Annotated in this window: 49 protein-coding genes and 1 tRNA gene (1 of these 50 running past the window's edge); 25 read left to right on the top strand and 25 right to left on the bottom strand. The window is 34.8% G+C overall.

Annotated features, from left to right (window positions below; translation table 11 throughout):
• Window positions 1-68: 68 nt before the first annotated feature.
• The 7 genes from RT037_RS08300 to RT037_RS08330 all read right to left on the bottom strand — a co-directional run bounded on the left by RT037_RS08300 (window position 69) and on the right by RT037_RS08330 (window position 12362).
• On the bottom strand, window positions 69-395 hold the full coding sequence (locus tag RT037_RS08300; protein WP_312324034.1) for a VanZ family protein: 327 nt from the start codon (window positions 393-395) through the stop codon (window positions 69-71).
• A gap of 28 nt (window positions 396-423) precedes the next feature.
• A complete protein-coding gene (gene gcvH / locus RT037_RS08305; RefSeq protein WP_313029897.1) occupies window positions 424-801 on the bottom strand; it encodes a glycine cleavage system protein GcvH in 378 nt (125 codons plus the stop codon).
• Between the two features lie 156 nt (window positions 802-957).
• A complete protein-coding gene (sprA, locus tag RT037_RS08310; protein ID WP_409529550.1) occupies window positions 958-8073 on the bottom strand; it encodes a cell surface protein SprA in 7116 nt (2371 codons plus the stop codon).
• Between the two features lie 44 nt (window positions 8074-8117).
• Window positions 8118-8702 (bottom strand): Holliday junction branch migration protein RuvA, encoded by a 585-nt coding sequence (ruvA, locus tag RT037_RS08315; RefSeq protein WP_313029900.1) that lies wholly within the window; start codon window positions 8700-8702, stop codon window positions 8118-8120.
• A gap of 134 nt (window positions 8703-8836) precedes the next feature.
• Window positions 8837-11122 carry an NADP-dependent malic enzyme gene (locus tag RT037_RS08320; RefSeq protein ID WP_313029903.1) on the bottom strand — a complete coding sequence of 762 codons (2286 nt, stop codon included), beginning with the start codon at window positions 11120-11122 and terminating at the stop codon, window positions 8837-8839.
• Window positions 11123-11180: 58 nt separating this feature from the next.
• Window positions 11181-12047 carry an ATPase gene (locus RT037_RS08325; RefSeq protein ID WP_313029904.1) on the bottom strand — a complete coding sequence of 289 codons (867 nt, stop codon included), beginning with the start codon at window positions 12045-12047 and terminating at the stop codon, window positions 11181-11183.
• A gap of 57 nt (window positions 12048-12104) precedes the next feature.
• Window positions 12105-12362: a hypothetical protein gene (locus RT037_RS08330; RefSeq protein ID WP_079667466.1), complete on the bottom strand. Its 258-nt coding sequence runs from the start codon at window positions 12360-12362 to the stop codon at window positions 12105-12107.
• Window positions 12363-12717: 355 nt separating this feature from the next.
• Between RT037_RS08330 and RT037_RS08335 the strand changes: the two genes are divergently transcribed.
• The 4 genes from RT037_RS08335 to RT037_RS08350 are packed head-to-tail and all read left to right on the top strand — an operon-like array spanning window position 12718 to window position 16753.
• Window positions 12718-13176 (top strand): GtrA family protein, encoded by a 459-nt coding sequence (locus RT037_RS08335; RefSeq protein WP_079667388.1) that lies wholly within the window; start codon window positions 12718-12720, stop codon window positions 13174-13176.
• A gap of 5 nt (window positions 13177-13181) precedes the next feature.
• A complete protein-coding gene (locus RT037_RS08340) occupies window positions 13182-13919 on the top strand; it encodes a lysophospholipid acyltransferase family protein (protein WP_313029907.1) in 738 nt (245 codons plus the stop codon).
• A gap of 28 nt (window positions 13920-13947) precedes the next feature.
• On the top strand, window positions 13948-15714 hold the full coding sequence (locus tag RT037_RS08345) for an MFS transporter (RefSeq protein WP_409529551.1): 1767 nt from the start codon (window positions 13948-13950) through the stop codon (window positions 15712-15714).
• Window positions 15695-16753, top strand: a complete 1059-nt coding sequence (locus tag RT037_RS08350) for a DUF3810 domain-containing protein (protein ID WP_313029910.1) — start codon at window positions 15695-15697, stop codon at window positions 16751-16753. Before RT037_RS08345 ends, RT037_RS08350 begins: the two co-directional genes overlap by 20 nt.
• Before the next feature lie 641 nt (window positions 16754-17394).
• Here the strand turns inward: RT037_RS08350 and RT037_RS08355 are convergent.
• The 9 genes from RT037_RS08355 to leuS all read right to left on the bottom strand — a co-directional run bounded on the left by RT037_RS08355 (window position 17395) and on the right by leuS (window position 27287).
• Window positions 17395-17470, bottom strand: a tRNA-His gene (locus tag RT037_RS08355).
• Between the two features lie 39 nt (window positions 17471-17509).
• The gene (gene bshB1 / locus RT037_RS08360; protein ID WP_313029916.1) at window positions 17510-18226 is read right to left on the bottom strand and encodes a bacillithiol biosynthesis deacetylase BshB1; all 717 of its coding nucleotides are present in this window, start codon (window positions 18224-18226) and stop codon (window positions 17510-17512) included.
• Between the two features lie 77 nt (window positions 18227-18303).
• Window positions 18304-19956: a hypothetical protein gene (locus RT037_RS08365; protein WP_312324435.1), complete on the bottom strand. Its 1653-nt coding sequence runs from the start codon at window positions 19954-19956 to the stop codon at window positions 18304-18306.
• A gap of 96 nt (window positions 19957-20052) precedes the next feature.
• On the bottom strand, window positions 20053-20925 hold the full coding sequence (locus RT037_RS08370) for a substrate-binding domain-containing protein (protein ID WP_313029923.1): 873 nt from the start codon (window positions 20923-20925) through the stop codon (window positions 20053-20055).
• Window positions 20926-21175: 250 nt separating this feature from the next.
• Window positions 21176-22018 carry a TonB family protein gene (locus RT037_RS08375; RefSeq protein ID WP_312322948.1) on the bottom strand — a complete coding sequence of 281 codons (843 nt, stop codon included), beginning with the start codon at window positions 22016-22018 and terminating at the stop codon, window positions 21176-21178.
• A gap of 36 nt (window positions 22019-22054) precedes the next feature.
• A complete protein-coding gene (locus RT037_RS08380; RefSeq protein ID WP_313029925.1) occupies window positions 22055-22597 on the bottom strand; it encodes an ExbD/TolR family protein in 543 nt (180 codons plus the stop codon).
• A 9-nt stretch (window positions 22598-22606) separates the two neighbouring features.
• The gene (locus RT037_RS08385) at window positions 22607-23206 is read right to left on the bottom strand and encodes a biopolymer transporter ExbD (protein WP_312322946.1); all 600 of its coding nucleotides are present in this window, start codon (window positions 23204-23206) and stop codon (window positions 22607-22609) included.
• Between the two features lie 75 nt (window positions 23207-23281).
• The gene (locus RT037_RS08390) at window positions 23282-24145 is read right to left on the bottom strand and encodes a MotA/TolQ/ExbB proton channel family protein (protein WP_313029930.1); all 864 of its coding nucleotides are present in this window, start codon (window positions 24143-24145) and stop codon (window positions 23282-23284) included.
• Between the two features lie 274 nt (window positions 24146-24419).
• Window positions 24420-27287 (bottom strand): leucine--tRNA ligase, encoded by a 2868-nt coding sequence (leuS, locus tag RT037_RS08395; protein WP_313029934.1) that lies wholly within the window; start codon window positions 27285-27287, stop codon window positions 24420-24422.
• A 317-nt stretch (window positions 27288-27604) separates the two neighbouring features.
• Here leuS and RT037_RS08400 point away from each other — a divergent pair, with 317 nt between their 5' ends.
• Genes RT037_RS08400 through RT037_RS08410 form a run of 3 tightly spaced genes read left to right on the top strand, consistent with a single transcriptional unit; the run spans window position 27605 to window position 29750 of the window.
• Entirely contained in the window at window positions 27605-27931 is a 327-nt protein-coding gene (locus RT037_RS08400; protein ID WP_313029938.1) for a hypothetical protein, read from the top strand.
• Window positions 27932-27973: 42 nt separating this feature from the next.
• A complete protein-coding gene (locus tag RT037_RS08405; protein ID WP_312322941.1) occupies window positions 27974-28939 on the top strand; it encodes a TQO small subunit DoxD in 966 nt (321 codons plus the stop codon).
• Window positions 28940-28997: 58 nt separating this feature from the next.
• Window positions 28998-29750, top strand: coding sequence for a glycosyltransferase family 2 protein (locus tag RT037_RS08410; RefSeq protein WP_313029942.1), 753 nt, complete (start codon window positions 28998-29000; stop codon window positions 29748-29750).
• Between the two features lie 2 nt (window positions 29751-29752).
• Here the strand turns inward: RT037_RS08410 and RT037_RS08415 are convergent, their stop codons facing one another.
• Entirely contained in the window at window positions 29753-31024 is a 1272-nt protein-coding gene (locus RT037_RS08415) for a glycosyltransferase N-terminal domain-containing protein (protein ID WP_313029946.1), read from the bottom strand.
• 184 nt (window positions 31025-31208) lie between these two features.
• On the opposite strand from RT037_RS08415, the gene rpmH reads away from it, so the two are divergent.
• Together rpmH and RT037_RS08425 are read left to right on the top strand one after the other, a co-directional pair.
• Complete coding sequence (gene rpmH / locus RT037_RS08420; RefSeq protein WP_039365072.1) at window positions 31209-31367, top strand: 50S ribosomal protein L34; 159 nt, start codon at window positions 31209-31211, stop codon at window positions 31365-31367.
• 160 nt (window positions 31368-31527) lie between these two features.
• The gene (locus tag RT037_RS08425) at window positions 31528-32238 is read left to right on the top strand and encodes an ATP-binding cassette domain-containing protein (RefSeq protein WP_312322580.1); all 711 of its coding nucleotides are present in this window, start codon (window positions 31528-31530) and stop codon (window positions 32236-32238) included.
• 46 nt (window positions 32239-32284) lie between these two features.
• On the opposite strand, the gene RT037_RS08430 is transcribed toward RT037_RS08425, so the two are convergent.
• Genes RT037_RS08430 through RT037_RS08440 form a run of 3 tightly spaced genes read right to left on the bottom strand, consistent with a single transcriptional unit; the run spans window position 32285 to window position 35030 of the window.
• Entirely contained in the window at window positions 32285-32986 is a 702-nt protein-coding gene (locus RT037_RS08430; RefSeq protein WP_313029950.1) for a tRNA1(Val) (adenine(37)-N6)-methyltransferase, read from the bottom strand.
• 3 nt (window positions 32987-32989) lie between these two features.
• Window positions 32990-34444, bottom strand: coding sequence for a HAMP domain-containing sensor histidine kinase (locus RT037_RS08435; protein WP_312322577.1), 1455 nt, complete (start codon window positions 34442-34444; stop codon window positions 32990-32992).
• A complete protein-coding gene (locus RT037_RS08440; protein WP_312322576.1) occupies window positions 34431-35030 on the bottom strand; it encodes a riboflavin synthase in 600 nt (199 codons plus the stop codon). Before RT037_RS08440 ends, RT037_RS08435 begins: the two co-directional genes overlap by 14 nt.
• 113 nt (window positions 35031-35143) lie before the next feature.
• Here RT037_RS08440 and pdxA point away from each other — a divergent pair, with 113 nt between their 5' ends.
• The 9 genes from pdxA to RT037_RS08485 all read left to right on the top strand — a co-directional run bounded on the left by pdxA (window position 35144) and on the right by RT037_RS08485 (window position 43064).
• Entirely contained in the window at window positions 35144-36235 is a 1092-nt protein-coding gene (gene pdxA / locus RT037_RS08445) for a 4-hydroxythreonine-4-phosphate dehydrogenase PdxA (protein WP_313029955.1), read from the top strand.
• A gap of 82 nt (window positions 36236-36317) precedes the next feature.
• The gene (locus RT037_RS08450; RefSeq protein ID WP_312322573.1) at window positions 36318-36848 is read left to right on the top strand and encodes a DUF177 domain-containing protein; all 531 of its coding nucleotides are present in this window, start codon (window positions 36318-36320) and stop codon (window positions 36846-36848) included.
• A gap of 45 nt (window positions 36849-36893) precedes the next feature.
• Window positions 36894-37097: a 50S ribosomal protein L32 gene (rpmF, locus tag RT037_RS08455; protein ID WP_312322572.1), complete on the top strand. Its 204-nt coding sequence runs from the start codon at window positions 36894-36896 to the stop codon at window positions 37095-37097.
• Window positions 37098-37205: 108 nt separating this feature from the next.
• Window positions 37206-37682 carry an acetyl-CoA carboxylase biotin carboxyl carrier protein gene (gene accB, locus RT037_RS08460; protein ID WP_313029960.1) on the top strand — a complete coding sequence of 159 codons (477 nt, stop codon included), beginning with the start codon at window positions 37206-37208 and terminating at the stop codon, window positions 37680-37682.
• Window positions 37683-37773: 91 nt separating this feature from the next.
• Window positions 37774-39132: an acetyl-CoA carboxylase biotin carboxylase subunit gene (gene accC / locus RT037_RS08465; RefSeq protein WP_313029964.1), complete on the top strand. Its 1359-nt coding sequence runs from the start codon at window positions 37774-37776 to the stop codon at window positions 39130-39132.
• 76 nt (window positions 39133-39208) lie between these two features.
• A complete protein-coding gene (gene rocD / locus RT037_RS08470) occupies window positions 39209-40450 on the top strand; it encodes an ornithine--oxo-acid transaminase (RefSeq protein WP_313029967.1) in 1242 nt (413 codons plus the stop codon).
• 3 nt (window positions 40451-40453) lie between these two features.
• Window positions 40454-41251, top strand: a complete 798-nt coding sequence (locus tag RT037_RS08475) for a glycosyltransferase family 2 protein (RefSeq protein ID WP_313029972.1) — start codon at window positions 40454-40456, stop codon at window positions 41249-41251.
• Window positions 41252-41254: 3 nt separating this feature from the next.
• Window positions 41255-42040: a glycosyltransferase family 2 protein gene (locus tag RT037_RS08480; protein WP_313029975.1), complete on the top strand. Its 786-nt coding sequence runs from the start codon at window positions 41255-41257 to the stop codon at window positions 42038-42040.
• Window positions 42018-43064 carry a hypothetical protein gene (locus RT037_RS08485; RefSeq protein ID WP_313029978.1) on the top strand — a complete coding sequence of 349 codons (1047 nt, stop codon included), beginning with the start codon at window positions 42018-42020 and terminating at the stop codon, window positions 43062-43064. The genes RT037_RS08480 and RT037_RS08485 overlap by 23 nt, the downstream gene beginning before the upstream one ends.
• Here RT037_RS08485 and RT037_RS08490 read toward each other — a convergent pair.
• The 3 genes from RT037_RS08490 to RT037_RS08500 are packed head-to-tail and all read right to left on the bottom strand — an operon-like array spanning window position 43053 to window position 46939.
• Window positions 43053-43901 (bottom strand): hypothetical protein, encoded by an 849-nt coding sequence (locus tag RT037_RS08490; RefSeq protein ID WP_313029980.1) that lies wholly within the window; start codon window positions 43899-43901, stop codon window positions 43053-43055. The genes RT037_RS08485 and RT037_RS08490 overlap by 12 nt on opposite strands.
• Window positions 43902-43904: 3 nt before the next feature.
• Window positions 43905-45980, bottom strand: a complete 2076-nt coding sequence (locus RT037_RS08495) for a glycosyltransferase (RefSeq protein WP_313029983.1) — start codon at window positions 45978-45980, stop codon at window positions 43905-43907.
• A gap of 20 nt (window positions 45981-46000) precedes the next feature.
• On the bottom strand, window positions 46001-46939 hold the full coding sequence (locus tag RT037_RS08500) for a glycosyl transferase family 90 (RefSeq protein WP_313029987.1): 939 nt from the start codon (window positions 46937-46939) through the stop codon (window positions 46001-46003).
• Window positions 46940-47007: 68 nt separating this feature from the next.
• On the opposite strand from RT037_RS08500, the gene gltX reads away from it, so the two are divergent.
• Both gltX and RT037_RS08510 read left to right on the top strand, forming a co-directional pair.
• Window positions 47008-48519: a glutamate--tRNA ligase gene (gene gltX, locus RT037_RS08505; RefSeq protein WP_313029989.1), complete on the top strand. Its 1512-nt coding sequence runs from the start codon at window positions 47008-47010 to the stop codon at window positions 48517-48519.
• 74 nt (window positions 48520-48593) lie between these two features.
• Window positions 48594-49550, top strand: a complete 957-nt coding sequence (locus RT037_RS08510) for an acetyl-CoA carboxylase carboxyltransferase subunit alpha (RefSeq protein ID WP_312323555.1) — start codon at window positions 48594-48596, stop codon at window positions 49548-49550.
• A 58-nt stretch (window positions 49551-49608) separates the two neighbouring features.
• On the opposite strand, the gene RT037_RS08515 is transcribed toward RT037_RS08510, so the two are convergent.
• The gene (locus RT037_RS08515) at window positions 49609-50154 is read right to left on the bottom strand and encodes a tetratricopeptide repeat protein (protein WP_313029991.1); all 546 of its coding nucleotides are present in this window, start codon (window positions 50152-50154) and stop codon (window positions 49609-49611) included.
• 404 nt (window positions 50155-50558) lie between these two features.
• On the opposite strand from RT037_RS08515, the gene RT037_RS08520 reads away from it, so the two are divergent.
• The 5 genes from RT037_RS08520 to RT037_RS08540 all read left to right on the top strand — a co-directional run bounded on the left by RT037_RS08520 (window position 50559) and on the right by RT037_RS08540 (window position 56585).
• Window positions 50559-51575 carry a nucleoid-associated protein gene (locus tag RT037_RS08520; RefSeq protein WP_312322097.1) on the top strand — a complete coding sequence of 339 codons (1017 nt, stop codon included), beginning with the start codon at window positions 50559-50561 and terminating at the stop codon, window positions 51573-51575.
• A gap of 92 nt (window positions 51576-51667) precedes the next feature.
• Window positions 51668-52027, top strand: coding sequence for a hypothetical protein (locus tag RT037_RS08525; RefSeq protein ID WP_313029992.1), 360 nt, complete (start codon window positions 51668-51670; stop codon window positions 52025-52027).
• Between the two features lie 64 nt (window positions 52028-52091).
• Window positions 52092-54479, top strand: a complete 2388-nt coding sequence (locus tag RT037_RS08530; RefSeq protein ID WP_312322095.1) for a TonB-dependent receptor — start codon at window positions 52092-52094, stop codon at window positions 54477-54479.
• 46 nt (window positions 54480-54525) lie between these two features.
• On the top strand, window positions 54526-55089 hold the full coding sequence (locus RT037_RS08535; RefSeq protein ID WP_312322094.1) for a hypothetical protein: 564 nt from the start codon (window positions 54526-54528) through the stop codon (window positions 55087-55089).
• Between the two features lie 161 nt (window positions 55090-55250).
• The gene (locus RT037_RS08540) at window positions 55251-56585 is read left to right on the top strand and encodes a trigger factor (RefSeq protein WP_313029997.1); all 1335 of its coding nucleotides are present in this window, start codon (window positions 55251-55253) and stop codon (window positions 56583-56585) included.
• A 415-nt stretch (window positions 56586-57000) separates the two neighbouring features.
• Here the strand turns inward: RT037_RS08540 and RT037_RS08545 are convergent, their stop codons facing one another.
• On the bottom strand, window positions 57001-57671 hold the 3' portion of the coding sequence (locus tag RT037_RS08545; protein WP_313030000.1) for a M23 family metallopeptidase. It continues 199 nt past the right edge of the window; only the last 671 of its 870 coding nucleotides appear in the window; its start codon lies off the right edge, out of view; its stop codon occupies window positions 57001-57003.

A 57671-nucleotide genomic window follows, 5' to 3' on the forward strand; every position in this document is an offset into this window, starting at 1 on the left:
ACAGCCCGACCGAGCTAGCAAGGACTTCAGAAAGGCGCGAGGATTGCCCGAAATAGAAAAAATAAAAATTAAGGAAGTCGTTTGGAAATTTGGTTGTAAACGAAAATGGCTAAACTGAAACCTGCCATATCTGCAAACAGATCTAAAATCTCTAGCGATCGACCGAAGCCCATAAATTCTTGTAAGATTTCGGTGAGTAATGCGTAGCTTAAACCTATTAGTAGGTAAGTCGATTTTTTGATATTTGGAAAGGAAGCCAAAATGCAAAAGCCTAAAAATCCAAAAATGCTAAAATGTAAAACCTTATCGATGCCAGGAAACATGAATGAATACTCTTTGTTTTCGATGCCTGGCCGAAGTAGCATATACGTAAGAAATGCCCAATAAATGGGCATTATATATTTTTTAAATATGTTGCGATATTTATCCAACGATTGATTGATAATCTTCTGCTGATAATAATGAAGAAAGATCTGCTCCATCTTTTAGTTGTAACTTGATGATCCAACCATCTCCGTATGGATCTGAGTTAAGCAATTCTGGCTCGTCTTCTAATTTTTCGTTGAACTCGATAACTGTACCGTCAACTGGTAAGAATAGATCAGAAACTGTTTTTACAGCTTCTACGCTTCCGAATACGTCACCTGCAGCTAAGTCATCATCTACTGTGTCTACATCTACAAATACGATGTCTCCTAATTCGCTTTGTGCAAAATCTGTAATTCCGATTGTTGCTACATTATCTTCAAATTTTACCCACTCGTGGTCTTTCGTGTACTTTAGTTCTGCTGGTGTATTCATTACGATTTATTGTTTGATACAAATTTAATTAGATTTTCGATATACCACAACTTAATTTTAAAAATATAAGTAATCTAAATAATAGTTACCTCATCTTTAATATTCATAAAAAACGCATTAGAAATACTAATGCGTTTTTTTGATTTTAATATATCATTAGAAGCCTCCACCGCCTCCACCACCAAATGTGAATGTTGCGGTAAGCCCTGCTCTAACTGTTGACAGCGGGAAGGCTGTTGAAATCTTATACTTTGTGACCATTTGGTCGTAGAAGAATTTCAGGTTAAAGTTTTGTGACATATTATAATCTGCTGATAATTTTAATGTCAATAACTTTTGTCCTCCCGTTACTTGAGAATCGTCAATTAAAATATTTGTGATTCTTGTTTTATTATCTCTTAAAGCTAAATCTGCTCTTATGTTAAGATCACTCTTGATATCTCGAGGTCTTCCTTTAAAGTTAATTTTCAGTTTTAAATCTTTAAGAATATAACCGTAGCCAATAACATACTCAGTTCCCATATCTTCTGTTAAAGTATGATTTATCAAACCTAACATATAAGCTCTGTCTCTGTTATACGATGCACGGAACTGCATGTTGTTACGCATCGTCACATCAATACCAATAAGCGGAGAGAAAGCCTCAACATATCCTACTTGTGAGAAAGTATATGGATTAATATAGTTGCCATTAACATCTCTTTCGCCAGCTGATTTTCTGTTAAAGTAATCGATATTCGACTGCACACCTGCCATCGTATAAGTTGATGAATAACTGTGTAACACATCGAACTTCGAGAATTGACTATTAACAATCGGAAGGTTCTTAAGTCCACTATAAGTTAATTTCCAGTTTGGAAGTGGGAAACCAGATTTTCTCACGCTACCTAATTGTTTCGGTGACTTACCTTCTACCGCCGCTTTGAAAGCAGGAATTAATACATAAGCGTTTGAAATATCATAACCGTCCGCATAACCTGTAGCAGTTGCTGCGCCTCCTAATTCTTGAGAAATAAGTCTTGCATTTTCTTTAATCTTATCATAAAGTGCAGCACCGTCCGTAAAGGCTGTACCAAATGTCCAAGCTGTACTCGAGTGTGTTATCATCTCTGAACCGAATGAAAAAGCAGGATCTGGATTAACATTGAAACCAGTCTGCATAAAGTTACGCGAGTAGTTTTGCAACACATTGAAATCGATTCTGAAATCATTAACTGGCATCACTTGTAGATTCGCAGTCAAGTTACGCGTCGTCATCTCTGTATAAGCATCCGTCATATAGTCTGATCTCGAAATCCAAGATCTTTCGATTGCAAGACGACGAATATCCGCCTGAGATCCTAACAAGAATCCAATAGTTGGTCCACCAAGCGTTTGTCCAACACCATAGAAGTTAGGTGCTGATAATAGACCTGGTAACACTATACCATTGTTCTCATTATAATTAACATCCAACTGCTTGATCGATGTTAGTGCATAAGCAACCGCTTGGAAAGGCGACAACTTATTTTTAAACTTATAAGCTTTGAATTCTTTCTTTTTACCTTTCTTCAAGAAATTTTGAGAATAGACATTGTTAAGTGAGTCAATCTCTTGTCTTCTCTTAGACATAGTTTCCGTTATCTTTTGGAAGTATTTAAACTTACCTAAAAACTTCGGTACATCAACTGTCGATGTTGCCAAAATCGTATTGGTGTTTTGACCAACATTACCAAGACTTTCGATAACGCCTGTTTCAGGATTTTGGAAGTTACGAAGTGCTGATGATCTTGCATTCCAGTTATATTGGAAACTGTAACCTAGTTCAGCATTAACGAAATCCAAATACGGTAAATACTCAAACGGCAAACGATAATTAAGTTGTACTCTATGATTGTATTGTACCGGACGTCCCGCTCTGAAAGGATTTCCGAAAATACTACTTGTATTCATATCATACACTGACAGATTATCATTCAAGGTTCTGGTTTCAGAGTTAATTTCCATCTTCAAAGATTTAGTGAAATTAAATCCTAAACTATACTGCCACCCGAAGTAGAATGTACGGTTACGAATCGTATTAGAATTATCAATATTTCCATTTATTAATGCATCAATATTTCTAAACTCTAACTCGTTATAATTTCTGTCCAACATTGTTCTGAAAGACAATCTCGTCGGCACCGGATTAAAGTTAACTTCTTTTATCCATCTCAAATATTTGTAAGACTTCGCAGTATCGCTAATCATTCTGTTAAATGGACGCAATACAAATGGTTTGAAGTTATAATTATACTCTATCGATCCTTTTAAGTATTGTCTGTAATTACGTTTTGTATAGATGTCACGGAAGTAATCATCGTTATAAATCGTTGTTAAAGACAAGTTTTCCACATCATAGAATTTTGGTTTTTTGTTAGGATTCATACGTTCTTTACGCATATTAACCACACCAATACTACGTTGTTGACTGTATGTTCTAACCACTTTTTTAAGATCAGCTTCGTTAGGCGCCTTAGTCAACTCTACATCATTATCAAGCGGATTATATTTTGGATCTTCGATGGTCTGCGTATACGAGTAGTTAAGTGGAATCTTCATACCAACTTTCTCAGGAAGGAATTTGTCCACATTAACTGTTGTATTAATACTAAATGTCGAGTTAGATGACTGCGCTCTTTCTGAAGGTTTTTGGTCAATTGCTCCAAATCCAACTGATGAATAAGCTGCATTAGCATTAACTAAAGCAAAGTCTCCTAAGTTAAAGTTAAGGGAAGCGTTACCTGCATAACCACCTTTATTTTCAATTTCGGAAAGGCGAATCTCGTTAACCCAAAGTATTAAATCTTTTTGTTGCCCAGCCATCATTCCTCTGTTAGATCCTGCGCCATTGTTATTTCTAACACCAATTAAAATATTAGTTACGTTCCCTAAACTCGGACGACCTTTAATAAAGATTTTTTTGTTATCGCCATCTGGTTTATAGTCTGGATATTCGTAACGTGTGTCGAGTTTGATTCCTGGCGCATTATCTTTCACCAGCTCGTCACGCTTCATTTTCGCATTAACAAATTCTTCAATCGCTAGATTAACTTGGTTTTCGGTTGGCCAAATATCTAATGGCGACGTTGCATTTTGCGCCGTATATTTTAATGAAGCTTCGTACTCATAATAGTTATCCGTAGCATCTGATCCAAAACGAATGAAGAATTTAGCATCAGGATCAACGCTTGTATTCATCACATTTTTAAGATCTTCGGCGTGTACAAACAATTCTAACTTTTTGTAGCGACGCATATCAAGATTTGTATTTTTGAATACACCTCTTGCTTCTTTTCCTAAATTATTAACCTTCATATAAAGCGAAGATTCATTTTGTCTTTGCGCACCAGCGTTACCACTTAATACTTGTCTATCGATACCTGGAGGCAATACATAAGGTGGTTTTCCTAAAGCATTTTCTTCTAAGTTCACGCTTCCTACATCGAACTTACTAATATTAGTAATCGATTGTCCTTCATTAAGATCGTCTGCAGGATTGTTATAAGCTAATCTATTTGTATATTTTCTCCAATCTGATCTTACTAAATCAAACGTACCAAATCTTAAAGTAGAAGTTTGTTCAAAACCTTTAAGGATCATTCTGGCAAATCTCACGTTATTAAGAATTGCAGCGTCAGCATTTCCTCCTAAAGACTTATCATCATATTGAGAAACCGGAATTCTGAACAAATACCATTTAACTTTAGAATTTTGACCATTTTCAAACTTAACATTTACTTCTTTGATGTCAACAATTTTGTTTGTCCCATCAAGAACTAATTTATCTTTTGCTAAGTCAATTGTATATTGGTTATAATCTTCACTTTGGTCTAAGTTATAGTCTCTATTAACATCTTCCGCATCTGGTAACTGCGTAGCAACTTCTAAAGTATTAGCTTGTGAGTTACCTTGTGGGTTACGGAAATAACGATAACGATCAATAAGAGAAGAAGCCAATGTCCCTTGGAATTTATCCGACATGTAGAATACAAAGTTATCCGATGCTGGATCCAACTCATTAGTCACTGGGTTATTAAATGACACGCCAAACTTCGAAGATTCAGCTTCATCATTAAGACCGTCGTAACCTAAATCTTGTTGCGTTCTCTCATCACCTTCTGTCGAGAAAGCATATAGAATCGGGAATTGCGTTGGTTGACTTCCCCAGTTAGAGCTTGTTGTCTGCGTTGGGTTAGAAGTTGTTGGCATTCCGTTTTCATAAAGGAGCTTACCATCTTTAAGAACATCTTCTGATACGTTACCCAATTGTAATAATAGTTTTGGATCATTTCCTAGATTATTACCATCTGCATAAGGATCCATCATCCAAAACTCAACATATTCGATATTCGAATTAACAAAGTTAGATACACCGATTGATCTCATCAAACCTCCCCAACGTTGGTTAGCGGCTTCATCTAACGGATTCACATTATAAGGGCCTCTTTGACTTGGGTAAAAACTCACGTCAAAAGTTGTCAACATGGTTTGTTCCCCTGCTACAAAATCTCTTTCGTTGTACAATTCGGACATCATAACACGACGCGAACGGTGATTTGATAACACTTGTGCATTAATACCGTTTGGCGCTTTACCACCAACGCCGTAGAATCTCGGGTCAATGTTATACCAAGATGTCAAACCTCTACCGTAACCATTTTCTGTATCATCATTCAATCCTGCATTTGCAAAAATTGGATCTGTTTTATTAAGTTCAGGTTTAGAAGCAATACTCCACAAACTCGGCTCTTTTAATGAAATTTTTGAAGTTGTTTGTTCAAAATCATCAATATAAGATTGGTCGTTAGTTCCTTTATTTTGACCTGGAATTAAATAAGCTGCTTCTGCTTTAAAGTTTAAATTAGAAGGCGCTTCTGTATTGATAAACGGAATTTTATCCGTCAATCTTGTTAGGAAAGGAAGTTCGTTATTATACAAAATATTGAAACCTGCCATCGTATTGTTAACCGCCTCTTGACCGAAGTTTACTTTTTGAGTTAAAGGTCTTTCTGCATAGTTAACAAAGGTTGCACCAACAGTCAAATGATCATTAAAACGACGCTCTAAATTTAATCCTAAGAAACGTTTTCTTTGGGTATTAAACGTCATTTGGTTTTCCATAGAAATGTTGATGGCTTGTCCTGATTGCTTAACTTGTTCGTTAATAATCGTTACAGTACCCAACATATAGTCAACCGTATAGTCTACACCTTCCGTCAATTGTACGCCGTTAGCTGTAACACGTACCGATCCTTGTGGTACGTTAATAGCACCCATCGAGATCCCTTGACCTTGTGCTCCTTTGTAGCGTCCTTCAATTGTATATCGTTGCGCTAAGTTGCTTTGCTTGGCTGTTTCTTTTAATTTGGTATATAGGTCAGTATAAACATATTGTTTAGCATCAATACTATTACTATTAGGAAGACTTTCTATAAGATCCGACATTGTCTTACCAAAAGGCTGTACTTTAGTGAAAATCAATTTTCCTTGCTCAGGTTCAATCGTAAGACCTGGCACAAAGTCAAAAATACCATCACCAAAAACACCATTTTCTGCTTGGACGTCATTGTTTAGATTTAATCGATCCCAGTTAACGGTTTTCAATAAGTTGTTATCTGGCGTTGTGATACCTGGCAAATAGTTAACCTTACCTCCAGAAGAATTATCACGATAGTAGACATTCAATAAGAAATTTTCTTGCTGAATTTGGTTAGCATTCATCGGATAAATGTTTTTCATCATCAAATCCCACATTGGCGACGTTGTTTTCACCATGGTGTTTGACTTCAACATTTTAGTTACAAGAACCGAACTTTCTTCCGAAAATTCTCCGACTTTATACACTTGATCCGATCCTGCAATTGTATATGAGTATGAAACTGCTAAGAATTGGTTATCATTTAATCTTTGATTTAATGAGATATAACCTAATTGGGGATTAAATTTATACTCACCTGGATTTAATCGTTTTGCTTTTCTATTAAAAATAAATTGCTCACCATCAATATAAGGTTCTGTACCGCCTATAGCATTAGGTAAGTTTTGTCCATTAATCGTATTATAAGCCGTACCAACATCACGCAAGCCTGCTCCTAAACCTGTAACAGCATCGTATAATCCATTCTGCGCATTGCTTGGATAAGCACCTGCACCATCACCCAAATCTCGGATACCTACAATACTTTTTTGATCCTGAAGATTAGCAGAACCTTGATCCAAAACCCAAACTTCGAGTCTTGTTACATTAATTCTTGTGCTAAGTGTCGGATAGCTTTGTAAAGTTTTGTCATAGTTGTCGTAGAAATAATGTCCTAAAAAGTAGTGTTGATTATCTTCATAATCGTAGGCGTTAACTTTAAATGTGCTAATTGCTCCACCACCTTGCACAACGATATTACGAGCTTCACCTTGTTGTTGCGAAAATACAAAAGTACCAGTCGTCTTACCCAACTGGAAATCTGTCTTAAGACCGAAAAGCGATTGCGCGCCACGAATCAAACTGGTAGAAAGCGGCATACTAACGTTACCAAACTCTACTTTTTTGATGACTTTATCTTCGCCACCCGTTGTTTTGTCATCGAGACCTTTAGATTGCAAATCCTTCCACGATCCTTTTGCTTGCCACATCAAGTTCATTCTGTTCTCGAATGCAAAACCACTTTGGGTATCGTAATTGGCTTTTAACTGCAAATTCTCACCAACTTTCCCCGTCAATCCCAATTGCATTCTTTGTTGAATGTTAATCGTGAAATTGTTTCGGTTTTGTGGTAAGATCAGCGGATTGTCAATTTTTTGCAAAAGAACACCTAAGTCAAAAGACGCATAACCTTGAGGAATTAACTCAATTTTGTTACTTCCGAAAATGTTTTCAAAAATTTTATTTCGGATTGTGATGCTTGGCAAAAGACCTTTCTTCTTAGCATCAGCTTGATCTTTTCGGTTTGCTAAATTGTTAGTATCCGATTTTTCTTGGAAATAAGACTTCAATTGATTTTGCAACATATAGTTACGATATTGATCAAATGTCATCACCAACGGATTACCAACCGTCGTATTTCCAATCTTTGGATACAAATAATAAATCCCTTCTTTGACATCGTAAAACGCCTCGTATCGAATAGGACTTGCTAAATTGAAATGATTTTTGATATTGACACTGTCATTTGGTTTTTCTTGTGCAATAGCTTGTATGCACCCAACTAAAACCAACAACAATGCAAAAATCTTTTTAAAGTAAAACTCTCTCCTCACTATCTTCTCTTTTTACATCTGTATTATCTAAAACACAAAAAATGTTAAATGTTTTTTAAAATTTCTTTTACCATTTCTTCCACCGAAACTTCTGGATTTTTCTTCTGAATGCGATCTGCAATCTTCTCCGACATTTTTTTAGAAATACCTAAAACCTCTAAAGCAGTTAACGCCTCATCTTTAACTTTATTATCTACGAATTGAGAAATATTTTCTGACGAAAGCCCAAATTTGGCTACCTTATCTTTAAGATCGACAATAATACGTTCGGCTGTTTTGGTACCGATGCCTTTCACTTTTTGTAAAACAATGCTTTGTCCATTTTGGATTGCAGAAGCGGTCTCTTCTAAGGTCAACGAAGACAAAAGGATAAGTGCCGAAATTGCGCCTACACCATTAACACTAATTAAGAGATTGAACATTTCTTTTTCCAAAAGTGTGTTAAAGCCAAACAGCAAATGGGCATCTTCTCGAATAATCTGTTGTATATAAAGTTTGTGGTGTGTACCAAGCTTCAATATTTGCGAAGTTTGTAAGCTAATACCAACATAATAACCAACGCCATTGACGTCTATAACAGCATAAGTCGGCGTTAACTCCTCCACTATTCCTTTTAATGAATAAATCATAATCTAATTAACAATTTGCTAATATATTAATTCGAAACGAGAATTAAAAAATCTTGTTAAAATTGATAAAAATTCTTAATAAAAAAAGCGAAACCGAAGTCCCGCTTTATCTATTTTTTGAAAATAATTAATTCTTATTTCACTTGTCTTCTTTGTGCGTCCAAAACTGCAATTGTCGCCAAATTCACAATTTCGTCAACGCTAGAGCGCATTTGTAGTACATGCACTGGCTGTTTTAGTCCCATTAAAATTGGACCTACAACTTGCGCCATCTTCATCCCACGAATAATTTTATATGATAAATTCGCGCTTTCTAAGTTTGGAAATACAAAAACATTTGCTGGTTCTGCACCCAATTTTGAGAAAGGATAATCGCTTAAATGATCACTATTCATTGCGAAATCTGGTTGTATCTCGCCATCAACAATCATTTTCGGGAATTTCTCATGCAGAATAGAAACCGCTTTTGCCACTTTTTTCGAAGTTTCAGAAATTGCTGCAAAATTCTCAAACGACAACATTGCAATTCTTGGTTCAATAGCAAAAGTCTTAACCGTCATTTCTGACATTTTAGCAATATTCACCAAATCTTCAGCAGTAGGATTTTGATTAATTGACGTATCAGCAAAGAAAATTGGTTTTTTCTCTGTTAAAATCATCATCATCGCAGCAACTTTGTCAACGCCTTTTTCTTTTTCAACAACTTCTAAAATTGGTTTTAAAACCGAAGAATAATTTTTAGAAAAACCGACAATCAACGCATCCGTATCACCATGTTTCAACATCAAAGGTCCAAAATAATCTCTTTGGCGCACAAAAAGTTTCGCTTTATACTCATTCATCCCCTTACGTTGACGAAGTTTCCAAAGTGTTTCACGGTATTTAACACGATTTTCTTCCTGATCATCATCCATCGGATCAACAATCGGCACATCGATATTGATGTTATATTTTTCCATTTGTTGTTTGATGAATTTCTTCTCACCCAACAAAATTGGTTTTGCAATACCTTCTTCCAAAAGAATTTGAGCAGCTTTCAAAACATTATATTCTTCAGCATTACCCAAAGTTACACGCATCGGATTAGACTTTGCGCGACTCTGCATCATACGGATTAGACGCTCGTCACGTCCCATACGATCTAGCAGATTGTTTTCGTACTCTTCAAAATCTGTAATTGGACTTTTCGCAATACCGCTTTCCATCGCGGCTTTTGCAACTGCCATCGAAACTCTTGTCAAAAGTCGACTATCAAAAGGTTTTGGAATAAAATAATCTCTTCCAAAATGCAATTGTTTAATATTATAAGCCAACTTCACAACTTCCGGAACTTGCTCCTTCGCTAAAGCTGCTAATGCACGAACCGCCGCCAACTTCATGGCTTCGTTAATGCCTGTTGCTTGTACATCCAACGCACCACGGAAAATATATGGGAAGCCCAAAACATTATTCACCTGATTAGGAAAATCGCTTCGTCCTGTAGCCAGAATAACATCTTTTCTGGTCTCAACCGCTAAGTTGTAATCGATTTCTGGATCTGGATTTGCCAATGCAAAAACAATTGGATTGTCTGCCATGCTTAACAACATCTCTGGCGACATCACATTTCCTTTTGATAAACCAACAAAAACATCAGCTCCTTTTAGAGCATCTTCCAACGTTTCAATATCAGTTTCTGCAATGAAATCGATTTTTTCAGGCGTTAAATTTGTTCTTTTGTGATTGATAACACCTTTTGAGTCGCACATCAAGACATTTTCTTTAGAAAGTCCCAATGCGATATATAATTTAGTACAAGCGATTGCCGCGGCACCTGCGCCATTAACAACAACTTTAACTTCATCAATTTTTTTATCTGCAATTTCTAAAGCGTTGATTAATGCCGCCGCAGAAATAATTGCCGTACCATGTTGATCGTCGTGCATCAAAGGAATATTAAGCTCTTCCTTTAATCTTTGTTCAATATAGAAAGCCTCGGGTGCTTTGATATCTTCGAGATTAATTCCACCAAAAGTTGGCGCAATTCCTTTTACAATTTCAATGAATTTATCTGGATCTTTTTCGTCAATCTCAATATCGAAAACATTGATGTCTGCAAATATTTTAAAAAGAAGACCTTTACCTTCCATAACTGGTTTTGAAGCTTCCGCACCAATGTCGCCAAGTCCAAGAACTGCAGTTCCGTTAGAAATAACTGCCACCAAATTTCCTTTTGCCGTGTAGTCGTATACAGCTTGCGGATTATTGTGGATTTCCATACAAGGCACAGCAACGCCTGGCGAATATGCCAAACTCAAATCTCTTTGAGATGAGTGTGGCTTAGATGGTACAACTTCAATTTTTCCTTTTGGTTCGGCTTTATGATAATCTAAAGCAGCTTTGTTAAAAGCATTTAAATCTTTTTGATTTTGTTTCGGCATACTAATTTTTTTAATTAATTAAAAAATTCCCTTCTACAATAATTGATAAACGCAAAACTTAGGGTAAAAGTTTTGGTAAAATATAGTCGCGGTGGTAGTTAACAAGACTTTCTATTGGTCGTTGTACAATATCACCCACCGTGAAATGAAATTCTGCTGCGGCAGCTCTCAAAATATCTTCGAAAAAATAAGCGATTGATCCGATGAAGTTGAGTTCGCTACTGCGACATTCTTTATAAGGAAGAACCTGAAATTCTAAAAAGTTTCTAAGTTCTTTATATACAAATTGTTGAAAATATGGATGCGTTTTGCGATCAACAATAAATCTTGTAAAATCTGCAAAATAAGCATTAACACGAGGATTGTGATACATATTCTGTAACAAATCTTCGATGTTAAGTTGATAGATTTCCGCAAACTGATTGTGTAAATCTGGTGGTAATTTTTTCATAAAAAAATGGCGCACGAGTTGCTTCCCAAGTGAGCTGCCGCTACCTTCGTCTCCTATTAAGAAACCCAAAGACGGCAATTCTGTCCTTAGTTTTTCCCCATCAAAATAACAAGAATTAGAACCTGTCCCCAGAATACATACAATCTCAGGATGACCTCTATACGCTGCATAAGCTGCTGCTACAAGATCTTCCTTTGCTGTTAAGTAAGCATTTTTGAAAACTTTATTAAGTTCTTTTTGGACAATTTCTCTATTTTTTTGAACGCCACAACCAGAGCCATAAAAAAACACATGTTTGATATCGCTAGCAACAGACATCAAGGCATTATTATTTTCGACTTCGGGCGCAATAAGTTCTGGTGAGATAATATTGGGATTAAAACCGATGGTTTCTGTCTTAAAGACCTCTTTACCATCATGTTCTAGGATAACCCAATCGCATTTAGTAGAACCTCCATCTACAATTGCAATCATATATTTTATAAATAAATTAGGCCTGTAAAAGTAGGAAATTATTCTGTAAATAATATATTAGGCGTCATTATCTCTTGGCGTGATATTCGTCAGCCAATTATTAATCTCTTCTTCGAGATATTCGGTTTGCAATTGTATAGCATTAATAAAATCGTCCGGCACCGAATTTTTCTCGTCATTTTCTATCTCCCACAGTTCGTCGGACATTAGTTCGTACTCAGAATAGATTCTTTTAAAAGTCGAATTATTCTTTTCAAGCTCCTCAATTTTTTTCAACTGAGGCTGAAATTTTCGATAACTTGGACGCTTTTTCATAATATATTTATATTGTAATGTTTTAAAAATATCGAAGAACAACATACAAATAAGTGGAAAACAGCACACACACTTCAAATGCGTTATTCTTAGAATAAAGATACATTTTTAGAATTAATATCAAAATAAAATAACATTTTTTAATATTATTTTAAATATTTTAATGTTTTTCTAAATAATAAATCATTCAATATTTCTAGATTTCATCGTCATTTTCGTTTATTTTACCGCAATTCTATTGGGTTAAAGCTTATAAGATTTTATAAAAGCCTGATAAATACATAATTTTTGATTCTCATAATCTTAAAAAAAACTGTTTTAATATTTTAACATTAAAAGTTTAAATTTGCACCAAATGAAAGATTTACTTTTAAAACAAAAACAGGTTTTGTTTTTTATCATCGCTGGAGGTTTAAGCGCCATTGTAGAAATCGGCAGCTTCAAACTATTTAGCGTTAACATCCCCAAAATCGCAACTTGGGAATATAATCTTTACGGCATAAAATATCCTTTGAGTAACATCTTATCAACTTGCTGTGGTATTATTACTAATTATTTCTTGAGTATTTGGTTTGTTTTTGAAAGAGGAAAACACTCCAAACGTCGTGAGTTTATGTACTTTATGATTGTATCTTTTATATCAACTATATTAAGTTTAACCTTATTCCAAATATTTTTCCATTACGTCTTTACGAGTTATTTTAGCATCAAGATTTTCACTTTCTCTCCAGAAATGATTAGCAAAATCGCTGCAATTGTAACAGTTTCTGTACTTAACTACAGCATCAAAAAGAAAGTGATCTTTAATGGATAATTAAAATGACAGCAATTCTTAATATACTTTGGCGCGTTTGGATGGTAATTATCGGACTTATATTCACCATACTTTGGGGAATCCCAGTCTATATCCTTTCTTTTAGAAAAAGTCATTACAGATATTGTTATTTCTTTATCCGTATGTGGGCATATTGCATGTATTACGGCATGGGTATGCGTTATAAACGCATTAATCTTTCTAAGCAAAATCTCGACAGAAATCAACAATATGTTTTTGTATCCAATCATACATCGATCATGGATATTATGTTGATGCTGATTTTGTTGCCAAATCATCCGCTTTGTTTCGTTGGTAAAAAAGAGTTGGTGAAGATTCCGATTTTCGGAACTATTTATAAAAGAATTTGTGTGATGGTTGACCGAAGCAGCGCCAGAAGTCGCGCTGATGTCTATCGTCGTTGTGCCGAAAAAATGCAAGAAGGTAGTAGTATTGTCATCTTCCCCGAAGGTGGTGTGCCAGATGACACGTCTATTATTTTGGATAATTTTAAAGATGGCGCTTTTATTTTAGCTACAAAACATAAGTTTTCTATCGCGGCTTTCACATTTGTTGGCCTAAAAGAAATGTTTCCTTTTAACAATAAAAAAGGTTATCCTGGATGCGCGAAAGCTTATTTTAATGGCATCTACGAACCCAACTTATCAATGACGGAATTAAAATCCGTTGTGTATGAGGAAATTAAAAATGTTTTAAACAAGTATTATCTTATTAATAAATAATTATATTTGTTTAACATATTTTTATAAAATGAATCAACATAACGAACAAACCAAGTGGTCACAGTTTTTGTCCTTGGTTATTGTATTCTTCTTCTGGGGATTTGTAGCAGCGAGTAATGACATCCTGATTCCCGTTTTCAAAAAATGGTTTGTATTATCACAATTACAGTCACAACTGGTCGCTTGGGCCTTCTACGCCGCCTATTTTGTTGGATCCGTAATATTTTTCATTATTTCCCTTAAAAGTGATATTTTACAGAAATTTGGTTACAAAAAAACACTTGCTGTTGGACTGAGCATTTCCGCAATTGGCGCATTTTTGTTCTTCCCAGCTGCATCCTCAGCCAATTTCTGGTTTTTCTTAATGGCTTTGTTTGTTGTTGGGTTAGGATTTTCGGTACAACAGATTGTTGCCAATCCTTTAGCGATTAAAATGGGAAGTGCAAGCACTGGCGCGCACCGTTTGACTTTAGCTGGTGGAATTAACTCTCTCGGAACGACAATAGGACCAATTATCGTTGGTATTGCACTATTCGGAACTGGCAATAAAAGCGAACCCCTTCCTGCAAATCTTAGCAAAACCGAAACTTTAGTGTACGAATACAAAACTCTAAAAACTGAATTAGAGACCAATATACTTGACCTCGGAAAAGACTCTCAAGTTGACAGCGCCGAAAAAACGGCGACTGAAACCAAAGTCAATAATCAAATCAGTAAATTAAATACTGGACTTGCGACTCTAGAAGTTAACAAAAATCTGTCAGACGAACTTGTTAATCAATATTCTAAACAACTTGACGACACCAAAAAAGAAGCTTCTAACACGCTTTATCCAAGAGAATTCGTAAAAGGGAAACTTAGTACGGTTAAATTGCCTTTTGTGATTTTAGGAATCGCATTTATTTTGGTAGCAATTTTCATCTTATTTTCAAAAATTGAAGATCCTGCAAAAGAAGAAGAAAAGCTAATTGACGAAGGTTCGGAGAAATTCAGAATTACAAAATACCCTCAACTTGTTTTGGGTATGATTGCAATCTTTTTGTACGTTGGGGTGGAAGTTAGTATCATTAGTAATCTACCTGCCCTACTGCATACTCGCGAATTCGGAAGTGTTTTAGAAAACAATATTGCGCCGTTTGTCTCTCTGTATTGGGGAAGTCTAATGATTGGACGTTGGAATGGCGGGATCAACGTTTTTAACACCTCAAAAGCAGTTAATTTACTTTTAAAGATCATTGTTCCGTTCATAGCATTTGGGATTATTATTTTCGCAAATAACATGAGTGGCAAAGACGTAACTTCATTCTACATCTATCCTATTTGGATTGCAATATTTATTTTCATCAGTTTTATTGGTGGTAAAAATGCAGGAAAAACGCTTATGATTTTTGGTGTTGCAGGTATTATTATGATGATTTGTGGACTTTTCTATCCCGACAAAAATATTGCAAAATATTTCTTGATCTCTGGAGGACTTTTCTGTTCAATTATGTGGCCAGCAATTTTCGATTTAGCGATTGCAGGACTTGGCAAAAACACTGGTAAAGCATCATCTTTCCTTATCATGATGATTTTGGGTGGCGGTATTATCCCATTAGTACAAGGTGCAATTTGCGATTTTGACAATAGTCCTTCTGGACATGGCGGTATCATGGGAATGACTTACACACATTTCTCTTATATTATCCCTGCGCTTTGCTTTTTATATCTAGCAATTTTTGGTTATATTACACCTAAAATTCTAAAGAAACAAGGCGTTGAACTTACAGAATCAAATGAAAGTAGCGGACACTAAACTGTCTCAAAAAAAGAAAATATTAATTTGGGCAGGCCTTTGGTTTGCCCAAATTTTTGTTTTTTACCTATTATCAAAATCGGCATTAGCAATCGATTTTTTTGCGAAATTTTATGAATGGCAAAAAGCAGGACATCAAAAAATATTTAGTAGTCTCAGTTTTTCAGTTGGTGATATTTTGTATGTAGTTTTAGGATTATGGATTGCAACTACTATTTATTTCATTTTTAAAAAAGGAATAAAATCTCAGCTAGTAAAAGTTTTAATATTCTTAAATATAATCTACTTCGTTTACCAAATGTTTTGGGGAATGATGTATTTTCAAAAACCGATTATTAAAGTTAATCCAAACGATAAAATCTCAATCGAAAAACTAAAAACTTTATCTCTAAAATATCTAGAACTTTGCATTAAAAATAGAGAAGATCTTAATGAAGACAAAAACGGCATTTATGAAATCAAAAACCTTGACAAGATTAAATCCGAACTCATTTTAACACAAGCCAAAATACCGATAAAATTCAACACCAAAACACCAACAAATACTATTTCTATAAAGCCAAGTTTATTTGGCGAAATAATGAGCTTAACAGGCATTTTAGGTTACTATAATCCTTTTACAGCAGAAGCGCAATACGATGCTAATTTGCCCGACAGCAACAAGGCTTTTACATTATCGCATGAAGCGGCGCATCAGCTGGGTTATACTAGAGAACAGGAAGCTAGTTTTATTGGATTTCTAAATTGTATTTATTCCGACAAACCAGAATTAGAATATTCTGCAAACCTTTTTGCTTTAAAAAACATCTTGTCAAACATTCAGGCTTCTGACCCTAAGTGGGTGGAATTTATTTTAAAAAAATATTCTCAAAAAATGAAGAGAGACAGAGCCAACGAAATCGCTTTTAGGAAAAAAAATAAAAGTGTACTAGGTGATGTTTTCGGCTGGACTAATGATCTATTTTTAAAGACAAATCGACAAGATGGAAGCATCACGTACAATTACTTTATCTACCTTCTACTCTACTATGAGGCATAAAAAAGAATCGTATCTCTGATACGATTCTAAAAACACAAATGATGAAAAAAAATTTATTGCCTTTGCTTCGCACTACTGCTTTTCTAAGGCGTGGTAAATGTATAACTTAATATTTAATTAAGCAAAACTTTAAACAAATATTTTTACAATTTATCCGATTAGTAATCATAAATCATTATAAACGAGATATTTTAAATACAATTTATATTTCTGCGAAAATCAAAACAATAAAGTATCGAGATTATTTTAGAATCCTTTGTTCTAAAATTAAGAAAACATTAGAAACAACAAAATTAATTAAACATATATTTAAAATCAACAAATAAGCACATCCTATTATACTTTAATAGAATTTAAATGCTAAAAATATTAATGTGCTATAATTAAAGAAAATTAATATTGTCAAGTTTTATCATAATCATCATAAGATTAAAACCGCAAAAGGCAGTTGAGAATAACATCTCGTCTAACTACTACAAATTATGAAAAAATATAGAAATAAAAAGAAGGAACTGAAATCATCAAAACTCAAATATTTTTACAACTGAAAAAAGTTTAACAATAATGAAAGTAAATAGTCAAAAAAACTCTTAATCGACAAAAAAAAAAAGCATCCTAAAATTAGAATGCTTTTTAAATTTGGGTGAATGATGGGTCTCGAACCCACGACCTTCGGAACCACAATCCGACGCTCTAACCAACTGAGCTACAATCACCGTTTTTGCGTGTGCAAATATAGCACAATAATTTTAACTATCAAATAAAATTATCAAAATTTTTCAAAGCAATTAATTTTTCAGACGTAAAACCCTCAGCATAAGCAACTCCCGATAAACGCCCAAGATCTTGCGCGCGGTAAGTTAAACTCTTCAAAAAGTCTTTTGTCGCGATTGGCGTCATAGGCTCGTTAGAAGTTGGATCATAAAACTGCGTTTTATAAGCCATACAAGATGCAATTTTAACATCTAAAAAGTCAGAAATATCAATAACAAATTCTGGTTGAATATGCTTCCATTGGATGTAATGCAAAATCAATTTAGGTCGCCAAACCTCTTGCGGTTGATTGTCTAATTCGGTTTCGATTTTTCTAAGCCCCGAAAGAAAACAAGCATCAGAAGCCAACTTTGCGCCTTTTGCATGATCTGGATGACGATCATCAATCGCATTAGCCAAAACAATATCTGGTTGGTATTTTCTAATCATTTTAACGATTCGCATTTGATAGTCTTTAGAGTTTTCTAAAAAACCATCTTCCATCTTCAAATTTTCTCTTGATGATACTTTCAAAATTTTTGCAGCTTCAGCAGCTTCCACGGCGCGCGTTTCGTTAGTACCACGAGTTCCTAATTCACCTTGTGTCAAATCGATTATAGCTACTGTTTTTCCTTCCGAAATCAGTTTTGCTAGTGTTCCTCCACAACCTAACTCAACATCGTCAGGATGCGCTCCAATTGCTAAGATGTCAACTTTCATTATCTTAATTTTTTACAAATTTATGAAAACAAAAAAATCCCGTAGTTTTCACCACGGGATTTTTTACGATTAATATCTTATTTACTTAAATATTTAACAAGATTAACTGCATCTTGATATGTTGGGTTAAGCGCAACCGCCTTATCAGCATATTCTTTAGCTTTTGCCTTGTCTCCATCTTTGTTAGCATAAGCTATCGCAAAATATGCGTAAGAAAGAGATTCTTTATTAGCTTCAACTTCAGCAGGATTTTTTGTAATCAAATCGATGTATTTTTGATAAGATCCATTTGCTAAGTCTGTATTACCGCTTTGTTGATAAGCATAAGCCAAAGAGTTGTAAGCTGGCGCCCAATCAGGAAGCAAACTTGTTAATTTTTGCCATGTTAACACAGCGCCATTCCAGTTTTTAGCTTCTTGGTAAGCTTGTGCTAAATAAGCCATAGATGTAGTATCTTCTGGGTTAGCAGCTACTTTCTTCTTAAGTCCTTCAATCTGTGGGTTAGTTGGCCCTTGATCAGCAGAAGCAGCATTAAATCCACCTTTGATTTTAGCTAACTCTTCGTCCCACTTCATTGTTTCATCTTTTGCAGCTTTCGCAATTGCAATTTTAGACTGAACTTGAGTTTCTAATTCTGCTTTTTTAGCAGGATCTTTTTCATTTTTAGCCAAACCAGCAGCAATCAAACCTGCAAGACCTTGATCCGCAGCCTGAACTCTAGCTTTATCAACAGAGCTAACAAATTTATCTAAATTCTCTTTTGCACTTGTATAATCTCCAGAACCGTACTGTATATAAGCACGAAGTTTATATTTAATCGGATCTTCAACTTTATCAAAAATCTTATCTAAAGTCGTTTTCGCATTCGCATAATCATCATTGATGAAATATAATTTAGCAATCTCTAACTGAGTTGAAGGATCTTCATCCGCATACTGAGAATATTTAACCAAATCTTGCGTCGCTTCAGCATTACGTTGATATTTCATATTGAAACCAGCCAAAGCTTTATACGCAGGTGCATAAGAAGGATCAACAGCAACTGCTTTATCTAAATTTTCTTTTGCTTTTTGCCATTGTTGAGCTGCCATCCATAATGTTGCAATTCTTGTATAGACAGAGGCTTTACTTTTTGCAACAGGAAGCGCATTTTCGTAAGCAGAAAGAGCACTACCAGCTAACTTAGGGTCGTTCGTAGACTTAAGTCTATAAGCATCTCCTAACGCATAGTAATAATTTGCTGGTACACCCGCTTTTTGAGATCTTTCGATAGCTTTGTTAAGGAACTCAATTGCTAAATCAGGATTCGTAGTTTTTTCATAAATCGTTAAAGCTTCAGCAGCACGATAAAGTACTTCTGCATCTTTCTCTTTAGTATCTTTAACAATTTGACGAAGATCGTTTTCTCCAGACTTATCGCCTTTCCCAATTTTGATAGAAGCTAAACCTACTTTGTTAAGAGCACTTTTAGGATCTTTTGCTAAACCTTGATCAAAATATTCTTTAGCCTTGTCAAAATTAGGCTCGAACTGAGTTAAATATGTATTCCCCAGATAAAAATAGTTATTAGCTGATGGATCTTTTGTAATTAAATCATTAAAATTTTGTCTTGCTTTTGCATATTTGTGACTGTCAACATAGATGATACCTTCTTGCACAGATTGAGCAAATGCAAACTGAGAGAAAAACCCAACAGCCGCAGTCAAAACAATTTTCTTGGAATAATTCATTATAATTTTATTTTAGTTTATTTAAATATTGAATATGGATTGAAACACAAGATTCATTCCAAATTTTATTTCAAAATCGTAAATTTTGTTAACATGTTATCGCATCTGAACTTCACGGCGATATAGATTGTAAGGTTGAAGCCCTTCTTTCTCCACAACGATCTGTCCAAGTTGTGTACATGCAAATCTAATAAAACCATTACCAAGGCCATAATACGCCTCATTGGTTAGAAAATACAAAACTCTTGTAAAAGGATATTGCATATCTTGTAGATTATCAACTGTTGGTGTATAAGATTTGCCTTTATCAACAATTGGCAAGACATTGATTTTATCTCTTAGCATAATAGCTTCATCTCCATATGGACGCGAAATCGTATTAAGGCTAATAACTCCAATTTTGTTCGGATACTTCTCTAACTCTTTGACAATATTCTCATTACCTTTAATAATTGAATATTTAAGAGCTGAAGCTTTTACATTAAACTGCTGAGCAATAAAATTAATATTACTTGAGTTAGCTCCATCAAAGATCAGACTTTTTTCATCAGAAGAAATTCTCTTTTTAATTTCATCTACACTTAATTCTTTAATGGTAGAATTTTCTTTAGAAACAACAAAAACTAAGGCATCAGCAGCAAATTTTGCAGGTTGCCAAGGCAGATTTATTTTTTTATCATAAGCATCCTTTTCCGACTTTGTCAAGTTTCGAGACATTACAATGACACGCGTTTTTCTATCTAAAAGATCTAGCAAGCCAATATCTTCTTTGGTATATACTACGTTAATCTTCGTACTGGGATTGAGAGCCATGTAACGCTCTGTTAAAGCTTCTGTAACGCTTCTAAAAGATTCATCCGCTTCCAATGTTATAGTACCTTGGTTAGGTGTATCCAAAGCCTCAGTTTTAGATTTATTACATGAAATTAAAAAGAAAATAGCGAATACTACTAAAATACTATTCTTCATAACGACTATCTCTTATTTTTCTAATAGCGCGAAAAACACGAAAAATCCCATAACCAATTAAAATAGTACCTAATGGATAAGCAATATTTGGTTCAAGCTGAACTACAAAAAATTTATAAATAATAACCACGATACCTAGAACGGCATAAAAAAAACCCGTGATTACCGATAACCAATTAAACATCATAGTAACAAAGATACAAAAAAAAGAGAAGCCGAAGCTTCTCTTTCTTATGTTAATAAATGCTAATTATTGAAATTGCATTGTAATTGGAATTGAGAAATATGATCTCACGCTTTCACCGTTAAGCTTAGCAGGCTTCCATTTCTTCTGTCTCTTAACAACACTAACTGCTTCAGAGTCAAATTCAGAATTTCCTGACTTTTGCATAACCTTAACATCGGAAACCGAACCATCTCTTTCCACGATGAATCTTAACTTAACTGTTAATTGTCCTTCACCTTCCATATTAGAAGAATCGATATTCTCACCAACATATTTACGGAAACTTCCAAGACCACCAGGATACTCAGCAGACTGGTCTACTTCAGCATATACCTCGTTAGTATTAACAGGAGCTTTAACTTCAGCAGTTGTCACTTTACCTGGTCCAGGTGGAGGTGGCGGTGGCGTAAAGTCTGGCTTCTTAACACCTTCTTGATTAACAAGACCAGTAGTTGTTTCTAACTGTTTTGTAATCGGTGGTGGAGGTGTTTCTACCTTTGGCTCTCTTTTAGGTTCAGGAACAACATTTTGAATTACTTCAATTTTCTCCGGCTCCTGCTTTGGTGGAGGTGGTGGAGGTGGTTCCTCTTCTTTAGGCTGTTCTAAAACTGGCTGCTCTGGTAAAATCTCAATAAGATTTGCATCAACTTCAGTTTTATCAGCAGCGTTCATTTGTTTAATCTTCAGATATACAAACGGAGATATAACTGCAACTAGGAAGAAAATTGTACCAAAAATAAATGACTTCGTCAATAACTTAGGATACTCCGTTCTTAGATCGTATGCGCCATACTCTTTATTTCTATTCTGAAATACAATCTCATCTAATGATAGATTTTCTGGATTGTAATTTGAATTCTCTGACATTTTCTTAATATTTAAGAATTAATTGTAGCACGGAGATTATTCTCCAACTTTCTTTTTATAAACAGCCAATTCCCAAGGTTTGATATCGGTAACCCCATATCTTTCATTTTTAGTAATAGCCATTTCGTCAAGAATATCTACAAAATTTTTGTACACTGCATCATCAGTCGGCTTAATAATCACAGTAAACATGTTCTGATCTGCCGCTCTCGCTTTTGCTTGCTCGATTACTTTAGTAATCCCTTCTCTATCATACCTCGTCTCTATCAAGGTTTGGTCATTAAGACCAGCTTGATCTTGTTGGTGATAGAAAACTCTATTATCTTTCCCAATAATAATTGAGATTGAATTGCTCAATTTAATTTCAGTATCTGGCGGTTTTTGAGTCTCATCTTTCGGTTTTGCCGGAAGACCAAGATCCATCACGTTCGGTTTACTGAAAGTAGTGGTAAACATGAAGAAGGTAATCAATAGAAACCCTAAGTCTACCATCGGCGTCATATCGACTCTGGTATTCTGCTTTTTCGAGCGTACCTTGCCGCCTTTGGCGCCACTGTCTTTTACTTGTACTTCTGCCATTTCTATTTATTATTTCCCTTCTTGAGATGTTATTAACCAAAACTTAAGAAAATCTATATCTCTTAAGCCTTCAAATAAGTCTTTTACTTTTGGATACTTTGTTGACACATCACCTTTAATAGCTAACTTGTAGCTAGGGTTAACTGCCAAACTTTGTTGTACCCAATCAATAACTTGCTTATTAACGCTATCCAAAGGCACTCCTTCTTTAGCTTTAAAGGTTTTTAATTGATCTTCTGAAAGACCTAGATAACCTTTTAGCTGATTCATCGGAACACCGATTGTTTGCACTTTCGCAAATGCCACCTTTTCTTTATCGTTGAAAGTCATTCCGTATTTAGCACCCATTTTTTCTAATAACTGTACTCTTTCTGCACCGTTATCAACTGGAGTAAAATAGAATTTACCTTCTGGTGTTACGTTGATGGTCATAAGACTCGCATCAGGTAACAATTTTTCTGATATTGATGATGGCGGTTTGATTTGTTCCACATCTGGTTTCTTAAACTGTGTGGTCAAGATAAAGAATGTAAGTAGTAAGAACGCAACATCACACATCGCTGTCATGTCGGTTACCACTCCATGTCTTTTTGGTTTAATTTTCGCCATTTTATTATTATTTCTTTAACTAACTTCTTGAATTACAAATTGCGTGCTAGCAATTATATCTAACTGAGTTTGTTCTTAGTTGAACTCAGCAAAAGATTGTTGGATACTCATAGAGATTTCGTCAATCTTATAAGTTAAACCATCAATTTTAGCAGTAAAGAAGTTGTAGAAAATAATCGCGATAGCTGATGTACCAATACCTAAAGCCGTATTAATAAGTGCTTCAGAAATACCGATTGATAATGCAGCAGCATCAGGAGTACCTCCTCCAGATCCTAAAGCGTGGAACGCTTTAATCATCCCGATTACCGTACCTAAAAGCGCAATAAGGGTTGCAACTGTACCTAATGTAGAAAGAATGTTCATGTTTTTCTCTAACATTGGCATCTCAAGAGTTGTAGCTTCTTCGATTGACTTGTTAAGAGCGATCATTTTTTGCTCTTTGTTAAGTGTGTTGTCTTTAGCTAAAGCTTTGTAAGTCGTAAGACCTTCTTTAACTACGTTACCAACAGATCCTTTTTGTCTGTCACACTCTTCCATTGCTTCATCAATCTTGTTTTGGTTAAGTAAGCTTCTAACTTTCATTACGAAGTTATCTAAGTTACCGTTACCTGCAGCTTTCCCTAAAACTAAGAAACGCTCAATCGAGAACACAACTACTGTAAGCATGAAAAGGATAAGGATGTGTACTACTGGACCTCCCATGTAGATAATACCCATAAATCCTTCTGGGTGTAATTCTTTAGATTCTACATCTGCTAAAGCTACTGATGCTCCCGTTACTTTTGGGTTAGCAGCAAAGTTAGACGGATTACCTAGTACAAATAGATAGATTGCTAATGCAACTAAGTAAAGAATTGGTAAAATTATAGCCGGATTAAGGCCTCCCTTTTTTCTAGCAACTACTTGCTCGTCTGTGTTCGAAACATTCATTTCCATATTAAACTAAATTATAATTGTTAAATTTTCTAGGTTGTAAAATAAAGGCAAATAAATTAAAAATGCAATACTTAGTATACATTTAACTTCTAATTTATATTAGCGCTTTAGATAAATAATTATTATATTGATATTTATTTCAAAAAATATTGCGTCATTTTTACTTCTATACTTTTATTCGTTTTATTAAAGTCTAAAATAAGCCTGTATTTTTTTGAACTTTTAAATAGTATTTCGTTTTAAACACTCGCTTAATTTATACTAAGAAACGGCACTAAATTACGATATTTATGATTTTCTTAGGCACAATAATCAATTTTTTTGGAGCTTGACTTCCCAAAAAGTTGATTACGCGCTCATCTTTTAATATTATTTCTTCAATTTCGTTAGCTGTCAAAGTGGCTGAAAGTGCTAATTTGAATTTCATTTTTCCATTAAAACTAACTGGATATTCAATTTCATCCTCAACCAAATAGTTTTCATCTAATTCTGGAAATTTAACATATTCCACACTTTCATCATGACCTAACAGACTCCATAATTCTTCACAAATATGCGGTGCATAAGGTGAAATAATGACAGCTAGAGGTTTCAGAATCGCTCTTTTGTTACATTTTAATTTTTGCAATTCGTTAACTGCAATCATAAATGAAGACACCGACGTATTAAATGAGAAGTTCTCAACATCGTAGACCACCTTCTTTATTAAGGTATGCAAGACTTTATATTCCGCTTTTGTTGGCTCATCATCGCTCACCACGAAAGTATCACCATCAAAATACAAGTTCCAGAATTTTTTCAAAAAGCCATAAACACCGCTAAGCCCCTGTGTATTCCAAGGTTTTGATTGCTCCAACGGTCCTAAAAACATTTCGTAAAGACGAAGACAATCTGCCCCAAATTCTTCACTAATATCATCAGGATTCACCACGTTAAACTTCGACTTTGACATTTTCTCAACCTCACGTTCTGTGATATATTTTCCGTTATCTAGGATAAATTCTGCATCCGCAAATTCTGGTCTCCACATTTTGAATGCTTCGGTGTCCAGCTCGTCACTTCCGCCTTTTAACAAAGAAACATCAACGTGGATTTTCTGCGTTTTATAATCACCTGCCAAAGCTTTAGAAACAAATTGATTACTCCCATCAATTCTAAACACAAAAGCACTCATCCCTAAAATCATCCCTTGATTGATCAGTTTCTGGAAAGGTTCGTCTTGGTCAATATAACCTCTGTCTTTTAAGAACATATTCCAAAAACGAGAATACAACAAATGTCCTGTTGCATGCTCACTTCCTCCGATATACAAATCAACTTGTCCCCAATAATCCGACAATTCTTTTTTGCAGAATACCTCATCATCGTGCGGATCCATATATCTTAAGAAATACCAAGAGCTACCTGCCCAACCTGGCATCGTTGACAATTCTAATGGAAATACCGTTACATTATCTATTAAATCCGTTGCAACCACTTTTTGATTCGCTTCGTCCCAAGCAAAGTCTTTAGCATTCCCTAAAGGTGGATCACCATCTTCTGTTGGCAAATATTTTTCAACTTCTGGCAAAGCCAATGGCAAAGCAGAAACCGGCAATGTGTAGGGCAAATCATTTTTAAAATAAACAGGAACTGGCTCGCCCCAATAACGCTGACGAGAAAAAATCGCATCACGTTGTCTATAATTAATTGTAGCCTCGCCGATATTTCGTTTTACAATTTCTTCAATGATTTTAGATTTCGCTTCTTCGTAATTTAAACCATTTAAGAAATCAGAGTTAATGCATTTTCCATCTTTTGAAGCAAAAGCTTCTTCCTGAACATTTTCGCCACCTTCAACAACTTCGATAATTTCTAAACCGAATTTCTTTGCAAATCTGTGATCGCGTTCATCATGCGCTGGAACCGCCATAACTGCGCCTGTTCCGTAACCCATCAACACATAATCCGAAATATAAATCGGCATCTTCTTTCCTGTAAAAGGATTGATGGCGTAACTTCCTGTGAAAGCACCCGAAACCGACTTAACATCAGCCATACGATCGCGCTCTGTTTTTTTAGAAGTTTCGGCAATATAATTTTCAACTTCTGCTTTTTGAGCTTCTGTTGTAATATTTTCTACCAAAGGATTTTCTGGCGCCAACACCATAAATGTCGATCCAAAAATAGTATCAGGACGCGTTGTGAAAACTTCAATCACGTCGTCGGTTGCTGGTTGTTGGTTGTCAGAATTTTCCTGAACATCATCAACAATCAACTGAGAACCATCAATCAAAAATTTAACTTTCGCACCTTGAGATTTCCCGATCCAATATTCTTGAGAATCTTTAAGCGGCTGTGGCCAATCCAAAGTCGCAAGACCTTGCAATAATCTTTCAGAATATGCAGAAATACGCATACTCCATTGCATCATTTTCTTTTGATACACAGGAAAACCACCACGCTCAGATTTACCTCCAATAACTTCATCGTTCGCTAAAACCGTTCCTAAAGCTGGACACCAATTAACCGTTGTCTCAGCACGAAACGCCAAACGATAATTTAATAAAATATCTTGCTTATCTTCTTCCGAAGCCGCTTTCCATTCTTCTGCAGTAAAGTTTAATTCATCATTCTGATTGGCATTAAGTCCGTCTGTACCTTTTGCTTCAAAATGTTTAATCAACGTATCAATCGATTCTGCTTTGTCCGTATCCTTATTATACCACGAATGAAATAATTGAATAAAAATCCATTGTGTCCATTTATAATAAGATGCATCAGACGTACGAATCTCGCGACTCCAATCAAAAGAGAACCCAATCTTTTTAAGTTGCTCTTCGTAACGATTAATATTTTGCTCTGTCGTCACCGCAGGATGCTGTCCAGTTTGGATAGCATATTGCTCGGCTGGCAAACCAAAACTATCGTAACCAACAGGATGTAACACGTTGAAGCCTTGATGTCTTTTGTATCTTGCATAGATATCCGACGCAATATACCCGAGCGGATGTCCCACGTGGAGTCCTGCTCCCGATGGATAAGGGAACATATCTAATACATAAAATTTCGGCTTAGAAGTAGCGTCCGATGTTTTGTAAGTTTGGTTTTCTTCCCAATACTTCTGCCACTTCTTTTCAATCTGTTGGTGATCGTAAAACACTGTTAAAATATTATTTTGTAGTTAATAATTCTATCAATCTTGGAAAACCCAAATATTAACATCTTTAAAAACGACATTGCAAAGATATAAAATTTTAAACAATAGAAGTTTTAAAAATAATTTTTCTGGTAAAATCAAAAATTGTAGATAAGATTTTGGAAAACACTTTCGTTTTGGCTTCCAAAAAGACTTCCAAAGATAAGCATTTTAACACATATTTAACTGCAAATAAAGTATTAAGAAAACTTAAAAACTTTGTTTTGGTATTTTAAAAGGCTATTTTTGCCCACATGCGAGTGTTTTTACAAATAATTTTTGTGATCGGGATTTTGTTTTCGCCATGTAGCGTGAAGGCAAGTCTTTTCCAAATGACGTCGCAAAAGGAATTTAGTTTTGATAAAACCTCTCCCAACAAAAGTAATTTTTCGGATAAGTCAACTTGTGACACCCAAAATTTAAAAACCAAAACAAAAGTCAAATTTGTTCTTGACCAAGCTTTAGCAAATGATTTTTTCAGTTTTAAAAACATTGAAGATTTCATTTTTAAAACTAAAGAAAAGACCGCTTTTGTCATTCGCGAGCGCGTCCAAGAGCGACTCTTCCTACTCTATTCTCAACTCAAAATTGCAATTATTTTTAAATAAACTTTCACGTCAAAAATTTATTTAAAATCAAATATTGCAATAATGAACAAAACAATCATCAATGCTTTTCCTAACGCAGGATTAGCGCTCCGCCTTGTAATTGGCTGGACATATTTTTCCGCTTTTTGGAGGCGATTAATTTTAGAAAACAAACTAGATCCAGAAGTTCCTGGCTACATCGGTGAAAAATTTAATCATTTTCTTCCGAATGCACTTTTTATAAAACCTTTAATAGAATACCTCGTAAGCAATCCCGAAATTCTACTGACAAAAATGTGGATTTTCACGATTGTTGAGGGATTTGTCGGCTTATTTTTAATGATAGGTTACAAAACCCGAATCAACAGTCTTATCGTTATGTCGTTAGCTTTAGGAATTCTCCTTGGCTCTGGCTGGATTGGTACAACTTGCCTCGACGAATGGCAAATTGGCGTTTTGGGAATTGCAGGAGGATTCACACTTTTCCACTTGGGTGGCGGCAAAATTTCGATTGATGGACTTTCAAAGAATTTTGTTTTAAACGAGACTCAATTTAATGAAAAGCTCAATCTAAAATTCTACACGCCTTTTTTAGTCATCAGTTTTTTAATATTTGGATTGACACTTTATACTAATCAAGTTTTCCACGGTGGCGTCTATGGCGATCTTCACAACAAATCGGTCAAGCCAAAATTGGAAATCACAAATCTTAAACAAGATAAAAACCAAGTTAGCTTCGATGTGATGAGATTTGAAGGTGCCGATGTCTATGGTTCTTTTTTAATAGGAATTGATTTTTTGGATCAAAATGGAAACAACGTCAAAAGTCTAGGCATGGAAGATTTGAGCAAGTTTAACAAACAACAAATTAAAAATTATTATGTTGCGAAAATCAAACCTCACAAACACAGCCTACTTCTACCTTTGGGCGCAAAAGCAAATTTAAATTTCGAAATCGATCAAATTGTCCACGAAATCGCCTTAACCGACATCAGCGGAATAACTTGGAAAGCTAAAATACAAGAATAAATTAAGAGCCGAAAGGCTCTTTTTGTTGTAGTATTGTTAAATTTGCAAAAAACACAAAATGCCAGAAGTTTCGATTATTACGCCGAGTTACAATACTGAAAAATATATTCAGGAAACGATTAGTTCGGTTTTATCACAGACTTTGACGGATTGGGAATGGATTATCACGGACGATAAATCTTCGGACAAAACCACCGAAATCATCGAACAGCACAAAGATTCGCGCATCATTTTAATAAAAGCTGAGAAAAATGGCGGCGCAGGTCATGCCCGTAATTTATCCCTCGAGAAAGCTTCTGGACGTTTTATCACATTTCTTGATGCCGATGACTTTTGGGAACCCAACTTTCTTGAAGAAATGGTCAACTTCATGAAAAAAGAAAAAGCCGAAATCGCTTATTCTAATTATGCACGTTGCAATGAAGATTTAACTCCTCAGATTGAAGACTTCAAAGCAGATAAAGTGGTGACATTTAACAATCTTTTGAAAACCTGTCGATTGTCTCTTTTATCGTCCATGTACGATTCTGCGCGTGTTGGTAAAGAATATTTTCCCGAAGGTAGCAAACGTGAAGATCATGTGATGTGGCTCAATCTTTTAAAAAAAATCCCCGAAGGAAAGCCACTTCCGAAAACCATGGCAAAATACAGAATGCACCAAAGTAGCGTTTCTCGAAACAAAAAAAACATCATCAAAGACCAATATTTGGTTTACAAAGATCACATGAAATATTCTACGATTAAATCTTTGTATTACACCGCTAACTGGGCATTAAACGGCTTTATGAAGTATTCAAAGCTATTTAATTAAAATTAAACAACTGTCTTTTCGGGAAAGAAACTTAAAATTTTAGCAAGAATTTTCTTAGTCGCATATGGCTGAGATTCGACAAAGAACTTTGCATTTTCGGACATTTCTTTTAAAGTCGATACTTCATCAATTGGTGTACGATTTGCGCTTTTAATCAATTCTTCGATATAACCTGCCATCGCAAATTCGTCAGAAAAATTTTTACCGCCATTCATCTTTATTAAAGCATCAGCTTCTGGATTCTTTTTGTATTGATCTCCAAAAAACACAGGAATTCCGAACGCCGCAGCTTCCAAAATATTATGAAGTCCCGCACTGTGAAAACCGCCACCAACAACTGCTAAAGTCGCATAAGAATATAATTTTGACAACAAACCAATACTGTCAATAATTAAAACATTGCTTTCTAGATCAGTCCTTTCGTTAATTTCGCTATACAATAAAGCTTGAGGAAATAGTAATCTGAGATGTGGAACACGCTTCAAATCATGCGGCGCAATAATCAACTTGGTTTTAGGAAGTTTTTTATGTAAAACTTGCGCTGCTTTTTCCTCGGCATCCCAAGAACTTCCCAGCACAATACTTCTTCTATTAAAAACATATTCAGAAATAAAAGGTACGTGATTATCTCGATTTTTTAGTTGCTTAACACGATCAAATCGCGTATCGCCAGTTACAGAAGATTGATTTATCCCAACACTTTTCGCCAAAGCAGAACTCCCAACAGTCTGATGAAACGCCCAATCTAGACAAGTCTTCAACTGTTTTGAAAACCAACCGCCATACATTTTGAAAAAAACTTGGCCTTCATAAAACAAAGCCGAAACAACAAATATTTTGGTATTTTTTGATTTTAAAGCTCGAAGTAAATGATACCAATAATCATATTTAACAGTAAAGAAAATCTTAACATCCATCGCATTAACCAACTTTTGCATCGTTGATTTTCTATCAAACGGGAGATAAATAATAAGATCTGCGATATTCTCTTTTTTAATTACATTTTCATAGCCCGAAGGTGAGAAAAAACTGATAAGAATTTTAGAATCTGGAAACTCCGTTTTCAATTGTTCCAAAACTGGTAAACCTTGCTCATACTCGCCCAAACTTGCAGCATGCATCCAAATGACCGACTTGCCATTTAATTGACTTTGCACAGAGTCAATCGCGGTATTTCGACCAAGCAAACCTTTTCTAGCTTTTGCATTAAACATTGCAAACAGCTTAAAAACGATAATAAAAACCTCTATGAATATGGAATACAGAACTGCCATTTTTATAATAATACTTACAGTTTTCAAAAGTAAACAATTTAGAAAAAGCGTCTAGAACTTAGTTAAAGAAATTATGCTAATAAATTTTTAAAATAATTTTCAAAAATGATTTGCGACAACAAATAAAAGTCTTATATTTGCAATCTGAAAATCAAAAGATAATTACGAACTAAATATATTAGTGATGAGTAAAAGAACATTCCAACCATCGGAAAGAAAGAGAAGAAACAAACACGGTTTCAGAGAAAGAATGTCTACACCTAACGGTAGAAGAGTATTAGCAGCTAGAAGAGCAAAAGGCAGAAAGAGTTTAACTGTAAGTGCTGCACGCGCTAAGAGATAATTCTTAAATTATTACATACAAATCATGCTTGAGAGTAATGTCTTTCAAGCATTTTTTGTTGTTAAAAAATGATAAAAATTAAGTCTATCCTAAAAGTTTTCCTTATTTTTGAGATAATATTCGACTGCTGTCGAAAACTTAATCCACAAGATTTTTAACTATGCCACACAGACACGAAAGCGGAGAAAACATTATCAATCTTGACAATGCTAAAATTGTACAAAAGAACTTTACGGTTCTTAACAACGTTAATCTCCATATCCAAAAAGGAAAATTCTGTTACCTTATCGGAAAAACTGGTGCTGGAAAAAGTTCTTTATTAAAAGTACTTTACGGACATCTTCCATTACAAGGCGGAAAAGGAGAAGTTGCAGGATTTGACTTAGCAAAACTTCGTCAATCCGACATCCCCAACCTTAGAAGAAAACTAGGAATCGTCTTTCAAGATTTTCAACTTTTGACAGATAGAAATATTGAAAAAAACCTCTTGTTTGTACTACAAGCGACAGGTTGGTCAGACAAAATAAGAATGGAAGATCGCATCAACGAAGTCCTTTCTAGCGTTGGTATGAAAACCAAAAAACACAAAATGCCACACCAACTTTCTGGTGGCGAGCAACAACGTGTGGCAATTGCTAGAGCTTTGCTAAATCACCCAGAATTAATCCTTGCGGATGAGCCAACAGGAAACCTAGACCCTGAAACATCAAACGACATTATGACTTTGTTAAAAAATGTGGCGACAGAAAATAATTGCGCCGTGGTGATGGCAACGCATGATTATCACATGATTCAGAATTTCCCAGGAGAAGCTATCCGTTGCGAAAATGGACAAGTTAGCGTACTTGACACCGCAGAATTGTTTGAGTAAAAATTCAAATATTATAAAACTAAAAAAGCACCATTTGGTGCTTTTTTTATGACTTGAAAAGATGAAAATCTTTCGTAAATTCTAGATATTGGTCAGAATATTGACGAGGTGATTTTTCAACAACAAATTCTTCTACAATACAACGATCGACCTCCGATTTAGAAAAAGATAAAATCACACGTCGCACTTCCCCATCCTCAATTCCTCTTATCGAAACTTTTCGTTTAAGATGTAAATTTTCCTTTTCGCAGAGGGCAATTAAGTCATTTTCTTCTCGAGCAGGGATAATCACCGCCAAAACACCAAATTCGGATAAAATAGCATTTGATGTTTTAATTAAATCTCCAAAACCCAACTCAATTTTTTGTCGAGCTAAGACATCTTTACAGGAATCATTAGCTTCAAAATAAGGTGGATTAGAAAATACAAAATCAACTTTTTCAGCAACATCAAAATTTTTGAAATCCGCTCGTTGCGACTTCAATCGATTTGAAAAAGGCGAAGCATTAAAATTAGCTTGTGCAATTTCTACCGCTTTTTCGTTAATATCTAAAGCTAAAACATGAAGTTCTGGAAAACGTTGCGCCAACATCAAAGAGATAACGCCAGTCCCTGTACCAACTTCCAAAGCCGTTTTAGCATCTTTTGGATTCGCTAAAGCACCCAACAACACCGCATCTGTACCAACTCTAAAAACCGCTTCATCCTGAATGATATCAAATTGTTGGAATCTAAAAACCTTCATCATACATTACATATTTGTTGGCAACATAATAGTAAAAATCGTGCCTTTTCCGACTTCGGACTTTACAGAAATCTCGCCACCGTAATCTTCAATCATCTTTCTGACCATTGTTAAACCAAGTCCCATTCCTGAGCTTTTGGTTGTGAAATTTGGTTCAAAAATCTTCATTAATTTTTCATCTGGAATCCCGAAACCATTATCTTCAACGCTTATTCTTAGTTTTTTATGAATGTTTTCGATATCAACATTTATCAACATTGGTCGACTCGAATCTTGCGCTTGAATGGAATTAGAAATTAAATTAGTTAAAATTCTTGTCAAATAGATTTTATCCATGTTGACGTTAATAACATCCTTGTTAGAGTGAATATAAATATTGTTGGCTCCAAATACATTCGCAACACTTTTCGTCTCTTCAACAACATCAAAAATAACATCATTACGCTGTGGTAATTTTGCAAATTCGGAGAAAGCAGACGCCACTTCAGAAATAAGATCGATTTGCTCAACGATAACTTTAGACATTTTTTTAACCTTATTTGTCACTTCTGGGTCTTCAGGATCAAAACGTCTTTCGAAATTCTGAATCGTCAACTTCATAGGTGTTAATGGGTTTTTAACCTCGTGTGCTACCTGCTTTGCCATTTCGCGCCAAGCTTCTTCCGAAGCTTTATATCGTAGTTTTTCTCTTTGATCTTGGATTTCCGAAATCAATTTATTGTAGGCTTTAACCAAACCGTTAAGCTCATCATTTTGATAATATCGAATCGGCCGAATATTATCATCAAACAAATTAATTGAATTAATAATACTTGAAAAACGCGTAATTTTTTTTGTTAAATTATTGGAAGTCACCCAACTAATCCAAACTCCAACCAAAAGAATAAGAATATTAATAAGAATAATTAATCCCAGATAACGGTTAAAAACTTGTAGATAAACGTCTTCGTTATGATACAATGGAAAATAAACGTAACCAATATTTGCTAACATATTGTTTTTAAGAACCATGTATGACGAAGTTACATCTGCTTTTAATTTTGGATCATATTCCGTTTTATCATACTGCAAACCGTCTTTTCTTAGTTTATCTAAAATGTCAGTCGGCATATGTTTTTGGGTTATGAGTTTCGGATCTTTATTAGACAGAAGATAATCACCTTTCAGATCGTAAACAATAATATCATGCTTGTTGATATCGGCTATTTCATAAATTTTGTTCCCTAAAACTTCAGGTAAATCTTTTTCGAAAACCTCGGTATGACTGAGCGCGTAATCTAAAGACGACATCAACGCCTCGGATTTACTCTGCTTATCTACCTTACTTTGCGTCATCGCATTATCGCGAAGCACGACATACGACAACACCGCAGAGCCGATTGTACTCAAAAGGCAGACAATTAAAAATCCGACAAAAATCCTGTTACGCAGACTATAACCTTTATAATTACTTAATGACATTCTGTTTTTGCATCAATTTCGAAATATATTTCCCAATGATATCAAATTCTAAATTGACAACATCGCCGACATTAATATGTTTCATATTTGTAAACTCCCAAGTATATGGGATTATTGCCACCGAAAACTGATTCGGTTGACTATCCGCCACTGTCAAACTAATACCGTTAACAGTAATAGATCCTTGTGGTACCGTTGTGTAATTAATCTCCTCATCATAAGAAATCGTCACATAAAAACTACCGTCCATATCTTCGATTTTCGCAACTTTTCCCGTTTTATCAACATGACCTTGCACCAAATGTCCGTCTAATCGACCTTCAAATTTCAGACAACGCTCAAGGTTAACCTCTGTACCAACAGACCAATTTCCGAGATTTGTCTTTTCTAAAGTCTCATCAATTGCAGTTACTTTATATTGCGGCGCATTAATCTCAACAACGGTAAGACAACAGCCGTTATGCGCTAGACTTTGATCGACTTTTAACTCGTTAGCAAAATTACACTCGAGCGTGAAATCAACATTCGTTCCATTTTTTTCGACATTTTGCACTTTTCCTGTTGCCTCAACAATACCTGTAAACATTTTATTTTCTCTTTAAGGATTTTAAACTTAGAATAAATCTTCAATAATAACTACAAAGCTTAATTTCAAAAATTGTAAATTTGTAGTTTCAATTAATATTCAAAGATAATAAAATGAGTGCGAAGCATCATAAAGTAAGAGTAGGCATTTCGATAGGTGATTTCAATGGTATTGGTCCAGAAATCATTATGAAGTCTTTAAAAGATAAAGCGATTACTGATTTCTTCACGCCAATTATTTTTGGTTCTGGTAAATTATTTAGTTATCAGAAGAATTTTTTCAAGCTTCAACACCTCAATTTCAATTACATACAAAATGTAAGAGAAGCTGCACATGGTAAAATCAACATGTTAAATCTTTCTAAAGACAACTCGAATGTAGAATTCGGTGTTCCAACGAAAGAATCGACACGTTTTGCAATTTCATCTTTAGAAGCTGCAACAGAAGCTTTGTTAAATAGAGAAATCGACGTTTTGGTTACCGCACCAATCAACAAAGACGAAATGTTGAAATATGGTTTCCAACATGCTGGTCACACAGGTTATTTCGAAGAAAAAGCAGGTCGCAAAGGTGTTATGTTTTTAATTACAAACGACCTAAAAGTTGCTGTATCAACGCATCATATTCCTTTAAAAGATGTTGCTGAAAACATTTCTACAGAAAAAATCGTTAAACAAGTTCAACAGCTTAACAAAACTCTAATTGAAGATTTCTGCATCGAAAAACCAAAAATTGCAGTTTTAGGATTAAATCCTCATGCTGGTGACGGTGGCGTTATCGGTAAAGAAGAAATCGAAATTATCCAACCAGCGATTGAAGAACTTTTTAATAGAGGGATTTTAGCTTTTGGACCTTATCCAGCGGACAGCTTCTTCCAACCTGAAAAATATAGAAAATTTGATGCGGTTTTAGCAATGTATCATGACCAAGGTTTAGCGCCTTTCAAAACGATTGCTTACAAAGAAGGTGTTAATTATACTGCCGGCTTACCAATTATCAGAACATCTCCAGATCATGGTGTTGCTTATGACATCGCGGGAAAAAATCTTGCTAACGAACAAAGTTTTAGTGAAGCTATTTTTGCAGCGATTGACATTTATCGCAACAGAATGGAATATATTGAACTTCAAAAAGGCAAGTTGCGACCACGCGTTGTTAACGCAAAAGACAACTATGACGAAGACTTACCAGAAGAAGTTAATTAAGAACAAAATAGATTCTTAAAACTTTGATTTAAAATTATTTTGTTATTTCAAAAAATAAAGTTATTTTTGCAAACCGAATTTTATGGACAAATTCAAAAATTATAACATTGCATTTACAGGTCTAAAGACAGGTAAGCATGAGTTTAGATTTGAAATCGATCAGGCGTTCTTTGATTTGTTCGGGATAGAACAAGAATTTACAAAACCAAGAATACAAGTGGATGTTTTACTTGACAAACACACTACTTTTCTAGAGTTTTGGTTTGACATAACTGGAAAAATCGAATTGATTTGCGACATTAGCAACGAAGAATTTGATCATCCAATTAAACATGACATAAAGATTCTTGTAAAACAAGGAGAAGAATATGATGACAGTAACGAGGAAGTTATCACAATACCGCATAGCGACAGCGATTTTAACATTGCACAGCTAGTCTACGAAGGTGTTATGTTAAGCGTCCCAATGAAGAAACTTTCTCCCAATCTAAAAGATGAAGACGATTATCATCAACTTTTAGAAAAATACAGTCCTAAAATAAAGGAAGAAGAGCAAGAAAACGAGATCGATCCTCGCTGGGCAGCTCTCAAAAAATTGAAAGATAATAATTAAGTATAACAATAATTCATAATAGAATTTTAAAAAAAATCACTAGTAATGGCACATCCTAAGAGAAGACAATCGTCTACAAGAAGAGATAAAAGAAGAACACATTACAAAGCTGTTGCTCCTCAATTAGCTAAAGACGCTACAACTGGAGAATTACACCTTTTCCACAGAGCGCATTGGCATGAAGGAAAACTATACTACAGAGGAAAAGTAGTATTGGAAAAAACAGTAGAAACTACTGAAGACAACTAAGATATTTAGCATAAAATATCTTATTCACGACATAAAAAACCACTCAATTTGCTCTAAATCGAGTGGTTTTTTATTATCTTTGACTTTCTAAAATAATTTACCTACAATATGGATATTAAAGACATTCAAAATCTTATTAGATTTGTTGCTAAAGCAGGCGTATCTGAAGTAAAATATAAAAACAAGGACTTCGAAATTTTAATCAAAACGCCACTAGGTGGAGAACCAGTTAGTTATGTATCTCAACCTGTTGCTTACCAAGCTCCAGTTGCGGCACCTCAAGCTGTAGCTTCTGCTCCAGCGCCGAGTTCTGCTCCAGAAGCAGCATCAGCTGATGATAGCAAATTTATCACTATTAAGTCACCGATGATTGGTACTTTCTACAGAAAACCATCACCTGACAAAGACGTTTTTGTTAACGTTGGTGATAGCATTACTTCCGACAAAGTTGTTTGTGTAATCGAAGCAATGAAATTATTCAACCAAATCGAAGCTGAAGTTAGCGGAAAAATCGTTAAGATTTTAGTTGATGACGCTACTCCTGTTGAGTACGACCAACCATTATTCTTGGTAGATCCATCGTAAGCAATTTTAGATTATAAATTATAGATTTTAGATGTTTTTTGACATTTAAAATAATTTAAAATTCAAAATTTAAAATTTAAAATTCTAAAAGATGTTCAAAAAAATATTAATTGCAAACCGTGGCGAAATCGCAATGCGAATTCTACGTACCGCAAAAGAAATGGGTATCAAAACGGTTGCAGTATATAGTACAGCAGACAAAGATAGTTTACATGTAAGATTTGCGGACGAAGCAGTGTGCATCGGCCCTGCGATGAGTAAAGATTCTTATCTAAAGATTCCTAACATTATTGCAGCTGCAGAAATTACCAATGCAGACGCTATCCATCCTGGTTACGGATTCTTATCAGAGAATGCAAACTTCTCAAGAATTTGTGCTAACAACAATATCAAATTTATTGGAGCAACGCCAGAACAGATTGAAAAAATGGGTGATAAAGCTACGGCTAAAGCAACCATGAAAGAGGCTGGAATACCATGCGTACCTGGCTCTGACGGACTAATCGATTCTTATGAAGATGCCGTGCGTATCGCTAAAGAAACCGGTTATCCAGTAATGATCAAAGCTACTGCTGGTGGTGGTGGTAAAGGTATGCGTGCTGTTTGGAAAGAAGAAGACCTAAAAGAACATTGGGAATCTGCGATCCAAGAAGCTGTCGCCGCTTTTGGAAACGGTGGAATGTACATGGAAAAACTTATTGAAGAACCACGTCATATCGAAATCCAAATTGCTGGTGACCAATACGGAAAAGCTTGTCACTTGTCAGAAAGAGATTGCTCTATCCAAAGAAGAAATCAAAAACTTATTGAAGAAACGCCTTCTCCTTTTATGACGGATGAACTTCGTGAAAAAATGGGTGAAGCCGCTGTTAAAGCTGCCGAATACATTGGTTATGAAGGGGTTGGAACGATCGAGTTTTTGGTAGACAAACACCGTAATTTCTACTTTATGGAGATGAATACTCGTATCCAAGTAGAACACCCAATTACAGAACAAGTTATCGACTACGACCTTATCCGTGAGCAAATCTTATTAGCTGCCGGAACGCCAATTTCGGGTATCAATTATTATCCAAAATTACATGCAATCGAATGTCGTATCAACGCGGAAGACCCTTATGCGGATTTCCGTCCTTCACCAGGAAAAATCACGGGGTTAAATATCCCTGGAGGTCATGGTGTAAGAGTTGACACACATGTATATTCGGGTTATGCCATACCGCCTAACTACGACTCGATGATTGCGAAGTTGATTACAACAGCACAAACAAGAGAAGAAGCAATTGCTAAAATGAAACGTGCTTTGGAAGAATTCTATATTGAAGGTGTAAAAACCACAATCCCCTTCCACAGACAGTTGTTAGACAACGAAGACTTCTTATCTGGAAATTACACAACTAAATTTATGGAATCTTTTGTGATGGATCGTCAATACGAATACAGCATTTAAGATTCAAAAATACATAACGATTGCCCAGCTTAGGTTGGGCTTTTTTTTCACTTGCAAGCGCAAAATATAAATACATATGGAAAACAACAAAGATTCAAACTACTATATAGAACTTGAGGAAAAACACGGCGCCCACAATTATCATCCACTTCCCGTGGTTTTAGAGAAAGGTGAAGGCGTCTATGTTTGGGATGTTGAAGGCAAAAAATATTATGATTTTCTGTCTGCTTATTCGGCGGTTAACCAAGGACATTCTCATCCAAAAATTGTAAAAGCATTAACAGAGCAAGCACAAACTTTAGCTTTAACTTCAAGAGCTTTCTACAATAATAAATTGGGAGAATACGAAAAGAAAATTACAACGCTTTTCGGTTTTGATAAAGTTTTACCAATGAATTCTGGAGCAGAAGCTGTGGAAACCGCTGTAAAACTAGCTCGTAAATGGAGTTATGAAGTAAAAGCTATCGCAGAAAATGCTGCAAAAATCATCGTTTGCGAAAACAACTTCCACGGAAGAACCACAACCATTGTTTCTTTTTCTAATGATCCCGATGCGAACCAAAACTACGGACCTTTCACGCCTGGTTTTGTTAAAATTCCGTACAACGATTTAAATGCTTTAGAGGAAACTTTAAAAGCTGATGCACAGAATATCGCTGCATTTCTAGCGGAGCCAATTCAAGGTGAAGCTGGCGTTTACGTTCCAGATGACGGCTTCCTGAAAGGAGCTTCTGAGCTTTGTAAAAAATATAATGTTCTTTTTATTGCGGACGAAGTACAAACAGGTATTGCAAGAACAGGAAAGCTAATTGCTTGTTATCATGAAGATGTACAGCCTGATATTTTAATTCTCGGAAAAGCACTTTCTGGCGGCATGTATCCAGTTTCTGCGGTTTTAGCCAATGATAATATTATGAACGTTATTAAACCTGGACAACACGGTTCTACATTTGGTGGAAATCCTTTAGCTTGTGCGGTTGCAGTTGCGGCTTTGGATGTTGTTGAAGAAGAAAAATTATCAGAGCGTTCACAAGAATTAGGCGAACTTTTCCGTTCTGAAATAGAAAAATTAATTCACAAAACAGATTTGATAACTGCTGTTCGAGGAAAAGGTTTGTTAAACGCTATTTTAATTAATGATACACCTGAAAGCTCTACAGCTTGGAATCTTTGTGTCGCTTTAAAAGAAAATGGACTTCTAGCAAAACCAACCCACGGAAACATTATCCGTCTTGCACCACCTTTGGTTATTAGAAAAGATGAATTGTTGGATTGTGTGAATATTATCGAAAAAACTGTTTTAGAATTTAATAAATAATTATTGAAAACTTCCCTTTTAATATCCACTTATAATTGGCCAGAAGCTTTAGATGTTTGTCTGAAAAGCGTAATGGCACAGAAAATACTTCCTGATGAAATCTTGATTGCAGACGACGGCTCTAAGTCGCCTACAAAAGATATTGTGGAAAAATATCAAAAGATATCGAAAGTGCCTGTTGTTCATATTTGGCATGAAGACAATGGTTTCGAACTGGCTAAAATTAGGAATAAAGCCATCGCAAAAGCATCGGGAGATTATATTATCCAGATTGACGGGGATTTGGTTCTTCATCCTTATTTTATTGCAGATCACAAAGCATTTGCGAAGAAAAATTCTTTTGTCCGCGCTAGTCGAATTTATATTAATGACGAACTTTCTTCTGAAAAACTGAAGTCGCAAAACATTAAAATAAATCCTTTTGCAAAAGGGATTACCAATTTTTTTAGTTCGTTTCGAATTCCTCTTTTATGGAAAAAATTTGAAACTAATTATAAAAATACGGGCGACGAACGGTGGGAAATCCATGGTTGTAATATGGCTTTCTGGCGTGATGATGCCATTGAAGTTAATGGTTACAACGAAGATTTTAAAGGTTGGGGACCAGAAGATAAAGAATTTGTTGCAAGGCTTCTAAATGCTGGAAAAGAAAAACGTTTTCTGAAAATGGGAGGTTTGGTTTTTCACATTCATCATCCAATTAATGCAAAAGAAAATTTGAAAAAGAATGAACAAATTTTCGAAGATGCCAAGAAAAACGGCGTTAAGTTCTGCGAAAACGGAATCAATCAGTATCTTTAAATCATGAAATTCGCTTTATTGATATCAACTTACAATTGGCCTTCTGCATTGGATAAGGTTTTGCAATCTGTTCAAAATCAAACGTTGAAGCCGAATGAAATTTTGATTGCGGATGACGGATCAAAAGAAGAAACCAAAACTTTAATCGAAGATTGGAAGCAAAAAAGCAAAATTCCTATTAAGCATTTTTGGCAAGAAGATGATGGTTTTCGCAAAACAATTATCATGAACAAAGCTGTTGCAGGAACGGATGCCGATTATATTGTTCAGATAGATGGTGATATTATTTTAGATAAAAACTTTATTAAAGATCATATTTCTGAGAAGCAAAAAGGTTTTTTTTTAAATGGCTCGCGGTCTTTAATTTCTGAAGAAAACACCCATAAAATTTTAGCAGAAAAAGAACTTCGCATGGATTGGGTTTCCAAAAATGTGAAAAATAAAATCAATGCGACTCGATTTCCTTTGATGGCTAATTTTTTCAGAAAAGATCATTTTAAATCCAATAATGTAAAAGGTTGTAACTTTTCATTTTGGCGTGAAGATTTCATTGCAGTAAACGGATACAACAACGATATGTCTGGTTGGGGACATGAAGATATCGAATTGGCTGCGCGACTCAATAACCTTGGTGTAAAGCAAAGACGACTAAAAATGCGTGCAATTTGCTATCATCTTCATCACGATTATTTTGATCGTAAAAACGAACAAACGAACTTCTCAACCTATGAAAAAGTAGTTGAAGAAAAAATTGTTACTTGTAAAAATGGCTATCAACAAAGTATTTGAAAATAAAACCATTTTTTTTGGAATGCCAAAAAGGTATGGTATTTACAAACTAGTTATCAAAAACCTAGAATTAATGGGTTTCAAAGTTATTGATATCAGCTTTGATGATGAACATTTTGCTTATAAAAACTTTGGTGAAAAGCTTCAAAATTTAATTCAAAAAACATTCTTAGGAAATAAAAATTATAAACAAGAACTCAAGTTTCAACATCAAAAAAATACAATCTCTAATAGAATTGATGCTGTAAACAATGTTGATTTTGCACTTCTCATTCGTCCAGATCTTTACCCAGAAAGTGTTATAAAATTGATAAAATCTAAATCTAAACTATTGGTTGGATACCAGTGGGATGGGCTAAATGTTTTTCCAAAAGTAAAAAATATAATCCCATTGTTCGATCGTTTTTTTGTGTTTGATCCTCAAGATGTTGGTGTTGAAAAATGTTTAGGGATTACAAATTTTTATTTTAATCAAGATATTTTTAGTTCTAAAAAGCAGGACGAAAATTTAGACCTGTATTTTATTGGTGTTTATACCGATTCTCGAATGGATTTTATACTTGATTTTCTACGAAAAATTAATGATTGTCATCTTAAAATTCGTTTTGAAATATTCGTTGATAATGTAGAAGAAGTCAAGGAAATACATCGCAATATTCCAAATCTACATTACATTACGGAAAAAATTAGTTTTGAAGACGCTTATCAACGTGGGCAGAGTGCGAAAACTTTTGTTGACTTTTACAATCCAAGACATAAAGGTTTGTCACTGCGAGTTTTTGAAGCTTTGGGAATGCACAAAAAACTAATTACAACGAACGCTGAAATCACAAAGCATGACTTGTATAAACCAGAAAATATTTTGGTTTACGATTCTTCGATTACGTCTGAAGTGTTACGCGATTTCCTTTCCAGCTCAATCGTTGATTCTGATTCTGAATTAATTGAAAAATACTCGTTCGAAAATTGGATAAAGAATGTGTTGGATTACAAACCTCGAATAAATATAAACTTACCCCAATAGTTTTATAAATCCGCTTAAGAAAGGATAATTAACTACAGTTTTCATTTGAAATTCTGAAAGTTTATTAAATTCTTTAATTTGATATCCTTTAATTCTTGAAAGACTTTGCCATTCATTTGGTGTAAGTGGATGAAAGTTTTTCCAGTTTTTGTAATTAGTTTTATCTAGAACTCGCCAGTTTTCATAAAACTGATTAACATCAAAGTCTTTCATGTGTCCCCAATTTCTAATTTTTTGGCTAATTTCTGCCTCACTTCTTGCCCAAGATTGATGGACAACTAAAGTATCGGTTTTTACTAATTCTTGCTCTAGATTAGCTCTTGCATACTGATAGGCAGGTGCATTAGTTGCTAGCCAAATTAATTCTTTAATAGGATTTACAACATACAACTCATCTCCGTTTTCTTTAAAAAGCATCACAATTTTACCAGCTACAGAAAGTTCTTTCCCTGGCATTTCTTTGGAAATTTGTTTAAGCTTATTAACGAAATTTTGGATATCAATAATATATTCATCAGAATCTATTTGAATATACCAATCGCATTTTCCCATACGTTCGGAAAGCATTCGTCTTTCTCTGGTATCGCAATCAATTGTTGAAAGTTCTGACACATAAAAGTTATCTCTATAAATGGTAATTTTCTTTTTGGTATCAAAATCTTTTATCCACTGAAAAAAAGAATCTGGAATTGTAAAGTCTTCATCATTCCACGTTTTAAAATCTTGATCTATTGCAAGGTAAATTTCACTAATGTCATCACAAGAATATATTAATGGAAGTGCAATTTTCAAATATTCATAATCATAAGAGATTAGAAATCCAGCTTTTATAATCATTGTTTATTTAATTAAATATTCAAAAATTTCTTTGATGTTTTCGTCTTGTTTTTTTATGGAAAAATAGCTTAAACCGTCTTCGCTATTTTTATGAAGACTATTCCATTTTTCTTCATTAGTGTAAATTTCTAAAATATTTTTTGCAAAGGCTTCTGGATCTGATATTTCAACAACTAAAGCATTGACGTTGGGCTTTAATTTCATGCCTTCAACTCCAATTGTGGTCGAAATTACAGGAATCTGATACTCCAAAGCTTGTCCTATTTTCCCTTTCACACCTGCGCCGTATCGTAAAGGTGCGACAAAGGCTTTTGCTGTCGTAAAATAGTCATCAATTTCTTGTTGGTAGCCCAAAATTTGAAACTGCGGAGAGTGTAAAGCTTTTATTTCATCTGGAACACTTCCACCAATAATGTAAACTTTGATATCTTTATTTTCTTTCCAAACCAGCGGCATTATGTCATGATGGAGATAAATAACCGAATCAATATTAGGTTTATGGTTGAAACCGCCAATAAAAACCAATCCATCACGTTCTGAGAAAGACTTTTGAGTAATATTAGTTTTAACAGTATGTATATTACTTACGATAAAAATATTATCTTTTTTGAAACCTTCATTTATTAAAATTTCTTTTTCTTGATCACTAATTGCAACAATTACATCGGCATTTTGAAGCGCTTTTTGCTCTAGTTCACGAACTTCTTTTTCTCTCTTTTGTCTTCTCCTTGTTTTGGTAAAAAAGTCTTTTTCTCGGTCAAATCGCAAATAGTGCAGATCTACCATGTCGTAGATTATTTTGGCATCAAAACCAATTTTCTGAATAACATCTAAATAATATTCATAACCTTCTGGACGGAAAATCCATATGAAATCTACTGCATTTCTTATTTGTTTAAGCTGCTTTTCCGCACGGATAATCATTTTTTTTGGAGTTAAATAATCTCTTATAACTTCAACACCAAGTTTTTGAAACAGATCTAGATAAACAAAATCCCCTTCCGAAACTCCATTTTTAATGAGTAAATAAACTTTATGATTATTGGCTATTAATATTTTTACAATTTCAGTGAAACGATTGGATCCAGAATCTTGATCAAATTTTGGCATATATTCTTCAACTATAAGAATGCTTTTGTCGTAACCTTTATTATCATTGATTCGGTAGTTTTCAGGCCCTTCTTTCCAATTCGTTTTTAGATAGTTAGTCCATTTTTCATAGAAGATTTTTGAGTTGCGATTTAAAAGATTTTTCTTATCCAAACTTATGTTTTGATAACTAACATTTTCGAAATGTAATATTTCTGATTTCGGCTGATAATAAATTTCTAAGCCTTGCTTATGCTTTAGAGTCATGCACAAGTCATTTTCCTCATAATAAGCGGGTGCAAAAACTTCATCAAAAAGATTAATGTTTCCTTCTGCATCTTTTCTTTTAAAAAGTAAACTGCAGCCAGAAGCGTAATCTACTTTTCTTATAAAGCTAAATTGAGGTGCGTCAATAGATTGCGTTGCACCTCGATTTACAATGATCTCATTTTTGAACACCAAACAACCAGCTTCTTGTAAAGTACTATTGTTGAAAATTAATTTAGAGCCAACTGCTCCAACATTTTTTTGTTCAGAAAAAACTTCTAAAAGTGCTGAAAGATAATTTTTTTGAACTTTTATGTCATTATTAAGAAGATAGATAAATTCACCTTCAGCGTATTGAATTGCTTTATTTACACTTTTAAGAAAGCCTAAATTTTCTGTATTGTTAATTAGCTTTACACCTTTGATTTTAGAAATTATTGCAGCGGTATCATCTGTACTGCAATCGTTAACTACAATTATTTCTTTTGGAATATGATCTTCATTTTGAAAAATCGAGTATAAACAATTTAAAGTGTAATGTATTTGATTGTAAACTGGAATAATAATGCTTACTTTCGGATCGGAACTTTCCTCAAAACTAAACGAATTATTTTCAAAAAAATAAATTTCTTTTAAGCTAGCATCAATTGATTTAAAAGTTTTTTTAAACTTAATATCTTTTTTAAGTTTTTTAAACTGTTTTTTTATATTCCAAAACTTCATAAATTCTACCTTCTAATTTCTTACACTAAATTAAAATACTTCTTCAAAACCAAAAGTGCAATTAAATCCTCTAAATTTTTGTTGCTAAATTTTGATCTAAATTCTTTTGCATTTTCGATGATTAATTTAGCTTCATTTGGATGATCTATATAATATTGTAGTCTTTCCTCGAGGTCCGAGTAGTTATCTGCAATTTGTACGTAATGCTCATTCGGGATCAAAGTTCCTTCCATATACCAAGTTTCCATTTTTAACTTTGGCGTTACTGCTAAGGAATTAGAGCACATTATCCATTTAAGATTAGTTGCTACATCGTTACCTTCAAGACTCAGAACAAACTTATTTTTTAAATGTTCGTCAATCGATATTTTAGGTTTCAACCATTTTTGGTCGCCTCCACTTTTGTTAACTTGCCCAAGATCACAAAGTGGATTTTCAAAATATTGATTAAAAAAATCAATGCGATGTTGCTGATGAACCGCTGCTCTGCCAATTAATTTATTGGTTTTAGAATCAAAACTTTTAGAATCATCGACCAACACAAAATGTCTCGCTTTATCGAGGTTTAAAAGAATATTATTCTCATTATTTCCTGCAATCGGGCGACTTTTTGTAATCATTGGGATTGGCAAAATCGTGTTAACATCACCAAAAGAATAATCAATCAAAAGATTCTCATCGAAATAGTGTGCGTATTCGTAAGTATCAAAATAGTACGACTTGGGTGTTTTAGGATGTTTTAAATCTTTAATTCGTGTCCCAGAATGTGTGACTTTTTGTTTTTCTGACAATTTATTATAGTAGTCAACGCGATATTCAGCAACCTCCAAATCTCTTTTACTCAAAATTTTACGAAGAGCATTAATTTTTTTTTCAAGATTTTGTTTTGGAAGAAACTGCGTTGAGTAGCCTTTTATATAAAATAAAATTTTATTTTGCTTTTCTACTTTTGTCATCATACAAACTTAGCTAAAATTAACATAATCTCTTCATTTTTCGTAAATTTGCACTCTAAATTTTTCAAACAATGGAAAGAGTAAGAGTCCGTTTTGCGCCAAGTCCTACAGGTGCTTTGCATTTGGGTGGTGTAAGAACTGCGTTATATGATTATCTTTTCGCTAAACATAACGGAGGCGATTTTGTATTAAGAATTGAAGATACCGACACGGCAAGATACGTGGAAGGTGCTGAAGATTACATTATGAAATCTCTGGAATGGTGCGGATTAATCCCTGATGAAAGTCCAATTCATGGTGGACCTTACGGACCTTATCGTCAATCTGAAAGACGTGATATTTACGATAAATATACCGAACAAATTTTAAAGACAGATTATGCTTACATCGCTTTTGATACACCAGAAGAATTGGATGCGATTCGTTCTGAATTTGAAGCGAAAGATGAAGTTTTTGCGTACAACAATTTCACGAGAAATCGCATGAAAAATAGTTTAACGCTTTCTAATGAAGAAGTGGAAAAACTAAAAGCAGATGGAGTTGCTTATGTTGTGCGTTTCAAAATGCCAGTTGGTCGTCAACTGAATATGGAAGATATCATTCGTGGAAATTTCAGTGTAAATACTGATACTTTAGATGATAAAGTTTTGGTAAAAAATGACGGAATGCCAACTTACCATTTTGCGAACATTATCGACGATCACGAAATGAAAATTTCTCACGTTATTCGTGGCGAAGAATGGTTGCCCTCACTGGGACTTCACGTTTTGTTGTACGAAGCAATGGGTTGGGAAGCTCCGCAATTTGCGCATTTATCATTGATTTTAAAACCAGAAGGAAAAGGAAAATTAAGCAAAAGAGATGGCGCTAAATTTGGTTTCCCAGTGTTCCCGATGGATTTTAAAGATCCTGAGAGCGGTGATATTTGGAAAGGATACAAAGAGTCAGGTTATTTCCCAGATGCATTCATCAATATGGTTGCTTTGTTGGGTTGGAGTCCTGCAAACGATAGAGAAATCTTGACGATGGACGAAATGATTTCTGAATTTGATCTTCATAAAGTTCACAAAGCTGGCGCAAGATTTAATCCTGAAAAAGCAGTTTGGTTTAATCACGAATATTTATTGAAAAAATCGGATGCTGAAGTTTTAGAATTGTTCAAAGAATTGGATGAGGTTAAAAATTCAAGTTTAAATAATGACACTTTGTTGAAAATTGTTTCTTTGATGAAGGAAAGAGCAAGTTTCATTAAAGATATTTATAACGATAGCAAATTTTTCTTCGAAGCGCCAACTTCTTACGACGAAAAAGCTAGCAAAAAAGCATGGAACGAAGAAACTGGAAGTTTAATGCAAGAATTCGCTGATCAACTTCAAACTTCAAACTTCGAATCAGAAACTTTAAAACAAACTATCCACGATTTTGCAGAAGCAAAAGGACTTGGAATGGGCAAAGTAATGATGCCACTTCGTTTATCTTTAGTTGGAGAACTAAAAGGACCAGATGTACCAGATATTCTTTCAATTCTTGGAAAAGACGAAAGTATTTTGAGACTTAAAAATGCTATTTCTAACATAAAATAATACATTTCGATTTTTAAAAAATTTAGATGTTATAAAAAAACGCTATTTTTGAAGATTGAATTCTTATACAAACAATGGAATACTTAGATTTTGAACAACCGGTAAAAGACCTTATGGAGCAATATGACAAATGTGCTCTAGTAGGTGAAGAAAGCGGTGTAGATGTTAAAGAATCTTGCAAAAAGATTGAAGATAAAATTCTTGCTACCAAGAAAAAAATATACGGAAACCTAACGCCTTGGCAACGTGTGCAATTATCTCGTCACCCAGACAGACCATACACTTTGGACTATATCAAAGGGATTGCGGACGAAAATAGCTTTGTGGAGTTACACGGCGACCGCAACTTTGGTGATGATCCGGCGATGATTGGCGGACTTATCAAAATAAACGGTGAAAGTGTGATGATTATCGGGACTCAAAAAGGTAGAACAACCAAAGAAAGACAACATCGTCGTTTTGGGATGTCAAACCCAGAAGGTTACCGTAAAGCTTTGCGTCTTATGAAGTTGGCGGAGAAGTTTAACATTCCGATTGTGACGTTGGTAGATACGCCGGGCGCTTATCCTGGTTTAGAAGCTGAAGAGCGTGGACAAGGTGAAGCAATTGCAAGAAATATTTTGGAAATGTGCCAAATGAAAACGCCAATTATCACCATTATTATTGGAGAAGGCGCTTCAGGAGGAGCATTAGGAATTGGTGTTGGTAACCGCGTCTATATGTTAGAAAACACTTGGTATTCTGTTATTTCACCAGAAAACTGTTCAGCAATTCTTTGGAGAAGTTGGGAGTATAAAGAAACTGCAGCCGCTACAATGAAGTTGACAGCACCTGACATGTTAAAAGAAAAATTGATCGATGCTATTATCCCAGAACCACTTGGAGGTGCGCATTATGATCCAAAACAAACTTTTGAAAATGTTAAAGAAGTGATTCTTAAAGACATTAAAACTTTATCAAAACAGTCGGGAGATCGACTAATGAAAGATCGTCAAGAGAAGTTTATCGATATGGGAGAATTCAAAGGATAAAAAAAACAAAAACGCTTCAAAAATTTGAAGCGTTTTTTATTGCATTATTCTTATTCAATTATTTATCCAAAGCCTCTTTCAACTTAATGGCATCAGCATTAGTTGCGTCATACTCAAGAGATTTTGCTATGTTCTTTTTCGCTTCCTCTTTGTTAGTTTCAAACTGAGAATAAGCTACAAAAAAGTGAGCATAAGCCAAATTTGTTTTACTAGCCTCTAATTCCTCAGGCTTAACTAGATTAATATATTTTTGATACGAAGACGTTGCATTCGGCACATCTTTCAAAGATTGATATACATAACCTTCACTATAGTATGCTGGCGCCCAATCTGGAAGCGCAGTTGTTACTTTTTTCCAAGTTTCTAACGCATTCGTCCAATCCTTCGCATCTTGATAAGCAACCGCAAGATTCACTAGCGCATTATTATCTTTTGGATTAACTTCCACTTGTTTTTTCAAAGCGTCGATAGCTGGATTCACTTGCTCTTGTGTCACTTGCATTTCTGGCGACTTTTTCATTGAAGTTTGAGCCGTTACAAAACTTGCTGACCCGAATAATAAAATTCCTAAAACCGCATTTTTAATTAATACCTTATTCATCATAATTCTAATTTTTAATTAATATTCGTTTTTACAAAAATTAACCAAACAATAATAATTCCATGACAAACATCATGTTTAGAAAAATTTAATATTTTTCTAAACATATTAACTATTTTATTAAAAACTTTAATACAATTTATAATTTTTTAGGAAGCATATTTCTATTTGGGCGTGCCGCTTTTCCTAGCTTATCTCAACCAAAGCGTCGGTCTCCGCGCAGTCGCTGTTAGTTGAGGAGGCGGCTTTCGCTTCGCTCAGCCGCTGCCTCAACTCACGAGCTCCAACAATGCGCTTTGCCCTCACGCATCCGTTGACAGATTTCTCAAAAAAAGAAAGACATCAGAAAATTGATATCGAATCTTAATTTCTGATTCCTATCTTTGCAATCCTAAAAGATTATAAACATGTTTTCTAAAATCGTTGTACATAAAGTTGGTAACAAAATCAATGGTGATCCGTTAATCCTTTCTCAGGAAGAGCTAGAGTTGCACGAAGATATGAAAGAGATGCTAGGAAATTATTTCCTTAACGCTTTCAAATCCGAAGAGCAATTTCAGTTTTATAGCGACACTTATTTGGTTAACAATCCTGTGTACAGTTCGGTTGCCGAAATTTTTGAAGACAAAAGCAAATTCCTGTGGGAATCCGAAAATATCGCAAAACATCTTTACGAAGCAGCAGAAAATCCACGCGTTCAAAATGGCGAAGTTTTCATCGTGTTTTTTGATTCCGAAGAAGATCCAGAAGGCGGAAAAATCGACAAAATCGGAATTTTCAAAACCGAAAAAAGAGAAGCTTTTCTCAAAATTTATCCTCAAAACGAATCTTTCGCAGTTGAAAGAGATTTCGGAATTGGCCTTTCAAAAATTGACAAAGCAGCGCTTATTTATAATAATGATAAAGAATCTGGTTACATTTTGTCCGTTGTTGATAACAACAAAAACGGTGACATGTATTATTGGTTCGAGGATTTCTTAAAAGTGAAACAACGCGACAACGACTTCTTCCACACACAAGAGACTTTGGCGGTTTACAAAGATTATATCACGACACAACTTCCTCAAGAATTTGAAGTGTCAAGAGCCGATCAAGCGGACTTTCTTAACAAGTCCATTAACTTCTTCAAAGAAAAAGAAGAATTCAAATACGATGATTTTGTTAACGAAATTTTGGTAGACGAGCACGTTATAGAAAGTTTTTCAAACTTTAAAACCGATTATGAAAACGATATGCAAGTTAGCATTTCGGAAGATTTTCCAATTAATCAATCAGCGGTTAAAAAGCAACAACGCCACTTCAAATCAGTCATTAAACTTGATAAAAACTTCCATATCTACGTTCATGGCGATCGCGACAAACTAGAAACTGGACAAGACGAAAAAGGTAAATATTACCGTCTTTACTTCGATTCCGAAAAATAATCGTAACAAATTTTAGTTTTTAAAGACATATAACAACACATAATTGTTTTTGAATTAAATATATCAAAATATAAAACACTAACTTTGTAAAGATGTTTAGAAAAAACCAACAACATAAATCGATAATCTCCAGTTTTATAGCTGGACTTTATTTGTTGTTGCTTGTCTTTTCGCCTTATTTACATCAACATCATTCCGAATTTCAACTTAACTTTTCGACTTCGAAGGACGTAAAATTTGAGAAGAATTCTTTAGAAAAATTCACGAGTGCTAATGACTGTTTGGCTTGTCATTTTTTGACGACCAACCATAGCATCGAACCACTCGACTTTGAATTTTCATCACTAAAAATCTTTTCGGAAAAGCAGGAGTTTGCAGTTTTGCAGTCAAGCTTTTTCAATTACAATATTACCAGCCTCTATTTGCGAGGTCCTCCTGTTTTTCAGTTATAATAGCAATTAAATTCATTCCATTTGGGCTTTCCATTTTGGATATGTTATACTGAAATTCAACTTAATGAAAACAATATTCAAAGTAATGTTTCTCCTTTTGGGGACAACATTGTTAATGGCGCAATCTATGTACAAAGTAGAGGGCGTGGTGAAGGATTTTCATGACAAATCTGCGTTGCGTGATGCAACCGTTGTCGTGGGAAGTCTTTCGACAAAAACGGATGCAAAAGGTAATTTCACACTTTCAAACATCAAAGCTGGGACTTACAACATTATCGTAACGCACCCAAAATGTAACGCTTACGAATCCAAAATAGAACTTAACAAAAATCTACATTTGGAAATTCTGTTGGAGCATCACACAGAAGAAATTGCAAGCATTACGATACATGCGCCACACAAATCCAAAGGCGCAATCATTATCAAGAGTTTGGATAAAGAAAACATCGAACGAAATTCCACAGAGAATCTCGGTAATCTGTTGACCAAAATCTCTGGTGTTGGAACTTTGAAAACCGGAAACAGCATCGCCAAGCCGATTATCCACGGTATGTACGGCAGCCGAATTTCCATTATCAACAATGGTGTAAAATTGGCGGAACAAGAATGGGGTGTAGAACATGCTCCTAATGTTGACATCACCAATTTTGAACACATCGATGTGATAAAAGGCGCTTCAGCTCTCAAATACGGAACGGACACTGTTGGTGGCGTTGTCGTTTTGGAACCTGAGATTTACAAAAAGAAAGACAGCATAAGTGGATCGGCTAATCTTTCGGGGATGTCGAATGGTCGTGGACTTGGCGTAGACCTTAAAGTTTTAAAAACGTGGGAAAATGGTTGGGCAATCAAAACCAATGGAAGCTACAAAAAGCTTGGTGATTTATCCGCGCCTAACTATGATTTGATGAACACGGGAAGCGAGTTTTCTTCTTTTAACTTTACGGTTCAAAAGAATGAATTCAAGCAAGGGATTTCATTTGACTATTATGTCACAAATCAAAACTTAGGGATTTTCCGAGGTTCGCATGTTGGTAATGACAAAGATTTTTATTTGGCTATGACCGCGCCAGAACCTCTGTATATGAGAGATTTTGGGTATTCGATTGATAATCCTAGACAAGAAATCGAACATCATATTGCGAAAGTTTCGGGTTTTAAACGATTTGAAAATTTAGGCAAGATTTCGGCATCTTACAGCTTCCAGTATAATCATCGAAAAGAATATGATCTTCGTCGTGGTGACTTGAATAGTATCCCAAGTTTGGATTTGGAATTGATTACCAATCAGTTCAACATTAATGATCTTTTGGAACGCGAAAAAGGGTCTTTGGAAACAGGCATTGATTTGATGTATCAAAACAACTACTCGAATCCGAAAACCCAAGCCAGACGTTTGGTTCCGAATTATGATAAGTATTCGGGAGGTTTATATTCTATTTTTAAATACAAGCTGCTATCAAACCTAAATGTTGAAGCTGGCGCACGTTACGATGCAACCAAGTACAATGTAGTAAAGTGGTATGATTACAAAGATTGGACGAATAATTATGCGCAAGATTTTTCGCAGTTTTATGTGCGAACGTATCAAAATCGTGTATTGACTAATCCGATTCTTAATTTTAAAAACTTTTCTTACAATGTTGGAATCGACTGGAAAGCCAGTCCAAATTTTGGAGTGAAATTTAATTATGCAAAAGTAGAAAGAACACCAAATGTTGCAGAGCTTTTTGCTGAAGGTCTACATCATTCTGCTGCCATTATCGAAAAAGGAAATATGCGTTTGCAGAACGAATCTGGTCATCAATTCAATTTGTTGATTGATGGGAAAGATGATGTTTTGAAAGGTTTTGATTTTAGTATCAATCCATACTATTTCATCACCAATAATTTTATTAATCAGATTCCGACTGGCATTCAGCAAGCGACGCAAGTTGGTCCTTTTCCAGTTTGGGAATATCGTCAAATCAATGCAAAAATGTTGGGCGTTGATGTCGATGTTAATCTCCATTTGACAGACGACCTCACCTATCGTGGTCGTGGTGCTTATCTTTATGGACAAGACACCACCAACGATGAGCCTTTGATCTTGATGATGCCAACCAACTTTAGCAACAGTTTGGAATACCAACGTAAAGATTGGAAAAATTTCTACATTAATTTAGAAAACAGAATAGTTTTAAAACAAAATCGTTTCCCGATTCATAATTCAGAAATTACGTTTTATGAAGGCGGTGTCGAAGTAACAAAAACGGTAAATTTTAGTACGCCGCCTCCAGCTTACAATCTTTGGAATGTCCAAGCAGGATTTAATTTAACAAAAAAACTTGCGGCTGGCGTAACTGTTCAAAATTTATTTAACAAAGCTTATCGCGATTATCTCAACCGTCTTAGATATTTTTCGGACGATATGGGACGCAATATTATTATCAATTTCAGATACAATTTTTAGTATCATTATTTAAAATTTTAATTAAACTTTTTTAAAACAAATCAAAATGAAAAACATATTATCAATTAGAACATTAAGCACATTATTCGTATTAACATTATTAAGTTTCAGCATCGTATCTTGTAGCCGAGACAACGACTTCGAAGCGGATGATCTTCCACAAGAAGAATTAACGAATATCGTTTTGCATGTTAAAAATTTGACAACCAATAATGTCCAAGATTATAATTACAGCGTAGGATCTGGTGCGGCACCCGCAATAAAATTAGAAGACGGAAAAAGCTATGAAGTTACTGCTCAATTTATGAATGGTAGCGAAGATGTAACCAGCGAAATTGATATGGCAAAAGATGAACATTTTTTGATTTTCAATTTTCCAAAATCGGAGATCCAATTGGAGCGTCTAGATACACCCAACAAAAAAGGCGTGCGTGTTGGTCTTAAAACAAAATGGACTGTTGTAAAAGCTGCAAAAGATTCTTCTCCCAAATTAATAATGACATTGTTCCACGAGCCAGCTTCAGCAAACGAAAACCTTAATGGAACAGCTTGGGGAAGTGTAACTGGTGGCGAGACAGATGCAGAAGCAACTTTCGGTATCACGAATTAAGATCTTAAGAATCAATTTTGTTGAAGAAAATAAACAAAATCTTCGATAAAATTAAAATTAACATATTTTATGAGCGATTTGCTATGATTAGTCTAAGGATTAATTTTGCAAATCGCTCTTTTTTGACTATTTTTGCCAACTAAAATTTCAATTAATTAATAATGAACGTTACAGCAAAAAACCATGACGAAGTAAGTGCATTACTTACTGTAACTTTGGATAAATCAGATTACAAAGAAAAAGTTGACAAAACTTTAATTAACTACGCTAAAAATGCGCAAGTACCTGGATTCAGAAAAGGAAAAGTGCCCTTAAGTATGGTTAAAAAACAATATGAAGCTGGTATCGCTTTTGAAGAAATCAACAAGCAAATCTCTGAGGCGCTTAACGCTTATGTTAATGATAACAAATTGAGATTGGTAGGTCAACCAGTACCTCTTCCAGTTAACGAGTTAGACTACAATGCTGATCAAGTTTCTGTAGCTTTCGAAGTTGGTTACGAGCCAGAATTGACAATCGATCTTTCAAAATACGAAGCGCCACACTACAAAGTTGAAGCGTCTGATAAAGAAATCACTACAAGTGTAGAAAACATGCAAAAGCGTTTTGCTGAGCGTGTAGAGCAAGACAAAATCGGAAAAGATTCTTACATCGCTCTAGAAGTTAAGCAAGTTGTAGAAGAAGGTGCAGAAGGTGAGCACAACCACGCGCCAAAGCACGTTACAGCTAACAAAGAAACTAAAGCAGTATACGATCTTGTTAAGTCTCTTAAAAAAGATGAATCTGTAAAAGTTTCTAAAGAAGATTTAGTAGCTAAAGAAGATCTTGCTAAAGAATTAGGCATCAACAAAGATGAAGCTGAAAACATGCACCACAACGAAGTTGAGGTAACTGTTAAAGATATCTACGGTCTAGACTTGGCAGAACTTAACCAAGAATTGTTCGATAAAGTTTACGGTAAAGACGAAATTAAGTCTGAGGAAGAACTTAGAGAGCGTGTTAAAAAAGAGTTAGACGAGTACTTCCAACAAAATGCTGATGTACATTTCGTTAACAAAATTTTAGAACAAGTTTCTGAAAAAGAAGAAGTTAAACTTCCTGAAGCTTTCTTAACAAAATGGTTGTTGTTCTCTAACCAAAACATCCAATCTGAAGAGCAAGCAAAAGAAATTCTTGAAAACGAGAAAAACCAAATCAAATACCAAATCTTAGAAGGTAAGTTGATGACGCAAAACGAAATTTCTTTAGACTACAACGACGTATTGGCACAAGCTGAGCAGTTGGTAAGAAATCAGTTAGCAATCTACGGTATCCACCACTTATCTGACGAAGAAGTACAAAAATACGCGGTTGAAATGTTGAAAGACGAAAACCAAGTACGTCAAATCTCTTCAGAAGTTGGTATGGCAAAACTAAAAGACGCTATCCTAGAAAAAGCTAGCAAAAAAGAAACAGTAATCTCTCACGACGAGTTTCTTGAAGAGCTTAAGAAATAATTAAAGTTATACTTCACAAAAATCCCGATACTTACCAAGTTTCGGGATTTTTTTATTTTGGGTGTGTCCCTCGTTTCTCCAAAGCAAAAGCCAAAGCATCACCTCGGGTCGCTACGTTCGCTACAATTCCCCTACTCGAAAACGAAGTTGTTTTTAGCCGCTAACGATTATTTTTACTAATTTTGATAATCAAATAGTAAAAACGCACTAAAGCATAACTAATTGATTATCAATAGTAAAATTTAACGTTAGTCAGAATCTTTAGCTTGCCGCTCGGACGGCTCCGCTACGCTCCGCCGCCTCGCGTCAACCCAAAGGATTTTCGCTGCCATCGCTCACGCAAAATCCGTGAACAATTGATATTTACAGAAATTTAAAAAAGAAAAAAGCATCTTAAAAAGATGCTTATAATATTTTATAAATTCATGAACAACTTCGGATTAACCGGTGTATTATTTTTATGAACTTCATAATGAAGATGTGGACCAGTAGAACGTCCAGAATTTCCAGACTTCGCAATCACCTCTCCCACTTTTACATCCTGATTGTTAGCCACCGAAATACTAGATAAATGTCCGTAGAGTGTTGCAAGACCGTTACCATGCGAAATGATGACACAATTACCATAGCCACCCTTCTGTCCAGCAAATAAAACTTTACCAGCAGCCGCCGCAACAACATCAGAACCAAAAGCTACAGCAACATCAATCCCTTTATGGAACTGCATTTGATCTTTTTCAGCTGGAGCATTTTGACCTGCTTTTAAATCTTCTTTTAATGTGGCAACCGCGCCAGTACTATCAGTTGCAGCAGGCTTCAATGGTTTAACAGAAGCAAAAACAGTTTTAAACGGAATAGGATTTTTTCTTATTCCGAAGTTAGAAGAAATATAGCCCGAAGTCGGAACACCTAACGGTACTTTCTGTAATTTTTTTTCAAGATCTACTAGATACTGGCTATAACGATTACTTTGTTTTGATAGATAAACTTCGTTTGCTAAGCTATCTTTTGCAAGGTTTTCAATTCTTACATCTGATACGTTTTTGGAAACTAAAAATGAATTAAGATTACGAACCACTTGATCAA

The sequence above is a fragment of the Soonwooa sp. genome (genome assembly GCF_032062245.1).
GTDB lineage: Bacteria > Bacteroidota > Bacteroidia > Flavobacteriales > Weeksellaceae > Soonwooa.

Coding starts and splice junctions, on each gene's coding strand:
- RT037_RS08300 (WP_312324034.1), bottom strand. CDS start 395: ATGCCCATTTATTGGGCATTTCTTACGTATATGCTACTTCGGCCAGGC.
- gcvH (WP_313029897.1), bottom strand. CDS start 801: ATGAATACACCAGCAGAACTAAAGTACACGAAAGACCACGAGTGGGTA.
- ruvA (WP_313029900.1), bottom strand. CDS start 8,702: ATGATTTATTCATTAAAAGGAATAGTGGAGGAGTTAACGCCGACTTAT.
- RT037_RS08320 (WP_313029903.1), bottom strand. CDS start 11,122: ATGCCGAAACAAAATCAAAAAGATTTAAATGCTTTTAACAAAGCTGCT.
- RT037_RS08325 (WP_313029904.1), bottom strand. CDS start 12,047: ATGATTGCAATTGTAGATGGAGGTTCTACTAAATGCGATTGGGTTATC.
- RT037_RS08330 (WP_079667466.1), bottom strand. CDS start 12,362: ATGAAAAAGCGTCCAAGTTATCGAAAATTTCAGCCTCAGTTGAAAAAA.
- RT037_RS08335 (WP_079667388.1), top strand. CDS start 12,718: ATGAAAGATTTACTTTTAAAACAAAAACAGGTTTTGTTTTTTATCATC.
- RT037_RS08340 (WP_313029907.1), top strand. CDS start 13,182: ATGACAGCAATTCTTAATATACTTTGGCGCGTTTGGATGGTAATTATC.
- RT037_RS08345 (WP_409529551.1), top strand. CDS start 13,948: ATGAATCAACATAACGAACAAACCAAGTGGTCACAGTTTTTGTCCTTG.
- RT037_RS08350 (WP_313029910.1), top strand. CDS start 15,695: ATGAAAGTAGCGGACACTAAACTGTCTCAAAAAAAGAAAATATTAATT.
- bshB1 (WP_313029916.1), bottom strand. CDS start 18,226: ATGAAAGTTGACATCTTAGCAATTGGAGCGCATCCTGACGATGTTGAG.
- RT037_RS08365 (WP_312324435.1), bottom strand. CDS start 19,956: ATGAATTATTCCAAGAAAATTGTTTTGACTGCGGCTGTTGGGTTTTTC.
- RT037_RS08370 (WP_313029923.1), bottom strand. CDS start 20,925: ATGAAGAATAGTATTTTAGTAGTATTCGCTATTTTCTTTTTAATTTCA.
- RT037_RS08375 (WP_312322948.1), bottom strand. CDS start 22,018: ATGTCAGAGAATTCAAATTACAATCCAGAAAATCTATCATTAGATGAG.
- RT037_RS08380 (WP_313029925.1), bottom strand. CDS start 22,597: ATGGCAGAAGTACAAGTAAAAGACAGTGGCGCCAAAGGCGGCAAGGTA.
- RT037_RS08385 (WP_312322946.1), bottom strand. CDS start 23,206: ATGGCGAAAATTAAACCAAAAAGACATGGAGTGGTAACCGACATGACA.
- RT037_RS08390 (WP_313029930.1), bottom strand. CDS start 24,145: ATGGAAATGAATGTTTCGAACACAGACGAGCAAGTAGTTGCTAGAAAA.
- RT037_RS08405 (WP_312322941.1), top strand. CDS start 27,974: ATGAACAAAACAATCATCAATGCTTTTCCTAACGCAGGATTAGCGCTC.
- RT037_RS08410 (WP_313029942.1), top strand. CDS start 28,998: ATGCCAGAAGTTTCGATTATTACGCCGAGTTACAATACTGAAAAATAT.
- RT037_RS08415 (WP_313029946.1), bottom strand. CDS start 31,024: ATGGCAGTTCTGTATTCCATATTCATAGAGGTTTTTATTATCGTTTTT.
- rpmH (WP_039365072.1), top strand. CDS start 31,209: ATGAGTAAAAGAACATTCCAACCATCGGAAAGAAAGAGAAGAAACAAA.
- RT037_RS08425 (WP_312322580.1), top strand. CDS start 31,528: ATGCCACACAGACACGAAAGCGGAGAAAACATTATCAATCTTGACAAT.
- RT037_RS08430 (WP_313029950.1), bottom strand. CDS start 32,986: ATGATGAAGGTTTTTAGATTCCAACAATTTGATATCATTCAGGATGAA.
- RT037_RS08435 (WP_312322577.1), bottom strand. CDS start 34,444: ATGTCATTAAGTAATTATAAAGGTTATAGTCTGCGTAACAGGATTTTT.
- RT037_RS08440 (WP_312322576.1), bottom strand. CDS start 35,030: ATGTTTACAGGTATTGTTGAGGCAACAGGAAAAGTGCAAAATGTCGAA.
- pdxA (WP_313029955.1), top strand. CDS start 35,144: ATGAGTGCGAAGCATCATAAAGTAAGAGTAGGCATTTCGATAGGTGAT.
- RT037_RS08450 (WP_312322573.1), top strand. CDS start 36,318: ATGGACAAATTCAAAAATTATAACATTGCATTTACAGGTCTAAAGACA.
- rpmF (WP_312322572.1), top strand. CDS start 36,894: ATGGCACATCCTAAGAGAAGACAATCGTCTACAAGAAGAGATAAAAGA.
- accB (WP_313029960.1), top strand. CDS start 37,206: ATGGATATTAAAGACATTCAAAATCTTATTAGATTTGTTGCTAAAGCA.
- accC (WP_313029964.1), top strand. CDS start 37,774: ATGTTCAAAAAAATATTAATTGCAAACCGTGGCGAAATCGCAATGCGA.
- rocD (WP_313029967.1), top strand. CDS start 39,209: ATGGAAAACAACAAAGATTCAAACTACTATATAGAACTTGAGGAAAAA.
- RT037_RS08480 (WP_313029975.1), top strand. CDS start 41,255: ATGAAATTCGCTTTATTGATATCAACTTACAATTGGCCTTCTGCATTG.
- RT037_RS08485 (WP_313029978.1), top strand. CDS start 42,018: ATGGCTATCAACAAAGTATTTGAAAATAAAACCATTTTTTTTGGAATG.
- RT037_RS08490 (WP_313029980.1), bottom strand. CDS start 43,901: ATGATTATAAAAGCTGGATTTCTAATCTCTTATGATTATGAATATTTG.
- RT037_RS08495 (WP_313029983.1), bottom strand. CDS start 45,980: ATGAAGTTTTGGAATATAAAAAAACAGTTTAAAAAACTTAAAAAAGAT.
- RT037_RS08500 (WP_313029987.1), bottom strand. CDS start 46,939: ATGATGACAAAAGTAGAAAAGCAAAATAAAATTTTATTTTATATAAAA.
- gltX (WP_313029989.1), top strand. CDS start 47,008: ATGGAAAGAGTAAGAGTCCGTTTTGCGCCAAGTCCTACAGGTGCTTTG.
- RT037_RS08510 (WP_312323555.1), top strand. CDS start 48,594: ATGGAATACTTAGATTTTGAACAACCGGTAAAAGACCTTATGGAGCAA.
- RT037_RS08515 (WP_313029991.1), bottom strand. CDS start 50,154: ATGATGAATAAGGTATTAATTAAAAATGCGGTTTTAGGAATTTTATTA.
- RT037_RS08520 (WP_312322097.1), top strand. CDS start 50,559: ATGTTTTCTAAAATCGTTGTACATAAAGTTGGTAACAAAATCAATGGT.
- RT037_RS08525 (WP_313029992.1), top strand. CDS start 51,668: ATGTTTAGAAAAAACCAACAACATAAATCGATAATCTCCAGTTTTATA.
- RT037_RS08530 (WP_312322095.1), top strand. CDS start 52,092: ATGAAAACAATATTCAAAGTAATGTTTCTCCTTTTGGGGACAACATTG.
- RT037_RS08535 (WP_312322094.1), top strand. CDS start 54,526: ATGAAAAACATATTATCAATTAGAACATTAAGCACATTATTCGTATTA.
- RT037_RS08540 (WP_313029997.1), top strand. CDS start 55,251: ATGAACGTTACAGCAAAAAACCATGACGAAGTAAGTGCATTACTTACT.